General features: G+C 72.3%; 50 protein-coding genes and 1 pseudogene (2 of these 51 only partly in view). 34 read left to right on the top strand and 17 right to left on the bottom strand.

Going from position 1 to position 57,671, the window contains the following annotated elements; genetic code table 11:
- From LNK82_RS46995 to LNK82_RS24330, 4 genes are all read right to left on the bottom strand, one after another.
- Positions 1–217: the 5' end (the start) of a helix-turn-helix transcriptional regulator gene (locus LNK82_RS46995; RefSeq protein WP_268996917.1), read on the bottom strand. The gene continues 2,723 nt to the left of window position 1, outside the view; only the first 217 of its 2,940 coding nucleotides appear in the window; its start codon is at positions 215–217; its stop codon lies beyond the left edge, outside the window.
- Between the two features lie 90 nt (positions 218–307).
- Positions 308–520: a hypothetical protein gene (locus LNK82_RS24340; protein ID WP_230569302.1), complete on the bottom strand. Its 213-nt coding sequence runs from the start codon at positions 518–520 to the stop codon at positions 308–310.
- Positions 517–3,354 carry a type 2 lanthipeptide synthetase LanM family protein gene (locus LNK82_RS24335; RefSeq protein WP_230569301.1) on the bottom strand — a complete coding sequence of 946 codons (2,838 nt, stop codon included), beginning with the start codon at positions 3,352–3,354 and terminating at the stop codon, positions 517–519. Before LNK82_RS24335 ends, LNK82_RS24340 begins: the two co-directional genes overlap by 4 nt.
- A 275-nt stretch (positions 3,355–3,629) precedes the next feature.
- Positions 3,630–4,196, bottom strand: a complete 567-nt coding sequence (locus LNK82_RS24330; RefSeq protein ID WP_230569300.1) for a hypothetical protein — start codon at positions 4,194–4,196, stop codon at positions 3,630–3,632.
- A 59-nt stretch (positions 4,197–4,255) separates the two neighbouring features.
- On the opposite strand from LNK82_RS24330, the gene LNK82_RS24325 reads away from it, so the two are divergent.
- The 6 genes from LNK82_RS24325 (at position 4,256) to LNK82_RS24300 (ending at position 10,702) form a co-directional block, all read left to right on the top strand.
- Entirely contained in the window at positions 4,256–4,798 is a 543-nt protein-coding gene (locus LNK82_RS24325) for an enoyl-CoA hydratase/isomerase family protein (RefSeq protein WP_230569299.1), read from the top strand.
- Positions 4,795–5,796 carry a LacI family DNA-binding transcriptional regulator gene (locus tag LNK82_RS24320; RefSeq protein WP_230569298.1) on the top strand — a complete coding sequence of 334 codons (1,002 nt, stop codon included), beginning with the start codon at positions 4,795–4,797 and terminating at the stop codon, positions 5,794–5,796. The genes LNK82_RS24325 and LNK82_RS24320 overlap by 4 nt, the downstream gene beginning before the upstream one ends.
- 299 nt (positions 5,797–6,095) lie before the next feature.
- The gene (locus LNK82_RS24315) at positions 6,096–7,451 is read left to right on the top strand and encodes an ABC transporter substrate-binding protein (protein ID WP_230569297.1); all 1,356 of its coding nucleotides are present in this window, start codon (positions 6,096–6,098) and stop codon (positions 7,449–7,451) included.
- Positions 7,451–8,320, top strand: a complete 870-nt coding sequence (locus LNK82_RS24310; RefSeq protein ID WP_230569296.1) for a carbohydrate ABC transporter permease — start codon at positions 7,451–7,453, stop codon at positions 8,318–8,320. The genes LNK82_RS24315 and LNK82_RS24310 overlap by 1 nt, the downstream gene beginning before the upstream one ends.
- Entirely contained in the window at positions 8,317–9,156 is an 840-nt protein-coding gene (locus tag LNK82_RS24305; protein WP_230569295.1) for a carbohydrate ABC transporter permease, read from the top strand. The genes LNK82_RS24310 and LNK82_RS24305 overlap by 4 nt, the downstream gene beginning before the upstream one ends.
- Before the next feature lie 25 nt (positions 9,157–9,181).
- Entirely contained in the window at positions 9,182–10,702 is a 1,521-nt protein-coding gene (locus LNK82_RS24300) for a glycoside hydrolase family 13 protein (RefSeq protein ID WP_230569294.1), read from the top strand.
- Here the strand turns inward: LNK82_RS24300 and LNK82_RS24295 are convergent.
- Positions 10,686–11,150 carry a MarR family winged helix-turn-helix transcriptional regulator gene (locus LNK82_RS24295; protein ID WP_230569293.1) on the bottom strand — a complete coding sequence of 155 codons (465 nt, stop codon included), beginning with the start codon at positions 11,148–11,150 and terminating at the stop codon, positions 10,686–10,688. The genes LNK82_RS24300 and LNK82_RS24295 overlap by 17 nt on opposite strands.
- Positions 11,151–11,289: 139 nt before the next feature.
- Here LNK82_RS24295 and LNK82_RS24290 point away from each other — a divergent pair, with 139 nt between their 5' ends.
- From LNK82_RS24290 to LNK82_RS24265, 6 genes are all read left to right on the top strand, one after another.
- Positions 11,290–12,363 (top strand): alkene reductase, encoded by a 1,074-nt coding sequence (locus LNK82_RS24290; protein WP_230569292.1) that lies wholly within the window; start codon positions 11,290–11,292, stop codon positions 12,361–12,363.
- Between the two features lie 381 nt (positions 12,364–12,744).
- Positions 12,745–13,506, top strand: a complete 762-nt coding sequence (locus LNK82_RS24285) for a DeoR/GlpR family DNA-binding transcription regulator (protein ID WP_230569291.1) — start codon at positions 12,745–12,747, stop codon at positions 13,504–13,506.
- Positions 13,507–13,573: 67 nt separating this feature from the next.
- Positions 13,574–14,917, top strand: a complete 1,344-nt coding sequence (locus tag LNK82_RS24280; RefSeq protein ID WP_230569290.1) for an ABC transporter substrate-binding protein — start codon at positions 13,574–13,576, stop codon at positions 14,915–14,917.
- Between the two features lie 31 nt (positions 14,918–14,948).
- A complete protein-coding gene (locus LNK82_RS24275) occupies positions 14,949–15,896 on the top strand; it encodes a carbohydrate ABC transporter permease (protein ID WP_308257259.1) in 948 nt (315 codons plus the stop codon).
- Positions 15,893–16,693: a carbohydrate ABC transporter permease gene (locus LNK82_RS24270; protein ID WP_230569289.1), complete on the top strand. Its 801-nt coding sequence runs from the start codon at positions 15,893–15,895 to the stop codon at positions 16,691–16,693. The genes LNK82_RS24275 and LNK82_RS24270 overlap by 4 nt, the downstream gene beginning before the upstream one ends.
- Positions 16,690–17,679, top strand: coding sequence for a zinc-dependent alcohol dehydrogenase family protein (locus tag LNK82_RS24265; RefSeq protein WP_230569288.1), 990 nt, complete (start codon positions 16,690–16,692; stop codon positions 17,677–17,679). Before LNK82_RS24270 ends, LNK82_RS24265 begins: the two co-directional genes overlap by 4 nt.
- A gap of 51 nt (positions 17,680–17,730) precedes the next feature.
- Here LNK82_RS24265 and LNK82_RS24260 read toward each other — a convergent pair whose 3' ends face one another.
- The 5 genes from LNK82_RS24260 to LNK82_RS24240 all read right to left on the bottom strand — a co-directional run bounded on the left by LNK82_RS24260 (position 17,731) and on the right by LNK82_RS24240 (position 25,263).
- The gene (locus LNK82_RS24260) at positions 17,731–18,372 is read right to left on the bottom strand and encodes a hypothetical protein (RefSeq protein WP_230569287.1); all 642 of its coding nucleotides are present in this window, start codon (positions 18,370–18,372) and stop codon (positions 17,731–17,733) included.
- 105 nt (positions 18,373–18,477) lie between these two features.
- Positions 18,478–19,137 carry an LPXTG cell wall anchor domain-containing protein gene (locus tag LNK82_RS24255; protein WP_230569286.1) on the bottom strand — a complete coding sequence of 220 codons (660 nt, stop codon included), beginning with the start codon at positions 19,135–19,137 and terminating at the stop codon, positions 18,478–18,480.
- 71 nt (positions 19,138–19,208) lie between these two features.
- Positions 19,209–22,664 (bottom strand): TM0106 family RecB-like putative nuclease, encoded by a 3,456-nt coding sequence (locus tag LNK82_RS24250; protein WP_230569285.1) that lies wholly within the window; start codon positions 22,662–22,664, stop codon positions 19,209–19,211.
- Positions 22,665–22,948: 284 nt separating this feature from the next.
- Complete coding sequence (locus tag LNK82_RS24245) at positions 22,949–24,094, bottom strand: aKG-HExxH-type peptide beta-hydroxylase (RefSeq protein ID WP_230569284.1); 1,146 nt, start codon at positions 24,092–24,094, stop codon at positions 22,949–22,951.
- Entirely contained in the window at positions 24,091–25,263 is a 1,173-nt protein-coding gene (locus LNK82_RS24240) for an FxsB family cyclophane-forming radical SAM/SPASM peptide maturase (protein WP_230569283.1), read from the bottom strand. The genes LNK82_RS24245 and LNK82_RS24240 overlap by 4 nt, the downstream gene beginning before the upstream one ends.
- A 172-nt stretch (positions 25,264–25,435) precedes the next feature.
- Here LNK82_RS24240 and fxsA point away from each other — a divergent pair, with 172 nt between their 5' ends.
- From fxsA to LNK82_RS24220, 5 genes and pseudogenes are all read left to right on the top strand, one after another.
- Complete coding sequence (gene fxsA, locus LNK82_RS24235; protein WP_230569282.1) at positions 25,436–25,603, top strand: FxSxx-COOH cyclophane-containing RiPP peptide; 168 nt, start codon at positions 25,436–25,438, stop codon at positions 25,601–25,603.
- 98 nt (positions 25,604–25,701) lie between these two features.
- A pseudogene (locus tag LNK82_RS48365) lies at positions 25,702–25,836 on the top strand (cellulose synthase operon protein YhjQ/BcsQ); the annotation flags it as partial.
- A 213-nt stretch (positions 25,837–26,049) separates the two neighbouring features.
- The gene (fxsT, locus tag LNK82_RS24230; protein ID WP_372470624.1) at positions 26,050–29,454 is read left to right on the top strand and encodes an FxSxx-COOH system tetratricopeptide repeat protein; all 3,405 of its coding nucleotides are present in this window, start codon (positions 26,050–26,052) and stop codon (positions 29,452–29,454) included.
- 19 nt (positions 29,455–29,473) lie between these two features.
- Complete coding sequence (locus LNK82_RS24225; protein ID WP_230569280.1) at positions 29,474–30,436, top strand: hypothetical protein; 963 nt, start codon at positions 29,474–29,476, stop codon at positions 30,434–30,436.
- Between the two features lie 40 nt (positions 30,437–30,476).
- Entirely contained in the window at positions 30,477–31,646 is a 1,170-nt protein-coding gene (locus tag LNK82_RS24220) for a cation:proton antiporter (protein ID WP_230569279.1), read from the top strand.
- 121 nt (positions 31,647–31,767) lie between these two features.
- Here the strand turns inward: LNK82_RS24220 and LNK82_RS24215 are convergent, their stop codons facing one another.
- The 3 genes from LNK82_RS24215 to LNK82_RS24205 all read right to left on the bottom strand — a co-directional run bounded on the left by LNK82_RS24215 (position 31,768) and on the right by LNK82_RS24205 (position 36,640).
- Positions 31,768–34,053, bottom strand: a complete 2,286-nt coding sequence (locus tag LNK82_RS24215) for an ATP-binding protein (RefSeq protein ID WP_230569278.1) — start codon at positions 34,051–34,053, stop codon at positions 31,768–31,770.
- The gene (locus LNK82_RS24210; protein ID WP_230569277.1) at positions 34,050–34,997 is read right to left on the bottom strand and encodes a hypothetical protein; all 948 of its coding nucleotides are present in this window, start codon (positions 34,995–34,997) and stop codon (positions 34,050–34,052) included. Before LNK82_RS24210 ends, LNK82_RS24215 begins: the two co-directional genes overlap by 4 nt.
- 239 nt (positions 34,998–35,236) lie before the next feature.
- Positions 35,237–36,640: an SDR family NAD(P)-dependent oxidoreductase gene (locus LNK82_RS24205; protein WP_230569276.1), complete on the bottom strand. Its 1,404-nt coding sequence runs from the start codon at positions 36,638–36,640 to the stop codon at positions 35,237–35,239.
- A gap of 76 nt (positions 36,641–36,716) precedes the next feature.
- Between LNK82_RS24205 and LNK82_RS24200 the strand changes: the two genes are divergently transcribed.
- The 4 genes from LNK82_RS24200 to LNK82_RS24185 all read left to right on the top strand — a co-directional run bounded on the left by LNK82_RS24200 (position 36,717) and on the right by LNK82_RS24185 (position 40,328).
- Positions 36,717–38,333, top strand: coding sequence for a hypothetical protein (locus LNK82_RS24200; protein ID WP_230569275.1), 1,617 nt, complete (start codon positions 36,717–36,719; stop codon positions 38,331–38,333).
- The gene (locus LNK82_RS24195; protein ID WP_230569274.1) at positions 38,330–38,770 is read left to right on the top strand and encodes a hypothetical protein; all 441 of its coding nucleotides are present in this window, start codon (positions 38,330–38,332) and stop codon (positions 38,768–38,770) included. The genes LNK82_RS24200 and LNK82_RS24195 overlap by 4 nt, the downstream gene beginning before the upstream one ends.
- Before the next feature lie 400 nt (positions 38,771–39,170).
- Positions 39,171–39,530, top strand: a complete 360-nt coding sequence (locus LNK82_RS24190; RefSeq protein WP_230569311.1) for a cupin domain-containing protein — start codon at positions 39,171–39,173, stop codon at positions 39,528–39,530.
- 87 nt (positions 39,531–39,617) lie between these two features.
- A complete protein-coding gene (locus LNK82_RS24185) occupies positions 39,618–40,328 on the top strand; it encodes an AfsR/SARP family transcriptional regulator (RefSeq protein WP_230569273.1) in 711 nt (236 codons plus the stop codon).
- 134 nt (positions 40,329–40,462) lie between these two features.
- Here the strand turns inward: LNK82_RS24185 and LNK82_RS24180 are convergent, their stop codons facing one another.
- Positions 40,463–41,419, bottom strand: coding sequence for a LysR family transcriptional regulator (locus LNK82_RS24180; protein WP_230569310.1), 957 nt, complete (start codon positions 41,417–41,419; stop codon positions 40,463–40,465).
- Positions 41,420–41,631: 212 nt separating this feature from the next.
- Between LNK82_RS24180 and LNK82_RS24175 the strand changes: the two genes are divergently transcribed.
- From LNK82_RS24175 to LNK82_RS24150, 6 genes are all read left to right on the top strand, one after another.
- Positions 41,632–42,429 carry a 2-amino-3,7-dideoxy-D-threo-hept-6-ulosonate synthase gene (locus LNK82_RS24175; protein WP_230569272.1) on the top strand — a complete coding sequence of 266 codons (798 nt, stop codon included), beginning with the start codon at positions 41,632–41,634 and terminating at the stop codon, positions 42,427–42,429.
- A gap of 85 nt (positions 42,430–42,514) precedes the next feature.
- Positions 42,515–43,588: a 3-dehydroquinate synthase II family protein gene (locus LNK82_RS24170; RefSeq protein ID WP_230569271.1), complete on the top strand. Its 1,074-nt coding sequence runs from the start codon at positions 42,515–42,517 to the stop codon at positions 43,586–43,588.
- 80 nt (positions 43,589–43,668) lie between these two features.
- Complete coding sequence (gene idi, locus LNK82_RS24165; protein ID WP_230569270.1) at positions 43,669–44,247, top strand: isopentenyl-diphosphate Delta-isomerase; 579 nt, start codon at positions 43,669–43,671, stop codon at positions 44,245–44,247.
- 305 nt (positions 44,248–44,552) lie between these two features.
- Positions 44,553–45,815, top strand: coding sequence for a DUF1996 domain-containing protein (locus LNK82_RS24160; RefSeq protein WP_230569269.1), 1,263 nt, complete (start codon positions 44,553–44,555; stop codon positions 45,813–45,815).
- Positions 45,812–47,521 carry a discoidin domain-containing protein gene (locus LNK82_RS24155; protein WP_230569268.1) on the top strand — a complete coding sequence of 570 codons (1,710 nt, stop codon included), beginning with the start codon at positions 45,812–45,814 and terminating at the stop codon, positions 47,519–47,521. The genes LNK82_RS24160 and LNK82_RS24155 overlap by 4 nt, the downstream gene beginning before the upstream one ends.
- A 160-nt stretch (positions 47,522–47,681) precedes the next feature.
- Positions 47,682–48,668 carry a LacI family DNA-binding transcriptional regulator gene (locus tag LNK82_RS24150; RefSeq protein ID WP_230569267.1) on the top strand — a complete coding sequence of 329 codons (987 nt, stop codon included), beginning with the start codon at positions 47,682–47,684 and terminating at the stop codon, positions 48,666–48,668.
- 34 nt (positions 48,669–48,702) lie between these two features.
- On the opposite strand, the gene LNK82_RS24145 is transcribed toward LNK82_RS24150, so the two are convergent.
- Entirely contained in the window at positions 48,703–49,068 is a 366-nt protein-coding gene (locus tag LNK82_RS24145) for an ester cyclase (protein ID WP_230569266.1), read from the bottom strand.
- A gap of 100 nt (positions 49,069–49,168) precedes the next feature.
- Here LNK82_RS24145 and LNK82_RS24140 point away from each other — a divergent pair, with 100 nt between their 5' ends.
- Together LNK82_RS24140 and LNK82_RS24135 are read left to right on the top strand one after the other, a co-directional pair.
- Positions 49,169–49,825, top strand: coding sequence for a TetR/AcrR family transcriptional regulator (locus LNK82_RS24140; protein WP_230569265.1), 657 nt, complete (start codon positions 49,169–49,171; stop codon positions 49,823–49,825).
- A 427-nt stretch (positions 49,826–50,252) separates the two neighbouring features.
- A complete protein-coding gene (locus tag LNK82_RS24135; RefSeq protein WP_230569264.1) occupies positions 50,253–50,969 on the top strand; it encodes a DUF998 domain-containing protein in 717 nt (238 codons plus the stop codon).
- Here LNK82_RS24135 and LNK82_RS24130 read toward each other — a convergent pair.
- Positions 50,936–52,543: an AMP-dependent synthetase/ligase gene (locus LNK82_RS24130; RefSeq protein ID WP_230569263.1), complete on the bottom strand. Its 1,608-nt coding sequence runs from the start codon at positions 52,541–52,543 to the stop codon at positions 50,936–50,938. The genes LNK82_RS24135 and LNK82_RS24130 overlap by 34 nt on opposite strands.
- Positions 52,544–52,589: 46 nt before the next feature.
- Here LNK82_RS24130 and LNK82_RS24125 point away from each other — a divergent pair, with 46 nt between their 5' ends.
- From LNK82_RS24125 to LNK82_RS24100, 5 genes are all read left to right on the top strand, one after another.
- On the top strand, positions 52,590–53,138 hold the full coding sequence (locus tag LNK82_RS24125) for a TetR/AcrR family transcriptional regulator (protein ID WP_230569262.1): 549 nt from the start codon (positions 52,590–52,592) through the stop codon (positions 53,136–53,138).
- 4 nt (positions 53,139–53,142) lie between these two features.
- On the top strand, positions 53,143–53,550 hold the full coding sequence (locus LNK82_RS24120; RefSeq protein ID WP_230569261.1) for a hypothetical protein: 408 nt from the start codon (positions 53,143–53,145) through the stop codon (positions 53,548–53,550).
- A 38-nt stretch (positions 53,551–53,588) separates the two neighbouring features.
- Positions 53,589–53,987, top strand: coding sequence for a hypothetical protein (locus LNK82_RS24115; protein ID WP_230569260.1), 399 nt, complete (start codon positions 53,589–53,591; stop codon positions 53,985–53,987).
- 163 nt (positions 53,988–54,150) lie between these two features.
- Positions 54,151–55,551: a cellulase family glycosylhydrolase gene (locus tag LNK82_RS24105; protein ID WP_308257258.1), complete on the top strand. Its 1,401-nt coding sequence runs from the start codon at positions 54,151–54,153 to the stop codon at positions 55,549–55,551.
- A 119-nt stretch (positions 55,552–55,670) separates the two neighbouring features.
- The gene (locus LNK82_RS24100; RefSeq protein WP_230569259.1) at positions 55,671–56,903 is read left to right on the top strand and encodes a tetratricopeptide repeat protein; all 1,233 of its coding nucleotides are present in this window, start codon (positions 55,671–55,673) and stop codon (positions 56,901–56,903) included.
- Positions 56,904–56,977: 74 nt separating this feature from the next.
- Here the strand turns inward: LNK82_RS24100 and LNK82_RS24095 are convergent, their stop codons facing one another.
- Positions 56,978–57,671: the final stretch of a glutamate-cysteine ligase family protein gene (locus LNK82_RS24095; protein WP_230569258.1), read on the bottom strand. 785 nt of this gene lie beyond the right edge of the window; the window shows 694 of its 1,479 coding nt (coding positions 786–1,479); the start codon falls outside the window, past its right edge; the stop codon is at positions 56,978–56,980.

Genomic DNA, 57,671 nt, shown 5'->3' with positions numbered 1-57,671 from the left:
CGATCGGCCCGATCGTGCTCCCGCGACCGCGCAGCACCCGCATGCCGCGGTCGAAGGCGGCGCCGGCGGCGAAGCGCGCCAGCCGGGTCTTCCCGATGCCCGGCTCGCCGACGAGGAACACGGCGCGGCCCCGGTGGGCGCCCGCGTCGGCCAGCACGCGGTCGAGCACGTGGAGTTCTTCGTCGCGGCCGACCACGACCGGCGCGCGGGTGTGCATGCGCCGACCTTAGTCAAGCCGAACGGCGGCATGCCAAACTGCCCGCACCCCCAGTGCGGGCGGGCAGTCCGGCGGTAGGGCCGAGCCTGGCTACAGGGGCAGCCCGGGCGCGCTCACCGTGGTCATGGTTCCTTCGCTCACCGCGACCGCGGCGTACGCGCCGACGGCCATGGTGAGGCCGGCCAGCGCGCGTGCCCGTGCGCCCGCCTTGGCCCTGCGGGACAGCGCCATCTCCCCGGCGGGGTGGTCGCCGTCCTGGTCTTCGCTCCAGGTGGTGACCTCGTCGCGGTTGGCGTCGTTCATCGGGTGTTCTCCTCGAGGGGGTGGATGTCGTGCGTGGACCCGAGCAGGAGCACCGAAGGCACCTGCTCGGGGAAACCGAGGCGGAGCAAGCCGTACCCGATGCCGGACAGCCCGGTGAGCAGGCCGGCCGACGGGACGCCGCCGGGCGTGCCGCAGCGCGCCCCGTACTGGTCCAGCGCCCCGAGGACCAGCCCCGCGCGCCGGGTCTGCATGGCCGCGGCCAGACCGTGCCCGCGTTCCGCGAGGACGGTCAGGGCCTCGATCACGCCCAGCTCACCGTGGCACAGGCTCAGGTCCCGCAGGGGCTCGTGCACCGCCAAGGCGTTCAGGCACCGGTCGAGGTGCAGGGTGTGCGCGTCGACCGGTTGGTCCGGACGGGCGCAGTGCGCGAGCACCGCGCCGGAGAGCCCGGAGCACCAGCTGTGGTCCGCTTCGGCGACGTCGAGCAGGCGTTGCCGCAGCGCGTGGTCGGCCCGCAGGTTCGCGCGCCCGACCACACCGTAGCGCTGGTCGCCCGCCGCGCGCGCGTAGCGCAGCAACGCCCAGCCGACGCCCGCCCGGCCGCGGGCGAAACCGTCGCCGCCGGGGGTGGCCTCGGCGAGCCGGTCGGCGTAGGAGCGGGCCAGCGCCGAGGCTGCGGGCAAGCCGCTCTCCGCCCGCACCGCCAGCATCGCGGCCAGGCCGCCGGCCCACCCCTCGACCACGTTGGCCGGGTCCTCGCCGACCGCTTCGACCTCGGTCGCGACCTGCACGGCGACGCGCAGCCAGTCGCCGACCTCGTCGTCGCCCAGCAGGTTCGCCAGCCGTGCCAAGCCGTAGGAGATGCCGCCCAGCCCGTGGAACGCGCCGCTGCCGACGGCGACAGCCATCTCGGTGTCCTCGGCGAACGCGGCCAGCAGGCCGGGGATCGGCCGCAGCGCGTCCCGCGCGTACTCCGTGTACCGGGCGGCGCCGGTCAGCTTGCCGAGCTGGGCCAGGAACAACGCGACGCCGGTGTAGCCGTTGGACAGGCCCGCGCCCATCGGGGCGACCGCCCAGTGCCTGTCGTCCACCAGTTCCAGGCCCACCCAGTTGACCCGGCCGTCGGCGGTCGTGGCGTGCGCCAGCACCTCGTCGGCGATGCCGCACGCGGCGACCAGCAGCCGTTGCGGGTCGGGGACGCCCGCCTCCACCGGCGAGGCGACCCCGCGGCCGGTGCGGTGCTCGACCGGTCGCGGCCTGCTCGCCAGCCCGGCGCTGATCAGCCACTGCTGGTCGTGCTTGTCCACCTCGTCCAGCGCGGCGACCTTGGCCGTGACGGCGTCCAGGGCGGAGGACGGCAGCAGGTCCGGCAGCCGTTGCCCGGTCGAGGTCCACACGTCGCGGCTGCCCGGCCGGGTGGTGAACAGCGGCACGTCGCCCGCCCACAGGTCGCGCACCTCGTGCGGCACCAGGGCGTGCGCCACGTCGTCGTCCGCCGTGCCGTCCCACAGCAGGTCGAGGAGGTCCTGGCGGTCCGACGCGCCGCGCAGCGCGTCCGGGTGCGTCGACTCGTCCAGCAACGTCGCGTACAGCTGGGTCATCCGCGGCACGAACCGCACCGGCAGGTCGGCGAAGCCGTGCAGCAGCCCGTTCGGGCCGAGCAGTTCGGCGCGGTGGTCGTAGAGGGCGTCGTAGCCGATCCGGAACCCGGCCAGCAGCGCGCCCTGGTAGTCGGCGGGCTCGGCCTCGCGACCGTCCACCACCGGCCGGTTGTGCGCGGTGGGCATCGGCGCGGGCCTGCGCACCAGGCGCATCCGGTCGGTGCCGGGGTGCAGCCAGGCCACGCCCTCGGTCGGCAGCCGGTCGCCGTGGTCGCCGCCGATGCCGCCGACGTCCAGCGCGCCGTGCTCGCCCAGCAGCACGCGCGGCAGCACGGCGGTGCGGTGCACGGACCGGGCCAGCGCCCGGACCGCCGGGTCCGTCGGGGCCCCGACCGTGGGGTGGAACACCGTCTCCACGTCCACCAGCACCGGCTGGTCGCCCGATGCGATCAGGTTCTCGTAGTGCATGTCGGTGCCGTCCACCGCGTACAGCAGCGCGATCAGCGCGCCCAGCCGCTGGTAGAACCGGCCGACCTCGGTGACGTCCGCGCACGGGCGGTGCTCGACGAACTCCAGCCACCCGTGGCCCGCTCCGGCCAGGGCGCGCGGCAACCGCAGGCCGAGGCCGGTGTGCCCGTCGAACCACGTCACCAGGTCCGCGAACGCCCGGTGCAACGCCACGGGCCGGGGCTTGTAGACCACCCGGCGGCCGTCGGCGAAGGTCAGCACGGCCACCGAACGCCCCTGCGCGTGCGGGTCGCCCCGACCCGTCTCCACGTGCGCGAGCGGGCCGGGGTCGCGGCCGTCGAGCAGGGTCCGCACGATCTCCGGCCGATCGGCGGCGAACCGGTCGAGCAGCTCGGCGTGCGCGTCGACCGCGTGCAGGCAGGCCTGGCCGAGCAGCCGGGCCAGCACCGGGTACCGGGCGAACAGCGCGGGCAGGTCGACGCGCCGGACGAAGTCGGCGAACCGCTCCTGCGGCGTGTCGCCGACCAGCCGCCCGCCGACCCGGTCGAGGTTCAGCTCCAGCACGAGCGTGCGTGCGGCGATCCGGACCAGCCGCCGGCCCAGGGCGTGGGCGAAGTCGTCGTCCAGCCTGGGGTCGAGGGCGACGGCCGCGCTCACCAGGGGTCTCAGCGCGAACGCGAACGCCTCGTCCCAGCTGCCGCCGGTGAAGTCTGCACGGGCCGCGGTCGTGGTGGCGCGTTCCACGAACGCGGCCCATGAGGGCCGTCCACGGGGGACGACCAGCTCTTGGTGGTTCCCGCGCACACCGCTGAGCCACCACGCTGGGGGCGGCCGGTCTACGGCGGAGGGGAACACGCCGCACAACGTGACACGCGCGAGCGGCGGCGCACATGGGGGCCCTGCCCCCAGATTTGCGGGTGCGGGGGCACGAAGCCGCACATGTGCGGAGAACCGCTTCCGTCGCAGGTCACCAGGGCACTGCGGGGAGGTGAACGGACGGCGTCGCTTCGGGCCCGTGCGTCCCGGCCCGATCGGTTCCCGGTCTGCGCGCGGTTCCCGGTCTTCCCGCGGTTCCCGGTCTAGCCGCAGTTCTCGGCGTCGCCCACGGCGTCGCGGTACTCGTCCGGCAGCGAGACCACGTCCATCTTCTCCACGGCCTCGTTCATCACCGTGACGGCCTCGGTCATGTCCTGGATGACGGTGGAGAAGACGTCGGTGGTCATCTCCGGCGCCGCGTCGACCGTCGACTTGGCCGAGACGAACTTGTCCCGCGCCCTGGTCAACGGCTCGCTGATGACCTCGACCGCGGTGTCGGCGGCGGGTGTCGGCGCCGGGGTCAGCTCGTCGAGGTCGTGCAGGACGACGTCGAGCACGTCGACCACGCGGCCGAGCGACTCGCTGACGGACTTCTTCGCCTCGACCGGGTCGGTCTGCGTGTCGTCGAACGACACAGCGCTCGAGGCGATCATGTACTTCGCCACGCCGCAGAAGTTGTTCATCCAGCGCACGACCTCGGGCGTGGCCCCCGACGGCGTCGGGCGGGCCGTCGGCTGCCCCGCCACGGGCACCGCGCACCCGGTCAGCCCGACCAACGCCACCGCCACCGCCACCACCCACTGCTTCACAGGGGATTTGTACCTCGTCATCACCCGATAGTGGGGTGGAACATGACAACCGGGGGAACCGTCGACCACGATGGCGGCTCATGGCCGTCTCACTCGATGTCTCCGGCGGGATCGCGGTCATCCGGATCGACGAACCGTCGGACACCGTGCTGGCCGACGTGCGCGCGTTGCTGCCGGTGGTGGCCGGTGCCCGTGCCGTCGTGCTGCTGGTCGACCCGGGTCTGTGCGCCGCCGACACCGGGCGGCTGGTCCGGGGGTCGGTGGCGGAGCGTGAAGCGGTGGCGGCGTCATTGCGCGGGGTGCGCGACGAGGTGGCGAACCTGCCCGTGCCGGTGGTCGCGGCGATCGGCGGCAGCCCGTCCGGCGAGGCGGCGGAGCTGGCCATGGCGTGCGACCTGCGGGTGCTGGCCGCCGACGGTGGTCTCGGGTGGGTGACCGGCGGTCGGGTGACGGGCGATCAGGTGTTGGTGGCACGGCGGGTGACCGCCGACGAGGCGTTGCGCACCGGGTTGGTGGACCGGGTCGTGCCGCGGTGCTCGCTGTTGCGGGCGGCGGTGGAACTCGCAAACGAGTGCAAGTCAACGCAAGCGGAACGTAAGTCCTGCCGTATAGTTGCTCCATGACGCAACGGCGGTTGGCGGAAGTGGCCGCGAAGGTCGGCGTGAGCGAGGCGACGGTCAGCCGGGTGCTCAACGGCAAGCCGGGCGTGTCCGACGCGACGAGGTCGGCCGTGCTCACGGCGCTGGACGTGCTCGGGTACGAACGGCCGACGCAGCTGCGCGGCGAACGTGCCCGCCTGGTCGGCCTGGTGCTGCCGGAGCTGCAGAACCCGATCTTCCCCGCGTTCGCCGACGTGGTCGGCAACGCCCTGGCGCAACGCGGCTTCACGCCGGTGTTGTGCACCCGGACGGCCGGCGGCGTGACCGAGGCGGACTACCTGGAGCTGCTGTTCGAGCAGCACGTGTCCGGGGTGGTGTTCGCCGGCGGGCAGTACGCGCAGGCGGACGCGTCGCACGAGCACTACCGGCAGATGACGCGGCGCAAGCTGCCCGCGGTGCTGGTGAACGCGGCCATCGACGACCTCGGGTTCCCGCGGGTGTCGTGCGACGACGCGGTGGCGGTCGAGCAGGCGTTCGGGCACTTGGTGGCGTTGGGGCACACGCGGATCGGGGCGGTGCTGGGCCCGTCGGACCACATGCCGTCGCGGCGGAAGCTGACCGCGTTGACGTCGTGCGCGGCGGGTGCGGGGGTGGAGCTGTTCGAGGAGCACGCGATGTTCTCGCTGGAGGGCGGGCAGGCGGCCACCACCCGCCTGCTGCACCGCGGCGTGACCGCGATCGTGTGCGCGTCGGATCCGCTGGCGCTGGGCGCCGTGCGCGCCGTGCGTCGGCACGGCCTCAAGGTGCCGCACGACGTGTCCGTCGTGGGCTACGACGACTCACCGCTCATGACCTGCACCGAGCCGCCGTTGACCACGGTCCGCCAGCCGATCGAGGCCATGGGCCGCGCCGCCGTGGAACTCCTGGCGAACCAGATCGCCGGCACCCCCGTTCCCGACGAGGAACTGCTCTTCGAACCGGAACTGGTCGTCCGCTCCTCCACCGCCCCCGCCCCCCGCTAACCGCGAGAGTCCTACCTCCAGAGCTCGAGAGTCCTACGTTCGCAACCCCTGAATTCAACGCTCGGCACAGCGGTCGTCTGCGCTGAGCGTTCAACTCGGGGTGCCTGGACGTAGGACTCTCGCGTTCTGGACGTAGGACTCTCGCGCGTTGAACGTAGGACTCTCGCGGGTCGAGGGGTTGGGGCGAGGTGCTTACGGGGTGATGTCGCGAAGTTGCGAGTTTTCGTAGACATCTTGCGGCGAAGTGGTGGGGCGACTTACCGTGTCCGCCACACCACACCCGAGGAGGGTCCGCCCCCATGAACTCATTCAGCCTCCGCAGAGCGGCGGGGTTGCTGCTGGCAGGCAGCCTGAGCCTGACCGCCGTCGCGTGCTCGCAAGCCGACGAGACCGGCGCCGCCGGCGGCAAGGTCACGATCTCGGTCAACGGCCAGCCGCCGCAGACCCAGCCGTTCGAGCGCAAGGTCTTCGACGAGGACGTGGCCGAGTTCGAGGCCGCCAACCCCGACATCGACATCGAGCCGCACGAGGGGTTCATGGACCCCAAGACGTTCTCCGCGAAGCTCGCCGGCGGCCAGCTCGAGGACGTCTTCTACGCCTACTTCACCGACCCCGCGAACCTCATCGCCCGCCGGCAGGCCGCCGACATCACCGACTACGTCAAGGACTTCCCGAACTACGACGCCATCCGGCCCGAGCTGCGCGACGTCTTCAGCAAGGACGGCAAGGTCTACGGCGTCCCGACCGCCAACTACTCGATGGGCCTGCTCTACAACCGCGCGCTGTTCACCCAGGCGGGCCTGAACCCCGACCAGCCGCCGAAGACGTGGGACGAGGTCCGCGAGGCCGCCAAGAAGATCACCGCGCTCGGCGACGGCAAGGTCGGCTTCGCCGAGTACAGCAAGAACAACCAGGGCGGCTGGCACTTCACCGCGTGGATGTACTCCGTCGGCGGCCAGGTCGCCCGCCAGGACGGCGACAAGTGGGTCGCCGACTTCAACAACGACAAGGGCCGTGAAGCCCTCCAGCACCTCAAGGACATGCGTTGGACCGACAACACCATGGGCGAGAAGCAGCTCCTGGTGATCGAGGACGTCCAGCAGATGATGGGCGCGGGCCAGCTCGGCATGTACCTGGCCGCGCCGGACAACGTGCCCACCCTGGTCAACCAGTTCAAGGGCGACTACGCGAACTACGGCCTGACCGGCATCCCGGACGGCGAGGGCACGCTGATCGGCGGCGAGGGCTACATGATCAACCCGAAGGCGTCGCCGGAGAAGATCAAGGCCGGCCTGAAGTGGATCCAGTGGAAGTTCCTCAACCCGGACCGGTTCGAGAAGAACCTCCAGCGGTACAAGGAGCAGGGCCAGCCGATCGGCCTGCCCGTGCCGCCGGTCGCCGACGTGTGGACCGGTGACATCGCGGCCAAGCAGTCCCAGCTCAAGGAGAGCCTGGCCACGGTGCCGGTGGCGAACTTCCAGTCCTACTTGGACGCCACGCCGAAGGGCAAGATCGAGCCGCCGAACGCGCAGCAGGTGTACGCGATCCTCGACAACGTCATGCAGGCCGTGCTCACCGACCGAGACGCGGACGTCAGCAAGCTCCTGGCCGACGCGGAAGCCAAGGTGAACCCCGTCCTGGCCCAGGTCAAGTGATGCGCCGCCGCGTCGCGGAGAACCTGACCGCGTACGGGTTCCTGTCCGCCGCGCTGATCTGCTTCGCGGTGTTCTCCTGGTACCCCATCGCGCGTGGGGCGGTGCTCGGCTTCCAGCAGGTCGACTTCGTCACCGAGCCCACGTGGGTCGGCTGGGAGAACTTCGAGCGCCTCTTCGCCGACCCCCTGTTCGCCACGGCGTGGCGCAACACCCTGCTGTTCACCGCGTTGGCGCTGGTGTTCGGCTTCGTGGTGCCGTTCCTGCTCGCGGTCGTGCTCAACGAGCTGCGGCACTTCAAGGCGTACTTCCGGCTCATCGTGTACTTGCCCGTGATGCTGCCGCCGGTGGTGGCCGCGTTGATCTGGAAGTGGATGTACGACCCCGGCCCGGGCCTGCTGAACTCCGCGTTGCGCGGGCTCGGGCTGGAGGGCGCGGCCTGGCTGGACAGCGCCGACACCTCGATGCTGTCGCTGGTGATCGTGGCGACCTGGGCGAACCTGGGCACCGCCACGCTGATCTACCTGGCCGCGTTGCAGAGCATCCCCGGCGACCTGTACGAGGCGGCCGAGCTGGACGGCGCGGGCGTGCTGCGCCGGCTGTGGCACGTGACGGTGCCGCAGACCCGGTTCGTGCTGCTGGTGCTGCTGCTGCTCCAGGTCGTGGCGACGATGCAGGTGTTCACCGAGCCGTACGTGATGACCGGCGGCGGACCGGAGGACTCCACGGTCACCGTGCTGCTCCTGCTGTACCGGTACGCCTTCTACTACAACGACTTCGGCACCGCGAGTGCCCTGAGCCTGTTGCTGCTGCTGGTGCTCGGCGCGTTCACCGCGCTGTACCTGCGGGTGACGCGGAAGGCGGACGCGTGAGGACGTTGATCGCGCCGGGACGGGCCGGCGTCGGCTACAAGGTCGCGCTGGCGATCACGACCGTCATCCTCACCGCGATCTTCGTGGTGCCGCTGGTGTGGGTCGTGCTCTCGGCCATGAAGCCGGCCGTGGAGCTGGCACGCGTGCCGCCGACGATCCTGCCGCGGACGTGGACGCCCGGCACGTACGCCGAGGCGTGGGAGCTGATGGACCTCGGCCGGTACTTCCTCAACACGCTCGTCGTCGCGGTGGGCGTGTGGGCGGTGCAGCTCGCGGTCGACGTGCCCGCGGCGTACGCGCTGTCGCGGCTCAAACCCGTGCTGGGCAAGGGGATCCTCGGCATGATGCTGCTGACCCTGATGATGCCCGCCGCGGTGCTGCTGGTGCCGACCTACCTGACGATCGCCGACCTCGGGCTGCTCAACAACCCGGTGGCGCTGTGGCTGCTGGGCGCGGCCAACGCGTTCACGGTGTTCCTGCTCAAGCGGTTCTTCGACCAGCTGCCCGCGGAGGTGCTGGAGGCGGCGCGGATCGACGGCGCCGGCCAGTTCACCATGCTGTGGCGGATCGTGCTGCCGCTGTCCAGGCCGATCCTGGCGGTCGTGTCCATCTTCGCGGTCGTGGCCGCGTGGAAGGACTTCATCTGGCCGCTGCTGGTGTTCTCCGACCCGGCGCGGCAGACGCTCAGCGTCGCGTTGCAGCGCTTCGCCCCCGACACACCGGTCAACCTGCTGCTGGCCGGCCTCGTGCTGTCCAGCGTGCCGATGATCGGCCTGTTCCTGGTGTTCCAGCGGCACGTGCTGGCGGGTCTCACCGCCGGCGGCGTGAAGGGCTGAACACATCACCGAGGGAGGAATCCACATGAACTGGTGGCGCGGTGCGGCCATCTACCAGGTGTACCCGCGCAGCTTCGCCGACGGCAACGGCGACGGGATCGGGGACCTGGCCGGTCTGCGCCAGAAGCTCCCGTACCTCGCCGAGTTGGGTGTGGACGCGATCTGGCTCAGCCCCTGGTACCCGTCGCCGCTGGCCGACGGCGGCTACGACGTCGCCGACTACCGCGACATCGAGCCGGTGTTCGGCACGCTCGTCGAGGCGGAGAAGCTGATCGGCGAGGCGCACGCGGTCGGCCTGCGGGTGATCATCGACATCGTGCCCAACCACTGCTCCGACCGGCACCCGTGGTTCCAGGAGGCGTTGCGGGGCACGGGTCGTGACCGGTTCTGGTTCCACGAGGGCGACGAGCCGCCGAACGACTGGCAGTCGCGGTTCGGGGGGCCGGCGTGGTCGCAGGCGCCGGACGGCTCGTGGTACCTGCACCTGTACAGCCCGGAGCAGCCGGACCTGAACTGGACCAACCCGGAGGTGCGGGCCGAGTTCGAGTCGATCCTGCGGTTCTGGCTCGACCGCGGCGTCGACGGGTTCCGCATCGACGTCGCCGACGGCCTGGTCAAGGACTTCTCCCGGCCGGACGCCGAGCTGCCGTACTCCGACCAGGACGGCGTGCACGACATCTACCGGTCGTGGCGGAAGGTGCTCGACGAGTACCCGGACGAGCGGGTGTTCGTCGGCGAGATGTGGTTGCCCGACCCGGAGCGGTTCGCCCGCTACCTGCGGGCCGACGAGCTGCACTCGGCGTTCAACTTCGACTTCTTGTGCTGCCCGTGGGAGCCCGACGAGCTGCGGCGGGTCATCGACGGCACGCTGGCCGCGCACGCGCCGGTGGGCGCGCCGCCGACCTGGGTGCTGTCCAACCACGACGTGACGCGGCACGTGTCGCGGATGGGCCGGGAGGACTCGTCGTTCGACTTCGGCCGGCGGCAGCACCTGACGCCGACGGACCTGGAGCTGGGCACGAAGCGCGCGCGTGCGGCGATCATGCTGACCACCGCGCTGCCCGGCTGCGTCTACGTCTACCAGGGGGAGGAGCTGGGGCTGGAGGAGGTGGACGACCTGCCCGACGAGCTGCGCGAGGACCCGGTGTGGGTGCGTTCCGGCCACACCGACCGGGGCCGTGACGGGTGCCGGGTGCCGATCCCGTGGGGTGACGACGGCCCGTCGTGGCTGCCCCGCCCGGAGCACTGGCGGTCGCTGTCGGTGGCCGCGCAGACCGGCGTGCCCGACTCGATGCTCGCGCACTACCGCACCGTGCTGGCGCTGCGGCGTTCGGAGCGGGCGTTGGGCGACGGGCCGATGGCGTGGCTCGACCTCGGGCCGGGCGTGGTCGCGTTCAGCCGCGGGGACGACTTCGCGTGCGTGCTCAACCTGTCCGCCGAACCGGTCGCGCTGCCCGCGCACGACGCCGTGCTGCTGACCAGCGGACCTCTCGTGGACGGCGCCGTGCCGCCGGACACCGCGGCCTGGATCAGGACGGCTCGCTGAACCGACCGGTCCGCGTCGCCAGGTTGCACTCCAGCAGGCCGAGCACCCTCAGGGTCTCGGCCTGCTGGTCTTCGTCCAGGTCACCGAGCGTGGCTTCCTCCAGCTCACGCCACATTCGCTCGACCTCGTGCCGCAACGCCTGGCTGGCGGCGGTCGGCTCGACCAGCGCGGCGCGGCCGTCGGTCGGGTCGGGGGAGCGGTGCACGAAGCCCGCGCGCTCCAGCCGCTGCACGGTCCTGGTCATCGTCGGCGAGTCCGTCCCCAGTTCCTCGCACAGGTCGGCCTGCCGCATCGGGCCGCAGTCCCACAGCCTCATCATCACCATCTCCTGGCCGGGGTGCAGGCCTGCCTGCCTGAGCAGCTGACCGGCCAGGAGGCGGTGCAGCCGGGCCACGCGGAAGATGGCGTGGCTGATCCGGCCGCTCTGGGCGACCTCGGGAATCGGCATTGACGTGGGATTTTGTCCAGTCGCGGCCATAGTTCGATTCTAGCCGCACGATCGGGTGACGGGTGTCACGGCGGTTTGGGGGAATCATCCGGAGTCGGATTACTGTTCGAGCAGGTAAAGGCAGTGACCTGGAGGAACCATGAGCACCGCGTTCGAGCCCCTGAACCTGGCCGGCACCGAGTTGGCGAACCGGATCGTGATGTCGCCGATGACCCGCAGCCGCGCGTACGACACCGTGCCGTCGCCGGTCATGGCGGAGTACTACGCCCAGCGGGCCAGCGCGGGCTTGATCATCACCGAGGGGATCCAGCCGTCCGCGATCGGCCAGGGCTACCCGTTCACGCCCGGCCTGCACACCGACGAGCAGGTCGAGGGCTGGCGCGGCGTCACGGACGCGGTGCACGCGGCGGGCGGGCGGATCTTCGCGCAGCTCATGCACACCGGCCGGGTCAGCCACCCGAGCGTGCTGCCGGGCGACCTGCACCCGGTGGGCGTGTCCCCCGTGCGTGCCGCGGGCCAGTTGTTCACGGGTTCGGGGATGGCGGACTTCGTCACGCCCAGGGAGCTGACCGGCGCGGAGGTGGAGGCCACCATCGCCGACTTCGCCACCGCCGCGCGCAACGCGATCGAGGCCGGGTTCGACGGGGTCGAGCTGCACGGCGCCAACGGCTACCTGCTGCACCAGTTCCTGGCCGACAACACCAACCGGCGCACCGACGAGTGGGGCGGCCCGGTGGAGAACCGGATCCGGTTCGTGGTCGAGGTGGTCCGCGCGACGTCCGAGGCGATCGGCGCGCACCGCGTCGGCCTGCGGATCTCCCCGGCCAACCCCTACAACGACATCGCCGAGGAGTCGACGGACGAGCTGTACCCGGCGCTGGTCGACGCGATCGACCCGTTCGGCCTGGCGTACCTGCACATCGGCGAGAACGGCGAGCGGTCGCTGACGTTGGAGCTGCGCAAGCGCTTCTCCGGCGCCCTGATCCTCAACCCGTTCACGCCGGACGGCGTCACCGGACCGGACCACCTGCCCCTGCTGGACGACGGCACGGCGGACGCGCTGAGCTTCGGCGCGATGTTCCTGGCCAACCCGGACCTGCCCGCCCGCCTGGCGAACGGCGGCCCGTTCAACACGCCGGACCCGTCCACCTTCTTCGCCGGCGCCGAGAAGGGCTACGTCGACTACCCGGCGCTGACCAGCGTCGGCGCCTGAGCTGCCCATCCCGGGCGTTGAACTCGGGGTACGCGAACGCAGGACTCTCGCGGCGTGAACGTAGGACTCTCGCGTGAGTCCTACGTTCGGAACGCGTGTGTCCTACGTTCGGGACACCCGAGTTGAACGTTCGGCACCAAGCGAGGCCCCCGAGTTGCGCAAACTCGGGGGCCTCGTGGCGTCGAATGGGGTGTGAACGGGCACGAAGAAGGGCCCGTTCGGGCACGGATTCACTCGATCGTGTGTGTTCGGTCAGGCGGAGCGGGCGGAACCCGGGCATCGTCCACCTGGCTGTGGCGCTGGCCACACCATTTGGACGGTGTTACACCTTAGGCGCGGCCCGAACGGGCAGCGACGGTCCGACCGGGCAGAGGAGGCGACGTGCGGGCGGACGAGCGCAAGCGCCGCATCCTGGCCCGCGCCCGGGCGGACGGCCGGGTCGACGTGGCCGAGATCGCGGCCGAGCTGGAGGTCGCGCAGGAGACCGTGCGGCGCGACCTGCGCCTCTTGGACGAGCACGGCCTGGTCCGCCGCACGCACGGCGGCGCGTTCCCGGTGGAGAGCGCCGGGTACGAGACCGGGCTGAAGTTCCGGTCCGCGTCGATGGTGCCGGAGAAGCGGCGCATCGCCCGGGCCGCCGCGGACCGGCTCGGTGACGCGGAGACGGTGTTCATCGACGAGGGCTACACACCCCAGCTCGTCGCCGAGGCCCTGCCCACCGGCAGGCCGTTGACCGTGATCACCGCGTCCCTGCCCACCGCCGCCGTGCTGTCGGAGGTGCCGTCCGCGACCGTGCTGCTGCTCGGCGGACGGGTGCGCGGCCGGACGCTGGCGACGGTCGACCACTGGGCCACCCGCATGCTCTCGGAGATGGTGATCGACCTCGCCTACATCGGGGCGAACGGCATCTCCCGCGAGCACGGCCTCACCACGCCGGACCCGGCGGTGGGCGCGGTCAAGGCGCAGGCCCTGTCCTCGGCCCGCAGGCGGATCTTCGTCGGCGTGCACACGAAGTTCGGCGTGTCGAGCTTCCACCGGTTCGGTGGCATCGCCGACCTGGAGGCGGTCGTCACCGACTCCGTGCTGCCCGCCGGCGAGGCCCACCGCTACGCCCTGCTCGGACCGAAGGTCGTCCGAGCCTGACCCCGACCCACGCACGGCCCCGGAGCACCAGGGGCCTGTTCCCGCTCGCCCTAAGGAAGGCAGGACGATGAAGTCATTGCGGTATGGCGGCCTGCTGGCCGCGGTGCTCCTGGCCACGACCGCGTGCGCCGGCGCGGGCGGCGGGGGCGGCGGCGCCGAGAACTCGATCAACGTCCTGATGGTGAACAACCCGCAGCTCCAGGACCTGCAGAAGCTCACCGCGGACAACTTCACCAAGGACACCGGCATCACGGTCAACTTCACCGTGCTGCCCGAGAACGACGTCCGCGACAAGATCAGCCAGGACTTCTCCAGCCAGGCGGGCCAGTACGACGTGGCCACGATCAGCAACTACGAGACGCCGATCTACGCCAAGAACGGCTGGCTCACCCCGCTGGACGACTACGTCGCCAAGGACCCGGCCTTCGACCAGGACGACGTCCTCGAACCGATCCGCCAGTCCCTCACCGCCGCCGACGGCAAGGTGTACGCCCAGCCGTTCTACGGCGAGTCGTCGTTCCTCATGTACCGCAAGGACGTGCTGGACGCCAAAGGCCTGACCATGCCGGAGAAGCCGACGTGGCAGCAGGTCGCCGAGATCGCCGCCCAGGTCGACGGCGCGCAGCCTGGCATGAAGGGCATCTGCCTGCGCGGCCAGCCCGGCTGGGGCCAGCTGATGGCACCGCTGACCACGGTGGTCAACACGTTCGGCGGCACGTGGTTCACCAAGGACTGGCAGGCGCAGCTCGACGCACCGGAGTTCAAGGAGGCCACGAAGTTCTACGTCGACCTGGTCCGCGCGCACGGCGAGGCGGGCGCGCCGCAGGCCGGGTTCGCCGAGTGCCTGAACAACATGACCCAGGGCAAGGTCGCCATGTGGTACGACGCCACGGTCGCCGCCGGGCTGCTGGAGGCCGACGACTCGCCGGTGAAGGGCAAGCTCGGCTTCGCCCAGGCACCTGTCGTGAAGACGGAGAGCTCGGCCTGGTTGTACACGTGGGCGTTCGGCATCCAGAAGGCCGGCAAGAAGGCCGACAACGCGTGGAAGTTCGTGTCCTGGGCGTCCGGCAAGGGCTACGAGGAGCTGGTCGGCACGACGTTGGGCTGGTCCAAGCTGCCCGACGGCAAGCGGAAGTCGACCTACCAGCGGCCCGAGTACCTGGCCGCCGGCGGCACGTTCGCCAAGCAGGCGGAGGCGGCCATCGCCGGCGCCAAGCCCACCGACCCCGGCGTGCAGGAACGGCCCGCGAGCGGCATCCAGTTCGTCGGCATCCCCGAGTTCACCGACCTGGGCACGCGGGTGTCGCAGAAGATCAGCGCCGCCATCGCGGGCTCGACCACGGTGGACGCCGCGCTGGAGGAGAGCCAGGCGCTGGCCGAGGTCGTCGCCGAGAAGCACCGGGGGAAGTGATGAGCAACCCCACCCCCATCGGGAGGGCCCGGTGACCGCCGTGCGGGAAGCCCCCGCGCAGGCCGGACCCACGCCTCCGGCGCGGACGGGGCAGTTGGCCGCGGCGGCGCGCTGGGCACGGCGCGCCCCGCTCCTGCCCGCCCTGATCTTCACGATCGTGGTCACCCAGCTGCCGTTCGTGGCCACGCTGGTGATCTCGCTGATGCGGTGGAACTCGCTGGACCCGGCCAACCGCGGGTTCGCGGGCCTGGACAACTACACCGCCGTGTTCACCGACCCCGACCTGCGCGGCGCCATCGGCGTCACGGCCCTGCTGACCGCGACCGTGGTGCTGGTCTGCCTGGTCCTCGGGCTGGGGCTGGCCCTGTTGCTCGACCGGAGGTTCGCCGGGCGCGGTCTCGTGCGCACGATGCTCATCGCGCCGTTCCTGGTGGTGCCGGTCGCCGCCGCGCTGCTGTGGAAGCACGCGCTCTACAACCCCGAGTACGGCCTGCTCAACGGTGTGCTGACGTGGTTGTTCGGCGACGACGCGCCGCAGCCGGAGTGGATCAGCGGCATGCCGCTGATCGCGGTCGAGGCGGCGCTGGTGTGGCAGTGGACGCCGTTCATGATGCTGATCCTGCTGGCGGGCCTGCAGAGCCGCCCGCAGGACGCGGTCGAGGCCGCGCGCATCGACGGCGCCACGGCGTGGCAGGTGTTCCGCTACCTCACGCTGCCCCACCTGCGGCAGTACCTGGAGCTGGGCGCGCTGCTCGGCTCGATCTACGTCGTGCAGAACTTCGACGCCGTCTTCACCATCACCTCCGGCGGCCTCGGCACGGCCAACCTGCCCTACACGATCTACCAGACCTTCTACCAGGCGCACGACTACGGCCAGGCGTCCGCCGCGGGCGTGGTCGTGGTGGTCGGCTCGATCGTCATCGCCACGTTCGCGTTGCGCGTGGTGTCGTCGCTGCTCCGAGAAGAGGCGCGGGCATGAGGCGACTCCTGGGCCTGGCCGCGTGGGCCGCGGGCCTGCTGTTCTTCGCGCCGGTGGCGTGGATGGTCCTCACCTCCCTGCACAGCGAGCAGGACGCGGCGACCAACCCGCCGTCGCTGACCGCGCCCATCACGTTCGACGGCTACGCCGAGTTCTTCGACTCGGAGCCGTGGCCGCCGCTGATCAACTCGCTGAGCGCGTCGATCGGCTCGACCCTGCTCGTGCTGCTGCTGGCGATCCCGGCGGCGTACGCGCTCTCGATCAAGAAGGTCGACAAGTGGTCGGACGTGCTGTTCTTCTTCCTGTCCACCAAGATGCTGCCGGTCGTAGCCGGGCTGCTGCCGATCTACCTGGTCGCCCAGCACACCGGGATGCTCGACAACATCTCGTTCCTGGTCGTGCTCTACACGTCGATGAACCTGCCGATCGCGGTGTGGCTGATGCGGTCGTTCCTGGCCGAGGTGCCGGGCGAGATCCTGGAGGCCGCCGCGCTGGACGGCGCGGGCCTGGTCACCACGCTGCGCCGGGTCGTCGCGCCGGTCGCCATGCCCGGCATCGCCGCGACCTCGTTGATCTGCTTCATCTTCAGCTGGAACGAGCTGCTGTTCGCCCGCGTGCTGACCGGCGTGGTCGCGGGCACTGCGCCGGTCTACCTCACCGGGTTCGTCACCAGCCAGGGCTTGTTCCTGGCCAAGGTGTGCGCCGCCGCCGTGGTGGTGTCGCTGCCGGTGCTCGTCGCCGGGTTCGCCGCCCAGGACAAGCTGGTCCAGGGCCTGTCTCTGGGAGCCGTCAAGTGAGAGCAGCCGTGATCACCGGGGTCGGCGCGGTGGAGGTCGCCGAGGTGCCGGACCCGAGGCCCGGCGCGCGCCAGGTCGTCGTGGACGTCGCGGCGTGCGGGCTGTGCGGCACCGACCTGCACATCCTGCAAGGCGAGTTCGCGCCGACGCTGCCGGTCGTGCCGGGGCACGAGTTCGCGGGCGTGGTCGTCGAGGTCGGCGCCGAGGTCACGGAGGTGGCGGTCGGCGACCGGGTCGCGGTGGACCCGTCGCTGTACTGCCACGAGTGCCGGATGTGCCGGTCCGGGCGGAGCAACCTGTGCGAGCGGTGGGCCGCGATCGGCGTCACGACCGGCGGCGGCGCGGCCGAGTACGCGGTGGCGCCCGTGGCGAACTGCGTGAAGCTGCCCGACCACGTGCGCACCGAGGACGCCGCGCTGATCGAGCCGCTGTCGTGCGCCGTGCGCGGTTACGACGTGCTGAGGTCGCAGCTCGCCAGCCGGGTGCTGATCTACGGCTCGGGCACGATGGGCCTGATGATGCTGCAGCTCGGCAAGCTCACCGGCGCGTCGTCCATCGAGGTGGTCGACCTCAACCCGGACCGCCTGGCCACGGCCGAGCTCCTCGGCGTCACGGCCACCGCGACGTCGCCCGACGAGCTGGACCGGCCGCGGGGGTGGGACGTCGTCATCGACGCCACCGGCAACGAGAAAGCCATCCAGGACGGGCTCGGCCGGGTCGCCAAGGGTGGCACGTTCCTGCAGTTCGGCGTCTCCGACTACGCGGCGCGGGTGACCATCGACCCGTACCGCATCTACAACCAGGAGATCACGATCACCGGCTCGATGGCGGTGCTGCACTCGTTCGAACGCGCGGCCGACCTGTTCGCCACCGGCGTGCTCGACCCGGAGGTGTTCATCAGCGACCGCCTGCCGCTGGCGGACTACGCCTCGGCGCTGGCGAAGTTCCGGGCGGGGCGGGGTCGCAAGATCCAAGTGCTGCCGTGACACGCCTCGGCCCCGGTCACGCGCACGTGACCGGGGCCGAGGCGGTGGGTGCTAGTTGTTCGCCGCGCGCCTGCGCAGCACGATCAGCAGGGCCGCGCCGCCGCCGAGCAGCACGACGCCGATCACCAGCGGGATCGCGATGCTCGCGCCCGTGTTGGCCAGGCCGTCACCCGTGTCGGCCACCGGCACGACCTCGGGGGTCGTGGTCGTGGTGGTGGTCGTCGAGGACGGGGACTCCGTCGTGGTCGTCGTCGGCACGGTGGTGGTGCTCGGCTCGGTCGTCGTCGGCGGCAGCGTGGTGGTGGTCGTCGTCGTGGTGGTGGTCGTCGGGACGACGCACGCCTCGACGGTCTTCGTCTCCTTGAAGGAGTACTGGTTGCCGTCGTGCGCGGTCACCTCGACCACGAACACCCGCTTGACGTCGCCGGTGGCGGAGTACGAGCCCTCGAAGCTCCGGCCGAAGTCCTTGTTCTCCAGCTCCTGGTCGCCGTCAAGGGTGACCTTGACGCGGTTGGCCTTCTGCGAGGTGGCCTCGGCGTACTGGGTGAGCTTCACGCTGAGGGTGGTCGTGCCGTCCTGGCACTTCGCCTCCAGCCTGGGGGTGTGCGCGGAGGCGGGGACAGCGGCGAAGACGGTCGCGGCGACGGCGGCGACAGCGGCGCCGACCAGGGCACCGACTCTGGCGAACTGCATGTGAGGGCTCCTGAGGGAAGGGCTGAGGAGAACCGCGCCACCCTATCGGGGGGTTTATAACAACACGATCCGGGGTTCGGTAACTACTTTCCGTAGATCCGTGACCTAGCGCCGGAGCCGTCTCCGGAGGACGAAGAGCACCACGACCCCGCCGCTGAGCAGCAGCACGCCGAGTACAAGGGGGACGGTCACGTCCGCGCCCGTGTCCGGCAGGCCGCTGTCGTTGGCGGCGGGCACCACCAGCGCTTTCCGTTGCGTGGTGGGCCAATCGAACGTCAACGGCGTGGTCGTGGTGGTCGTCGTCGTGGTCGACGTGGTCGTTTCGACGGGAGTCGTAGTCGTGACCGTCGTGGTGGTGATCGGGACCGTGGTGGTCGTGGTGGTGGTCGTCGTCGGCGGCGTCACGCACACGGGCACGGTCAACGTCTTCCTGAACGACCAGCCGCGCTCCCACCTCGGATCGTCCCACGCGCGCACGGTGACGGTGAAGACGTGCTCGACGGTCCCGGGCTCGCTGTAGGACTTCCGGAACGACTCGCGGAACCCGCTGGTCTCGAGCGACCGCCCGTTGTCCTCGACGGTGACCGAATTGGACCGGCGGCCGTCGTACCGGGTGAGACCGACGGTGAGCACGGCGTTGCCGTCGAGGCACCCGGACTTGAGCGACGGGGTGTGCGCGGAGGCGGGGACGGCGGCCAGCAGGCCGGCGGACGCGACGGCCGCCGCGACGCAGAGTGATGCCCGGACGGCCCGTGCGAACTGCATGGTGGCTCCTGTGAACGGCGGTGGCGCGGCGGGGAACGCACACCCCTATACGGACGCCACGGGCCGAGCGTTCACATCGGAGCTTCGTCGATCCGGGTGACACCCGGCCACGGGGCGGCGTCGGCCATCAGGCCGATCATCCCCGAGACGAGGCGGAGTTGGTCCACGCCGCGGATGTCGGCCTCCACCAACCTCGGCGAGCACACCACGACCGCCACGGCCTGCGCTCGTGACAGCGCGACGTTCAACCGGTTGCGGGACAAGAGGAAGTCCAGCCCGCGCGGCAGGTCGACGGCGGCCGACGAGGTCATCGTGGTGATCACCACGGGCGCCTCCTGGCCCTGGAACCGGTCCACGGTGCCGACCCGCACGTGCTCGTAGCCGTGCTTCTCCAGCTCGCGCCGCACCAGGCGCACCTGGAGGTTGTACGGCGCCACCACCAGGATGTCGGAGTCGTCCAACGCCCGCGCGTCCGGTCCGTCCGTCCACATGCGACCCATCAGCGACCGCACCACGCCCACCACCGCGTCCGCCTCCTCGATGGACGACGTGGTGTTGTGCGAGTGGGGCACCGAGTGCACGTACACACCGGACGGCACGCCGTCGATCCCGCGTGCGGCGGCGCTGGGGTGCGCGTGCAGGAGTCCGGCGTAGGACAGGTTCGACACCGGCGCGCACACGGCCGGGTGCATGCGCCGCGTCTGGTCCAGGAAGTAGCCGAGCTCCGGCGGGATCACGTCGGCGTCGCCGATCAGGTGCCCCAGCGCCGACGCCTCCGCGCCCGCCGGGTGCGTGCCCTGCACGACCTGCGGCAACTGCTGCGGGTCGCCCAGCAGCACGAGGTTGCGCGCGCACGTCGACACGGCCAGCGCGTCGGCCAGCGCGAACTGGCCCGCCTCGTCCACGATCAGCACGTCGAACGGCTGCTCGCGCAACGCCGCGTTGGCGAAGGTCCACGCCGTGCCGCCGACCAGGTGCCCGCCGCCCTGGTCGTTGCGCCACCGCACCAGCGCCGGGTTGTCGCGCGGCTGCTCCCACGAGCAGTCCTTCGCGGGCGCGCCCTTCGCGCGCTTGGCCGTCGGGATCGGCACACCGAGCTCACGGCCCGCCGCCAGGGCCGCGCTCAGCACGTTCTCCACCGCCTTGTGGCTGGTGGACGTGACGCCGACGCTGCGACCGCCGCGGATCAGGTGCGCGATCAGCCGTCCCGCCAGGTAGGTCTTGCCCGCGCCGGGCGGACCCTGCACGGCGAGCGTGGAGCCGGCCAGCGCGTCCACCGCCGCGATCACGTCGGCGATCAGGTCGTCGCTCCTGGGCAGCGCGCCGGTCCTCAGGCGCGGCGGCGTGCGGCGGACCAGGTCGATGCCGGGGTGCGGCGGGAGCGCCGGCAGCTCGTCCACGACCGAGCGCGCCAGCTCGTAGACCGCCTCGTCCTTCGGCTTCGGCTGGACCGGGCTGCCGGGCAGGACCGCGACGGGCTGCTCACCGTGCACGTCGTCGGGCGCGACGCTCTCCAGCACCACCATGTCGTCGGCCGACTCGGCGAGCACGACGGCGTCACGGGTCACGTTCGCGGGCTTGCCGGGGTAGAGCAGGCGGACCTGGTCGCCCTTCGCGAACGGGTGCGGCCGGTCCGGGTCGCACCACACCCGCACCTCGCGCTTGGCCTTGCGGACCCGGCCGGACGGCATCGCCCAGTCCTGCGCGCGCACCGACACCGGCACCGCGCACGCGCTGTCGGACTCCAGCTCGGACAGCGGCGCGGCCATCTGGCGGAAGAAGTCCCACCACGCCGGGTTCGTCTCGCGCCGGTGGTAGCCGACAGCGGCGGCGAGCAGGGCGCGTGCCCGTTCGTCGTCGGTGGCCTCGGCCGGGTTGTCCGGCAGGCCCGCCAGCAGCGGGTCGACGACGGCGGCGAGACGTTCGGCGCGCTCGGCCCGGCGTTGGGCGGCGAGCTCGTCCTCGATCTCCTCGGTGAACGACGGCTCCGGCACGTGCGGCTCGATGCCCGCCTCCGCGCGCACCTCCAGCAGGAACCGGTAGAGCCGCAGCGTGGAGACGCAGTCGTAGGTGTTGTAGTCGGCGATGCCGGTGAGCACGTCCTCGGCGCGCGCCGGGTCGACGTCGCGCAGGGCCAGGAACTCCTCGTACGCCTCGATGCTGGACACGGCCGTGGTCACGTCGCCCCCGCGTGCCTCCGGCATGTAGAGCGGCTCGAGGTACTTGATCGAGTACGACCGCTGGGACACGCGCAGGGCCTTCCGCACGACGGCGTAGAGGTCGACCAGCGCGCCGGAGCGCAGCAGGTGGTCGACGGCGTCCTCACGCGTGCCGTGCAGGGCGGCGAGCTTCTTGAGCGCGTTCACCTCGTACGGCGCGTAGTGGTAGACGTGCGCGTCCGGGTGATCTTGCAGCGTTCGGGTGGCGTGGTCGACGAACCGCTCGAACGCGGCCTTCTCCTGCGGGCGGGTGTGCGCCCAGAACGGCGTGAAGCGCTCGTCCTCGTCGACCACGCCGAACAGGTACTCCAGGCCCTCGCCGTTGAGCGCGAACGGGTCGCCCTCCATGTCGAAGAACAGGTCGCCGCTGCTGGGGACGGGCAGCGTGGCCAGGGCTTCCGGCGCGACGACCTCGTAGGCGACCTTGCCGGTCGGGTCGTCGTCGGTGCGGGAGTCGTCCTGGATGACCTGGAGCGCGGCCTGGGCGCGCAGGCCGGTGAACGTGGCGGCGGACATCGTCGCGGGGCGGTCGGCGCGGGTGGCGTTGGCGAGGGCGTCGATCGTGCCGAGGCCGGCGGCGACGAGCTTGCGGCGCTGGTCGGTGCGGATGCCGGCGACGAGGGAGAGGTCGCGGTCCCGTTCCCGGCCGGTGGCGCAGTGCCTGCCGAAGCGGCACGTGGCGCACGCCGGGCGTTCGTCGTCCCAGAGGCGTTCGGGCAGGGAGGGTGGTGCGGCGAGGCGTGCGGTGAGGCGGGTCTGGAGGTCGCGGACCAGCGGGAGGAAGTCGGCGACCTGGAACGTCTTGGTGGTGCCGTCGCCGAGCAGGAGGTGCATGGCGGGGCCGGCGTTCTCGCGCAGGGCGTTGGCGTAGGCGGTGAGCTGGACGACGGCGGCCGGGGTGGCGTGCCGGGCGAGCTTGGCGTCGTGCGGCTCGTAGCCGCGGTCGGTGGCGACGAGGAAGTCGGCGCGGCCGTGGAAGCCGTCGGCGTAGAAGACGGCCTGGTAGATCACCGGCGCGCGGGCCGCCATCGCCCGTGCGGTCAGCTCGGCCGCTTGGGTGAGCGCGGCGTGGGTCGGCGCGGGTTGGGGGATCTCGACGACGTCGTGCTCGGCGCGGAACCTCGCGAGCACGGCCTGCTCGTGCGCGTGGCCGTGCCGGGTGGCGAGGGTGTTCGGCGACGGGTCCGGCACGGGTGCGCCGGGCAGGCCCGCGGCGAGCGCCAGCGAGAGCCGGGCGCGGTGGTCGCACTCCAACAGGTCCACCAGGTCCGCCGGGGAGTGCACCAGGTGGCCGTCGGCGGTGAGCATGGCGGGCAGTATCGCGGCCGGACCCGTGAACCGGGCGGACCGCGCACGGCGAGTCGCCGGACTGCGGCCTCCACCACCCGGCCCCCGTCACGCGTCCTGAGCGTTCAACTCGGGGTACCTGAACGTAGGACACGCCGGACCTGAGCGTTCGACACGCCGGACCTGAGTGTTCGGACCCCGCGGGGGTGGTACCGTCGGGTTCCGGGGGGGGCGCGTTCCCCCCCCCGCACCTGTGGGTCCCCCCCGCGCCCGGGCCCAACGTTCGGGTACCGCGTGTCGAACGTTCAGGTTTGGGGGAGGGGGCCGTTGGCGGCTTGCCAGCGGGCTTGGTGGGCGGCGGCTTCGGCGGCGGCCACGGCTTCGGTGGCGGGGGGCAGGGGTTCGGCGCACCAGGCGCGCAGGACGGTGGCCAGCTCGGTGACGAAACGGGTGCCGGTCGGGGTCAGCTCGTCGCCGGCCAGCAGGGTCTCGGCGGTGATCAGCGCCGCTGAACGCCAGCGCGCGTACTCGACCCGCGCGGCCGGGCCCGGGCGGGCACGCCAGAAGCCGGCCACGCCCAGGTGCGCGTAGGTGCCGTGCAGCAGACCGGCCGCCGGCCGCGGGTCTTCCCGCCACGGCGCGTAGAACCGGGCCTCACTGCCGGGCTTGACCAGCGCGAACAGGTCCATCAACGCCACCAGCTTGCTGTGCTGCGCCTCGTGCGCGAGCGTCACGGCCAACGTCTCCGCGTCCGGCGTCGGCGACAGGAACACGCACCCGAACGCGTCGGCCAACGTCGCGCTGCTCGTGCCCGTCGGCGACGACGGCATCGGCGTCAGCACAGACACGACCTCGGCGAACTCCGCGGCGAGCGCCGGGTGGTCCCGGGTCAGCAGGTCCCACGCCGAGCCGAGCGCCCCGCGCCACCACGGCAGGTCGACCGACGCCGCCACCGGCAGCTCGTCGGGCACGCCGCCACCGGCCCACAGGTCCACCTGGAGGGAGTGCGCGCCCAAGCGGATCTCCGGCAACGGCTCGTAAGCCAACCCCGGCCCCACCACCACGCCCAACGAGGGCAGCGAGAACACCTCCACCGGCGGGAACTCCAGGTCCACCGCCACGCCCGCGCGCACCGCAGCCGCGGCCGCCGTGAACGCCAGCTCCGCCGGCCGGGCCTCGTCGCCCCGGCGCATCGCCAACGCCGTCCGCGTCGCCCAAGCGCCGACCGACGGGTGGTCGAGCACCCGGTCCACCGCCGCCGGCGCCACCCGCGCCACCTCGCGCAGCAGTGCGAACGCCTCCCGCGCCGCCGGATCCCCCGCGATGGACCTGATCATCAGCAACGTCCGGCTGCGCCGCGCCAGCCGCAACGTGCGCACCGCCGCGCCACCACCGCCACGCGCGAGGGCGGCGAAGTCCGACGCGGAAACCCGGAACGGCCCGACCGTCACGCGAGCGCCGCCAGGTCCGCCGCCACGCGCGACCGCACGTGCCCGATCAGCCGCACCAGGTCCGGGCAGTACACCGACGGCCGGTCGAACCCGGCGCCCTCCAGGAACCGGTGCGCCCGCAGCCCGCCGCCGCACGCCGACACCACCGGGCACCGGCGGCACTGCTGCGACAACCCGGCCAACCCCGAACGCCCGGCGCGCACGTCCGGCAGGTCCAGCGCCGCGTCGAACGGGTCGCGCGCCACGTGCAGCCCGGTCGCCGAGGCCTCCGGCGAGGACGACGCCAGGATGTCCGAGGCCTCGATCGTGCCGTCGGTCTCCACCACCACCTGGGCCGACGGGCTCAACCCGATCCCCTCCACCCCGGAACGCCCGCCGAGCAACACCGCCAGCAGCTCCTCGAACAGCCGCACGCGCGTCAGCGGCCGGGCGTACCAGACGTCGAACACGGCGATCAGCCACTCCGCGTACGGCGTCGAGACGGTGTCCGCGACACGTCCCGGCGGCGGCGCGGACCAGTTGCCGTGCGGCAGCAGGAAATCCACCGCGGGCGGCGAGAATTCCAGCAACGACTCGTAGACGCGCACCGGGTCTTCACCCACGTCCACCACGCACAGCAGACCGCCGTACACCGCCGGGAACGACCGCAGCGACGTCAACGCCGCCCGCACCGCCGCCCAACTGCCGCCGCCGTCCGGCCGCACGCGGTGCCGGTCGTGCGCTTCCGGCGTGCCGTCCACGCTCACCCCCACCCGAACGCCGTGCGCGGAGAACAGCTCCAGGAATTCCCGGTCCAGCAATGTCGCGTTCGTCTGCACGGTGAACCGAACCGGCACGGGCACGACCGAGCGGAACCGCGTGATCAGCGACTCGATCGCGGCACGTCCGGCGAGCAGCGGCTCACCGCCGTGCAACACGACTTCGACTTCGGACAACCCGTGTGCCCGCACGTGTTCCGCCACCCGTTCGGCGGTGTGCGCGACGATCCCGGGCGACATCACCCTCGGCCGGGAACGCCACCGCTGGTCGGCCAGTTCGTAGACGTAGCAGTAGTCGCACGCCAGGTTGCACCTGCTGTGCACCTTGAGCACGAACTGGCGGAACGGCAACCCATTCCCCGAGTTCACCGTCACCACCCCCGACATTCCCCGCACCACAAGGAAACTCATGCGACCCACCAGCAATCAAACACAGCGCGCCGCCCGCTACCTCCGCCAATCGGAGGATTCCCGACGGTGACCGTTGTCGTTCACTACGATGGGAAGTGCGCCGTCGGCGTTCGCCGGCAATCAGGCGGCTGCGGTGAAACCCGCAGCATTGCGGTGAGGGGGTAGGTCGGACATGACTTCCGAACCCGTCCTGGAGTCCGAACTCCTGGACGTCACTGGCGTGGACCTGGCCCGGTTGGCGGAGTTGCCGGACACCGCGCTGCGCGCCGCGCTGCACCGGATCCTCGCGGAGAACGCCGAGCTGCCCGACCGGTTCGCGGCTTTCGAGAGCTCCTTGTGACCGTGACCGCTGCCGTTCGGGTGAAACGCGGCTGAGTCGCGGGCGCGCGGCCCGCGCAACCGGTATTCCCAAGTCCCCCCGCCGCTCTGGAGCAGCAGATGAGCACCCCGCGCACCACACCGGGCCCCACCGGGGTCACCGCCTTCCTGTCGGCGACCGGAGGGACCGGCCGCACCAGCGCGGTGGCGAACCTGGCGTGGGCGTTGGCCGCGGCCGGGCAACGGGTCCTGGTCGTGGACTGGGGTTCCGAGGTGCCGCGGGTGCGCGAGTACCTGGAGCCGTTCCTGGTGGCCCGCCTCGGGCTGCCGGACGCGTTGGGCCGCGGGCTGCTGACCGCGTACCGGGCGGACCCGCTGCGCGAGGACGACCCGGCGCCCGTCGTGGAGCGGTTCGCGCCGCCGGCCGGCGACGTCACGGTCCCCGGCCACATCGACGTGGTGTCGCCGATGCCGGTCGACGCGGCGGGCCGGCCGCAGCCCGAGACCAGGCACGGTGACGCGGGCGCGATCGCCGAGCTGCGCGCGCGACTGGCGGAGTCCGACTACGACCAGGTGCTGATCGACGCGCCGACCGGCGCGGGCGACGAGTCGCTGACGCTGATCGCGACGCTGTGCGAGCTGGCCGTGGTGTGCTTCCGCCCGCGTCCCCGGGCCATCGCCGACGCGGCGGACCTGGCCGCGCGGCTGCGCAAGCGCGCGCCGATCCGGATCGACGTGGTGCCGGTGGCGACGTTGTTCGACGACGCCGACGAGCTGTCGCGGGCGCAGCGCATCCGGTCCGCGATCCGCGCCGCGTTCGCCGAACTGCTGGCCGGGCAGGCGAAGCGGGTGCCCGAGGGCGGCACGATCGAGATCCCCTACCGCCCGTTCGACGCGTTCGACCCGCTGCTGGCGATCCTGGTCGAGGAGCCGACCAGCGGCGGCGCGCTGGAGGCCCAGTACGGCAGGCTGGCCGCGGCGGTCACCGGCGGCGCGGTGACCGAGGTGGTCCCGGTGTCGTCGGTGCTGCGCGCCCGCTACCGGCGGGTGTTCGGGCTGACGTCGACCACCGCGCCGGACCGCGTGGTCCTGGTGTACGCGCCGCGCGACCGGGCCTGGGCGGACTGGGCGCGCGGCCAGCTGGAACGCGCGGGCGCGCAGGTGGCCCGGTTGTCCGAGGCGCGCGGGTGGTTCGAGGCCGACGTGCCGCCGGGCGTGCTGGTCCTCTCGTCGCCGCACCTGGGCGCGGTCGAGCTGCCCGCGCTGCCGCTGACCGTGCTGCGGCTGCGGTTGTCCGACGACGGCCCCGCGGACGGCGGGCTGGACGTGCAGGACCACACCCCGGAGACGTTGAGCGCCCGGCTGCTCGGCCACTTCGGCCTGATCGACCGGCCGGGCACGGTGCACGAGCCGGGCATGCGGGTGCCGGGCAGCGACCCGGCCGTGTTCGAGCTGCCGCCGCGCCACCCCGGCTTCGTCGGCCGGGACGAGGACCTGGAGGCGTTGCGCGACCAGTTCGCGGCGGCCGGCGACGGTCGCGCGGTGGTGACGGTGAACGGCGTGCCCGGCGTCGGCAAGAGCGAGTTGGCGCTGGAGTACGCCTACCGGTTCTCCTCGGACTACGCGGCGGTGTGGTGGCTGTCCGCGCACGACCGGCAGTCGGTGCTGAGCGGCCTGGCCGAGCTGGCGGTCCGGCTTCGCCAACCGGGCTCGACCGACTACGGCACGCTCTCCGCGCTGGAGCGGCTGTCGAACGACCCGGCGTACGCGCGGTTCCTGCTGGTCTACGACAACGCCGACGACCCGGACGTGCTCGCCGACCTGTTACCGGGCGGCGCCACCGGGCACGTGCTGATCACGTCCGGACCGGCGGACCGGCAGGCCGTCGAGCTGGTGCCGATGCGCGCCGAGGACAGCGCGCGCCTGCTGCTGGACCGCGTGCCGGGGCTGACCGCGGAGGACGCGGGCCGGGTCGCGGAGGCCGTCGACCACCTGCCGCTGGCGCTGGACCTGGCGTCGTCCTGGCTCGGCGAGACGGCGCGGACCGAGGTCGCCGCCGGCTCCCGGGACGCCGACGCCGCCACCTGGGCCACGCGCACCCTGTTCGAACGCCTCGGCCGGTCCGAACTGGACGGTGTGGCGCGGGTCGTCGACGTGGCGGTGGACGCGTTGCGGGACAACGGCGTCGGCCGGGTGGCGGTGCTGGTCGCGGAGCTGTCCGCGTTCCTCTCGCCGGAGGGCGCGAACCTGGGTCTGGTGCGCTCGCCCGCGTTCCTCGGCCGGGTGATCGCGGCGGGCGGCGTGGACGCGGAGCCGCTGGAGCTGGACGCCGCCGAGATCGACCGGGTGCTCTGGTACGGCGCGCGGTACGGGCTGTTCCGGGTCGACTGGGGCGACCAGTACTCGCTGCGCCTGCACCGCGTGGTGCAGCGCGCGCTGCGCGACCGGATGACCCAGGCCGAGCGCGAGGAACGGCGGGCCGACGTGCTGCGGGCGTTGGCCGCGCTGGCGCCGACCGAGGTGGAGGACAACTCGCCGACCCGGCACGCCCGGTTCGCCGAGCTGCAGAAGCACGTCATCCCGTCCGGGGCGCTGGCCAGCGACGACCCGAAGGTGCGCCGCTGGCTGGTCAACCAGGTGCGGTTCCTGTTCACCGACGGCGGCGCGGGCGTGCGCCGGGCCGCGCTGGAACCGGGCCGCGCCCTGCTGGAGGCGTGGACCCGCCGGTTCGGCCCGGCCGACCCGCTGCGCAACCGGCTGGCCACCGAGCTGGCCAACGTGCACCGCGTGCTCGGCGACCCGACCGAGGCGCTGCGGCTGGACGACCTGGCGCTGGCCCAGCAGCGGCGCGCGCTCGACCTCACCCACCCGCGCCCGCTGATCACGGCTCGCGGCCGGGGCGGCGACCTGCGCGGGCTCGGCCTGTTCGCCGAGGCGCTGGCCGAGGACCAGGCCACCTGGGAGAGCCTGCGCTCGGTGCTCGGCGAGGACCACCCGGACACCCGCCGCGCGGCGAACAACCTGGCGTCCTCGATGTTCCTGTCCGGTGACGCGGCGGGCGCGCTCGCGCTGGAGGAGGACAACTACCGCAGGCGACGGCGGCTGTTCGGCACGGGCGACTCGCGGACGTGGGCGACCCTCGCGCAGATCGGCCTGTACCAGCGGGAACTGGGTCGCTACCCGGAGGCGCTGGACTCGCTGCTGTACGCGTCGCAGCAGTTGCAGGCGCTGCGGCACGAGCTCAACCAGGTGCAGATCGGCGTGCAGTGGAACCGCGCCATCGCGTTGCGCCTGGTCGGGCGGGTCAAGGAGGCCAAGGAGCGCACCGGCAAGGCGTTGCGGGACTACCGCGAGGTCCTCGGCCCGCACCACCCGTACACGCTGGGCTGCGCGTTGAGCTTCGCCGCCGACCACCGCCGCGTCGGCGTCGACCCCGAGCTGGCGGTCGAGCTCGCGCGCACCGCGCTGGACGGCTTCCAGCAGCACGTCGGGCTGCGCGACGACCACCCGTTCGTGGCGCTGTGCCGGCTCGGCTCCGGGCTGGCGCTGCGCGCGGCGGGCGACCCGGCCGGCGCGGTGAGCCACGTGGAGGCCGCGACGCGGACGTTGCGCGCCCGACTCGGCGACACGCACCCGTGGACGCTGGCGGCGGCCATCGACGAGGCACGGGTGCACGCCGCGGCCGGGAACGCGGACCGGGCCGCCGAACTGATCGCCGAGGCGCACACCGACTGCCTGGAGTTCCTGGGGCACGATCACCCGCACACCGCCGCGGCGGCGCACAACCTGCGGCTCGCGGCGTACCTGATCGATCAGGGCAACCCGACCGACCAGGACTGGCGGGAGTGCGATGTCGACATCCCGCACACCTGAGCGCGCAGGAGGGAGCGGCGTGGAGCTGCACGAGGAGCAGGCCGAGCACGTCGGCCCGGAGTTCGACCTGGCCAAGCAGGCGTGCCGGGCGGTGATCGCGGAGACACCCGCGCTGCACTACCTCGCGCACTACAGCAGCGGCGTGTTCGACTTCGGCGTCGACGCCCTCGGCGACCCGCCGCTCGCGCCGGACGCGCTGCCCGGCGGCACCCGCCGCGAGGAACTCAAGCGGCTGGGCAGGCACCTCACGTTCCAGGTCGCCACGCTGGACCGGGCGTTGCAGGAGGTGCGCACGGGCCGGCTGATCCGCACCGTGCTGCACACCGAGGAGGGCGCGCTGTTCTGCGACTCCGTCGTGCCGACCGAGCACGTGGTCGGCCTGGTGCTGGACCACGCGGGCGCCGGGCCGCTGTTCGGGCACCCCGCCGTCGACGAGGCGGACCGGGCGGTGGCCGGGCTCGCCACGCGGCTGCGCGGGCAGCTCAGCCTCGGCTCGCTCAACCCCGGCGGCTGGGAGAGCGCGGCGGACCTCGCGCCGCTGCCGGTGCGGGGCGCCATGGGCGCGCACGTGACCGCGGGGGAGGGGCCGCTGACCGCGTGCCTGGCGGCGGTGCGGCCGGAGGACCTGCACCTGGTCGCGCACGTCGTCGGCGGCGAGGTGCGGGCGATGGTCGACTGCCTGGGCGACCCGTCGCTTGCGCCGTTCTTCAAGCAGGTCACGGTGGAGGCGCGGCGCCGGTTCTACCACGGGTTCGTGCAGGAACTCGGCGCGCTGACGACGAAGCTGAACCGGGCCGTGAGCCCCGTCGTCGGCGGGCTGATGGCCCGGCTCGTGCTCGACGTCGAGATGGGCGCGATCTACTACTACCGGTTGCGCGCCGGTGAATACCTCGTGGGCGTGACGATCGACCAGGCACGGGTGCGAGCGGCGGATGATCGAATGTCCGCTTTGGCCGAAGAACTCACTCCAATCGGTCCTTGAACGCTCATCCACCCGTGCCTACCGTGGAATGGTGACGCCCGTGATCCGTTCGGCCGCGCTCCTCTCGGCCCTTGGCGCGGGCTGGCTCTGCGCGTGGCAGTGGGGGCTTCACGAAGTCGACCGCTCGCCGGTCTACGGGTATTTCATCACCGCGTTGCTCGGATTCGGTTTGTACGCGAGCACCAGCGGTATCGTGATCGCGGAATTCCGCAAGCAGCTCCGCACGGTCGTGCTGGCCGTCACGATCGGGGTGCTGGCGAAGGTCGCGCTGATCTTCGGCGTGATGTACTTCGCCTTCCACGACCCGGCGTACCTGGTCCTGGCGGTGGCCGTGGCGCAGATCGACCCGCTGTCGGTCGCCGCGATGCGGGCGAAGTCGCGGATGTCGGACTCGGCGAAGGCGCTGCTGTCGGCGTGGGCGTCGTTCGACGACCCGATCACCGTGCTGCTCACGGTCTACCTCACCGCGTTCGCGTTGCAGGGCGGCGGCGCGGTCGGCGGCGTGGGGACGTTCGCGGTCAACCTGGTGCTGAACCTGGCGTTGGCCGGGGTGGCGTTCATGCTGTGGACGCTGGTGCGCGGGCGGGTTCGGCGGGCCGAGACCGGTGGCCGTGCGGTCCGGTACGCGGTGCGCGCGGTGATGGTGGTGGCGGTGCTGGCCATCGGGTTCGTGGCGGTGCAGTACTCGTTGCTGCTCGCGTTGGCGTTGCTGGGCCTGTTCTTCCGGCCGGACCTGGGCCGGTGGGTGGACGGGTTGGCGCAGGCGGGCATGGTCCTGGCCCTCGCCGCGGTCGGGTTGGTGCTCGCCGCCGAGTTCAGCTGGGTGCTGGCCGGTGTCGGCGCGGTGCTCGGCGCGGCGGCGTTCGGCGCGCAGGCCGTGGTGGCGTTCGCGCTGACCGCGCCGAAGCGGTGGCGCGGCGACCGCGTGCGGCTGGCCCTGGGCCAGCAGAACGGGCTGACCGCGATCATCCTGGCGCTGCTGCTGGAACCGACGTTCCCGGGCGCCATCGCCGTGGTCGCGCCCGCCGTCGTCGTGGTGAACCTGCTGCACGCCGTCGCGAACGGCGTCTACGACCGCGTGGCGGCCCGTCCGGCGCCCGCGCCCGCACCGGTGCCCGCGCGACCGCCGAAGCGCGTGCCCCGGGTGCCGCTCAAGCCCGCGACCGCGCCGCAGGCGACCCCCGCCTACCGGGTCAAGCCCACGCCCTGACCGTTCACCTCACCCGTTCCGAACGCAGGACACGCGCGAGAGTCCTACGTTCACGCCGCGCGTGTCGTACGTCCAGAACGCGCGTGTCCTACGTCCAGGTACCCCGAGTTGAACGTTCGGGTCACGCCGGGGACGAGCGGAAGACCGCGCGGCGCACGCGGGGGCTCAGGTTGCGCAACGCCTCGTGCACGCGGGCGCGCCGCGATCCCTGGCCCACCTCGGCCACCAGGCCACCCGCCCGCGCCGACCACGGCGGCAGCATGAACAGCGGGTCCAGCAGGAACAGCGGCAGGAACTCCACGATCCCGTCGTAGATGCCGCACAGCTCCTCCAGCCGGTCCTGCGCGTCGGCGTCCTCGGCCGACTGGTACCACTGCGACACCGCCGCCCGGAACGCCTGCACGGCCTTGCGCATGAACTCCGCCTGCGCCGCCGCCTGGGTGAACTCCGGCGTCCGCAGCCGCCGGTGCACGGCCTCCTGCGTGGCCGTCGGCGCGTGGTCGAACGCCTCCTCGAACATCACGTCGACCTGCGTCAGGTCCTCCAACGCGTCCGCCGCGTCCCGGAACAGCCGCTCCACCTCGCCGGGCAGCCTGCTCGACGCCCCCTCCGCCGCACGGCCCGGCATGGTGCCCGCCAGCGCGCCGAGCTGCCGCTGGATCGCGCCGAGCTGCCGGTCCGACGACGCCCGCACGCCGTCCATGTGCTCGGCCAGGTGCTCGATGAACCCGTAGATGCTCGACTGCTGCTTGGCCAGCTGGTCCATCCGCCACCGCAGCGCCGACACCGGGTCCGCGTCGCCGGCCGGCCGCCGTCCCGTCGCGCTCACCAGCGCCTTGAAGTCGTCGGCGAACGTCCGGTCGACGTACACCAGCGGCTCGCGGCCGAGCAGTTCCCGCAGCTGGATCGCCACCCCGTCCGCCACCACGCCGTTGACCAGCAGGATCAGCTCGGCGTCCGGCTCGGCCTCGCGCACCGCCGAGATCCGCCGCCGCACCACGCCGAGGTCGGCGTTCTCCAGCAGCGACCGGGTGATCAGCACGGCGCAGCCGGTCGTGTGCTCGGGGAAGGTGACCCAGAAGTCCGCCAGCGAGTCCTCGGCCGTGCCGAGCAGGTGCCGGTGCAGGTAGTCCAGGCCGTTCGCGTCGAGCAGCCGGCGCACCACGCCGTCGATGTCGTCCGAGCTCAACGACCCGAACAGGTCGCGTGCCGCCTGCCGCACCATGTCCTCGGTGACGGCGAACTCGTGGCCGGGCGTGCGGGACAGGTCGTCGGCCATCCGGAACACCCGGTGGCACAGCCGGATCACGTTGCGCGCGTTGCCCCGGGCGAGGTCGCGCAGGTACCGCGTGGTGTCGACGGTGAACGGCGCGAGCTGCCGCGTGCCGAACGCCTGCTCCTGCGCCAGCTCGACGAACTCGCGCACCTCGCCCTGGCTGAGCCCCGACATCACCACCGTGTACGGGATGCGCTGCCGCACCGCCTGCGGCAGCACGGACTTGAAGTCCGGCAGCCCGCACAGCACCAGGCACGCGCCCGCCTTGGCGAACACCTGCAACAACGTCTGGAACGCGGCCATGGTCCGGGCCTGCGGCCTGCTGTCGGCGGAGAAGATCTTGTCCAGCTCGTCGACGGCCAGCACGAACCGCCGCTGCCTGCCGCCGAACAGCAGGGCGAACACGCCCATCGCCTCCAGCGCGGCCACCTCGCTGTCGATCGGCGTGTCGATGCCGCGTTCCACCAGTACCTGGTCCGGCGCGCCGCCGAGCAGCCACGACCACACCGAGTGCTCGAACCCCGGCCGCAGCAGCAGGGTGAGCGCGGTGCCGAAGTCCTTGTTGTTGGTGACCTCGCGCAGCGTGTCCTGGACCTTGCGCAGCAACGCGCTCTCCATCAGGCCCAGCCGTTCGACGACCTCCTGCGGCTCCAGCTGCCTGCTGCCGAGCCACTCCAGCATGTCGCTGGTCAGGCCGCTGCTCTGCAACGAGTCCGCGACGATGTCCGCGTAGTACTCGCTGACCTGCGCGCGCACGCCCTCGCGGCCGAGCTTCTGCATGAACCGCCGGTACAGCTCGATGAAGCTCTCCGCGGTCGCGTCCAGGTACAGCGCGTGCGTCGGGTCGGCCAGCACCTGCCGGGCGTGCCGGACCAGCCGCACGGCCAGGTGCGTCTTGCCCGTGCCGTAGTCGCCCAGCACGGCCACGACGGTGCCGGTTCGGTCACGGCCGCCGCGCGCGGGCGGTGCGTCCAGGTAGGAGGTGAGGTGCGCGAGCGCCTGCCGCGTCGCGTCGGTGGTGATCGCCACGTCGACCGAGTCGGGGTCGGCGTCGAAGTCCGTGATCCGGGCGACCGCCATCGGCGAGAAGGGGTTCTTCCGCGAGGGCGGGAGATCGCTGCGGTCGCTCATGGCCCATTCACCGGTCCATTCCGGGACTTCGTGTTCAAGAACGCCCTGATGTCCTCGACGGTCACCAGATCGGCCTCGGTGTAGCCTAGTCCCGTTTCACGTTTGTGTTCGTACGTGCCATGTAAGAATCTCTGCAGCATGGCGACCGATTGGCAGTGCTTCGCCACCAATTCGATCGCGTCATCACTCATCCGTGGAAAACTTCCCGCTCCCGCGTGACGCGATAGCCGGTCTTCGGTGAATCGCTGCGCGTCACCGGTGTCGAGCGGACCGACGTGCAGGGTGATCGGCGGGACCCAGGTCTCCAGTTGGCGCACGACGTCCGCGACCTCGGCCGCGCCCAGGTACGCGGATTCGGTCAGGAACAGCACCTTCGCGCTGTTGAGCGTCCGGGCGTAGCGGATCACCTCGTCCACCAGCTCGTTCGGGCTCGGCAGCAGCACGATCAGCGCGACGTCCTCGCGCAGCGCCTGGCCGAGGCGGGGGAACACGCGGCGCGGCACGTCCCGGACCGCGTCCAGCCGGTCCTCGCTCTCCTGGCGCAGCGCGCCGCCGTCCACGAGCAGGTCGAACATCCGGTCGCACACCTCGGCGGTGCGCTGGTCGATGGACAGCTCCTGGTCGGTCGGCAGGCAGCCGGTCAGGTCGAGCACGAGGCCGCGCATGTCCCGCCGCGCGAGTTCGCCGGCGACCCAGTCCGCGCACCGGTTGACCAACGCGGTCTTGCCGCACCCGGACTCGCCGGTGACCAGCGCCAGGCGGCCGTACTCCAGCAGCACGCCGAGGTCGCCCATCTCCTGCCGGAACTGGTCGAACGCCTCTTCGGTGCCGTCGACGGGCACGTAGTAGTCGCGGTGCGCCGGCCGGTGCCACGGGCGCAGCGGGCGCATCGGCGTGCTCTCCCAGCCCGGCAGCGGGAACGGGTTGACGCGGGGCGCGGTCACGACGTCACCGACCCGGTCACGCGCGGCAGTGCGGCGGCTCGACCGGCCCGCCCGCCGTCCATGCCCACCCCCGTCGCCTCGCGGCGGCCTAGCGAAAGCTTCAGCCTACCGACGGAGAGTCGCACACGGGCGCGGTTCCGTTAACCGACTCACCCCGTTCGGACCATTCACGTTGGTGCGGGCGGGAATGCGCGGGGACGTCGCGGTCGACGCTGAGGTGAACACGTGCGGCGAACGGATCACCAGGGCGCGGGCGCGTAGTCCTTCAGGAAGCAGCCGTACAGGTCCTCGCCGAGCTCGCCGCGCACGATCGGGTCGTACACCCTGGCCGCGCCGTCGACGAGGTCCAGCGGCGCGTGGAAACCCTCGGCGGCCAGCCGCATCTTGGTCGGGTGCGGCCGTTCGTCGGTGATCCAGCCGGTGTCGACGGCGGTCATGAGGATGCCGTCCTCGGTCAGCATCTCCTCCGCGCTGGTGCGGGTCAGCATGTTCAACGCGGCCTTGGCCATGTTCGTGTGCGGGTGGCCCGGCCCCTTGTAGGCGCGGCTGAACTGGCCTTCCATCGCCGAGACGTTCACCACGTACTTGCGGCGCGCGGGCGAGGCGGCCATCGCCGGGCGCAGCCGGGAGATCAGGATGAACGGCGCGGTGCTGTTGCACAGCTGCACTTCCAGCAGCTCCACCGGGTCGACCTCGTCCACCCGCTGCACCCAGCTGTTGACCGGCGCCTCGTCGGGCACCAGGCCGCCCGCGTCGATCTCCTTGGACCCGGCGGTCAGCGCCAGCGCCGTGACCGCGGGGATGGTGTCGGCCAACGTGCCCGCCAACGCCACCGGGTGCGCGGACGTGGTGTGCCCGAACGTCACCAGCTCGGGCAGGGGACCGGACGGCAGTTGCCCCGGATTGAGGGGTTCGGCCTCGGCCGCCACCAGCGGCGCGTAGGCCCCCGCCGAGCGGCGCACGGTCTGGGCGGCGTTGTTGATCAGGATGTCCAGCGGGCCGGCGGCGGCCACCGAGTCGGCCAGCTGCACGACCTGGGCCGGGTCGCGCAGGTCGATGCCGACCACGCGGAGCCGGTGCAGCCAGTCGGCGCTGTCGGGCATGGACGCGAACCGGCGCACCGCGTCGCGCGGGAACCGGGTGGTGATGGTGGTGTGCGCGCCGTCGCGCAGCAGCCGCAGCGCGATGTACATGCCGATCTTGGCGCGGCCGCCGGTGAGCAGGGCGCGCTTGCCGGTCAGGTCCGCGCCCTGGTCGCGCTTGGCCCGGTTCAGCGCCGCGCAGTCCGGGCACAGCTGGTGGTAGAACGCGTCCACCTCGGTGTACCGCTTCTTGCACGTGTAGCAGGACCGGGCGCGCAGCAGCGTGCCCGCCTTCGCGCCGGGTTCCGGCTCGCGCAGCAGCACGCCGCGGGTCTCGTCGTCGATGCGGGACGGCGAGCCGGTCGCGGTCGCCTCGATGACGGCGCGGTCGGCGGCCGTGACCGAGGCCCGGCGGTCGGCCTTGCGGCGCTTGCGCAGGCTCTTCCAGATGCCGGCGGTGGCCCGGCGGACGGCTACCGCGTCGGGGTGCTCGGTGTCCAGTTCGTCCACTTGGGCGAGCACCCTTAGGGCGATTTCCAGTTCGGCGGGGTCAATCGACACGTCCAGCACTCTACCTGCGGTGAAACCCGACCTCGGACGGGTGAAATTCGCGTGAGCCACCGCTAGGGTGCCCGGCATGCCTACAGCGGGTACCGGCCCACGGGTGCGGCGACTGGCCCATCCCGACGCCGACATCCGGGCACGCGCCCTCGGCCTGCCCCGCGGTCGCCCGGTCCTGGCGGTGTTCGGCTCCGCCGACGCCCTGAGCACCGAACTGGCCGCCGAGGTGCTCCCGGTGCTGCGCGTGGTGCTCGCGGCGGCGGCCAGGGCGGACGCGGTCGTGGTCACGGCGGGTGCCGACGTGGGCGTCACGCACCTGGTCGGCCTGGCCGCCGAGTCGTTGGACGGCCGGTGGCCGCGGCTGGTCGGCGTCGCGCCGTCCGGGCGGGTGGCCGCGGAGGACGCGGAGCCCGCCGACGGTGAGGTACGGCTCAACGTGAACCACGACACGGCGGTGCTCGTGCCGGGGTCGAAGTGGGGCGAGGAACTGCCCGCGCTGTTCCGCGCGGTCGACGCCGTCACCGGGTCGAAGCGCCCGGCGCTCGCGCTGCTGATCGGCGGTGGCGAGGTCGCGCGGGCCGCCCTGGTCGACCACCTGAGCCGCGACCGGCCGTTGCTGGTGCTCGCGGGCACGGGAGGGTTGGCCGACGAGATCGCGGGCGGCAGGCCCCGGAACACTCCGGCCACCCCCGCTTCCGGCACCACCGCCACCGCCCCGGCCGGAGCCGCCTCCGCCACACCCGACCCTTCCGCGCTCGCCGCGACCCCTGCACCCTCCGCCCACGGCGCGATCGCAGGCGGTGAGCCTCAACCCGGTGCGGGCGGCGGGACGGCGCAGGCCGATGCCGAGGTCGCGCGCGTCACCGGCGCGGCCGACAAGGTCACGGCCGCCGGGATCGCGGGCGTGAAGGGCGCGACCGCCGAGGTCGCCGCCCTCGAGACCGGGAGCGCGAAGGGCGCCGTCGCCCCCTTCCCCGCCGCGTCCGTCCCCACCGTCTCTGCTCCCACCGCGCCCGCGCCGACCCCCGTCGCGTCCCCGCCGCAGCCCTCTGCCGCCGAACGCGACGACGACCTCGCCGTGCTGGTGCGCAGCGGCCAGGTCGCCGTGGTGCACCTGGACGAAGGGGCGGACAAGGTGGCGGCCGTGGTGCGGCGGGTGCTGGGCAACCGGCCCGGCGCCAAGCTGCACGCCGACGTGCCGCCGCCCGCCGTGTGGCCGCGGGTGCCGTTCCGGGCGCCCGAGCCGCACCCGGTGATCGATCCCGGCTACGTGCTCGACTACCCGCTGCTCGCCGACGCGATCCACGAGGCGAACCAGGTGGTGGCCCCCGTGCTGCACGAGTGCGAGGTCGCCGCCCTCCGCTCGCGCGAACGCGCCCGCCTGCTGGTGGTGCTCGCCATCGCCGCCGGCTTCGGCGCCACGGTGTCCGCCGCGTTGCAGGTCTGGCTGCGGGACGAGCCGTGGCCCGGTGTGCTGCTGGCCGTGTCCGGCGCGGCGGCGGCGGTGCTCGCGGTCGTGGCGCGGTCCGGCGAGGACCCCGACGCCAAGGTCCGGGCCGAGCAGTTGCGCGCCTTGTACTTCGACCACCTGGCCGCACCGCCCACCGTCGACGACGCCGAGCGCGCCGAGCGCGCCCGCGAGTTGGCGACGGCCGTGGCGCGGCTCCGGCACGAATCGGTGAGCCGCACATGACCAGCACCGGATCGTCGGCCCGGCCGACGGTGGTCGACGACCACCGCGAGCAGTTCCTCCGCGCCTACCTGCGCCACCGGGTCGGCGAACGGCTCGCCGGGTTCGAGCAGGCCCAGGCCCGCTACACCGCCGCACGCCGGTGGACCACGAGCCTGTCGGTGCTGCTGTTCACGGCGGCGGCGGCGTTGGGCGCGGTGGCCGTCGCCGATGACGGGCGGCGCGCGCTGTGGGCGTTCCTGGCCACGGTCGCGGCGGCGCTGGCCACGGCGATCACCGGGTACGAGGCGGCGTTCTCGTTCCGCGCGCTGTCCCGCCGGTCCGCGAGCGGCGTGGCGTTGCTGCACCTGCTCCAGGCGCACGGCGCGCCAGAGGGCGAGGACGGCGTCACCGCGTTCCGCACGGAGGTGGAGAGCGTGCTCCGGCACGCGGACCGGTAATCGGCTGGTACTGCGGGTTTTCGCGATCCCGAAGGACGAGCGGGCCGCGCCGGCGGACGCCGCGCCGGCCGGACGACGGCCTGCCCGAACGCTCCGACCTGCGGTACGACCGGGTCGGGCGCGCGTCGGCGGAGGTCGACGGGGAACGGGTGACCGAACTCGTCGTGTACTCGTGGCGAACGTGCGCGCTCGAGCGTGTGGCCGCCGCGCACCTTGGTCGATAGTTTCTGGCGGTGGGCCGTTCGGTGGCAATGGGTTTCCGCCCCGGCGTGCCGTGGCGGAAACCTCCGGCGGCCACGCCGAGAGTCCGCCGTTGACAACGTCGGATTTCGGTCGGCGCCTGGGAGAGCACCGTGGGACACGTGGAGCCTGCCGCCGTGGTGGGGCGGTAGCCGTGGAGATGCGCCGACTCGACCCGGGGGAACTGGTCCGGGACAGCGGGCTGGTGGCCCGCAGGCTGATGCCGTGGCCGCTGGTGAACGCGCCGTTCGACGGCTCGTGGTGCGTGGTGCAGCCGGGCGCGGCGTCGAGCACCCACGCCCACCGCGAGCACGAGGTCTGGGTGGCCGTGTCCGGCGAGGCGGAGATCGTCACCGACGAGGGCAGGCTGCCGTTCGCGGCGGGCGACATCGTGCACTTCCGCCCGTACGAGGAGCACCAGCTGGTCAACGACGGCGAGGCCGACTTCCAGTTCTTCGCCGCCTGGTGGGACGTGGAGATGGCCGAGCGCTTCAGCGCGCGCGACGAGGACGCGCGCTGAGTCGTCCGTCCGGCGGAACCACGGCACGAAACTGCCCGTCACAGTCGCGTCTTTATTGGTGAAAGTTCAACGCGACTGGGGGTCGGAGTGGAGTTCCGGATCCTGGGCCCGGTCGAGGTCCGGCGGGACGGCGGGGAGCCGAGGGCGTTGCGGCGCAAACCGGGCCAGGTCCTGGCCGTGCTGGCGGCGCACTGCGGCAAACGGGTGCCGGTGGACCGGCTGCTCGACCTGGTGTGGGGCGAAGACCTGCCGCGACGCGCTCGCAAGTCGCTCCAGGTGCACATCTCGGTCCTGCGCGGCGAGGGCGTGCCGGTGACGCACCAGGACGCCGGGTACGTGCTGCGGGCCGAACCGGACCAGGTGGACGCCCTGCGGTTCCGCCGCCTGACCGCGCGGGCCGCCGTCACCGCGGACCTCGAACACCGGCGCGACCTCTACACCAGGGCGTTGGCCCTGTGGCGGGGCACGCCGCTGGCCGGCGCGGAGTCCGAACCGCTGCGCGCCGTGCTCTGCGCGCCGCTGGAGGCGCACCACCTGGCCACCCTCGAAGCGGCCATCGAGACCGACCTGGCGCTGGGCAGGCACGCCCAGGCGGTGGAGGCGCTGACGCCCCTGGTGGCCGAGCACCCGTTCTCGGAGACCCTGCGCCACCTGCTCATGACGGCGCTGCTGTCCTGCGGCCGGCGGACCGAGGCGCTGCGCGTCTTCCAGGACGTCCGCCGCACCCTGGCCGACGAGCTCGGCGTGCCGCCGGGGCCGCAACTGCGCGAGCTGTACCGCGAAGCGCTGCGCGTTTAGGCGCCGCTTTACCGCACGCCGTTAACTTCCCCCCGCCGGGACGACCGGTGAGACTCCGGGCCGTGGGCCAGTGCTGGGCGGCACCCAGGCCCACGGCCCGGGACCCCGACGCCGGGCGCGCCCGGTCGGGGACGTCAGCTGGCCGCCACGCTCAGCCCGGTGGCGGCGAGCTTCGCCGTGCGCGGACCGTGCGCCCAGATCCGCTCCTGGTAGGCGCGCAGCAGCGCCGCGTGGAGCTCGTCGACGTGCTCGGCCGCCCCGCAATCGCGCCGCCACACCACCGTGACCCGCCGGTGCACCGGATTGCCCACGATCGGTTTCAGCAGCACACCGGGCAGGTCGTGCCCGGTCGGGAAGAAGCACGCCACGGTGTGGCCGGAACGCACCAGTTCCGCCGCCGACGCCGGATCGACCCCGAAATGCGCGCAGCGCGGCGTGAACCCGGCCGCCTCGCACGCGAGGTGGAGGTTCAACCGCCCGCCGCCGTAGCTCTCGTCGGGCACCGCCCACTCCTCGTCGGCCAGTTCGGACAGCCGAATCTCGTTTCGCGCCGACAACCGGTGCCCCGCCGCGATCCCGACCAGCATCGGTTCCGCCACGACGGTCCGGCAGTCGGCCTGTTCGGGGATCCGCAGTGGACTCTGGGGGAACTCCGTGACCAGCGCGAGGTCCAACTTCCCGGTCCGCACCAGGTCGAGCACGGCGTCGCTGGTGCGTTCGATGTGGGTGGTCTGCTGGTGCGTCGGCAGCAGCGAGCGCACCACGCCGACCAGCAACGGCGTCGGCGAACCGGCCACCCCGCCGAGCCGGATGCCCGTCACGTCGCTCTCCGCGGCGAGCTTGCGCGCGGTGACCAGCAGGTCGTCGAACCGTTCCACCAGGTCACGGGATCGCAGCACGACGTGGCGGCCGAGTTCGGTCAGTTCGACGCCGTCCGTGCGCCGCAGGAACAACGGACCACCGAAGCCACGCTCGATGCGCCGCAACTGCGCGGTCAAACCGGCCTGCGCGATCTTCAGCAGTGAGGCGGCTCGGCTGATGCTGCCCGCTTCCGCCACGGTCAGCACGACGTGGAGGTGCCTGAGCTCCATGTTCACTGCGGCAGCCTAGGGCAACGAGACGAACCGGACACCGATCGCGCGTGCCGGTCGGGTGACGGCTCCGCGTCCCGATGTTCCCCTCCCGTTGCTCCAACAGGTGCATAACTGAGGAGTTATCGCCACCTCACACCTCCCGCCGCGCTCGCCGGGTCCACCACCCTGCTGGCAAGACCGGCACCGCACACCGGGGAGGTGTGAGCGACATGGCGAAAGCGCTGAGACTGCGCCGCCTTTCCCGTCCGCGCGACGACAGGTACCTCTTCGTCCCGCTCGACCACAGCGTCTCGGACGGTCCGGTGGTGCCGCGCGACCGGTGGCACGAGCTCATCGACTCGGTCGTCGTCGGCGGCGCCGACGCCATCATCGTCCACAAAGGACGGGTGCGCACGATCGACCCGGACGTGCTCGGGGGCTGCGCGCTGGTCGTCCACCTCAGCGCCGGCACCGCGCACGCCGCCGACACCAACGCCAAGGTCATCGTCGGCGACGTCGACGAGGCGCTGCGGCTGGGCGCCGACGCGGTGAGCGTGCACGTCAACATCGGCTCGGACACCGAGGAGCGGCAGCTCGCCGACCTCGGCGTGGTCGCCAAGGCGTGCGACGAGTGGAACGTGCCGCTGATCGCCATGGTCTACCCGCGCGGGCCGCGCATCGCCGACCCGAACGACCCCGCGCTGCTCGCGCACGTGGTCAACATCGCGGTCGACCTCGGCGCGGACATCGTCAAGACCAACCTCGCGCGGCCCGCCCAGCGGATGGCCGACGTGATCGCCAGCTGCCCGATCCCGGTGCTGGTCGCGGGCGGCCCCGCCACCGGCGGCAGCGTGGTCGACCACGCCCGCACCGCGATGGCGGTCGGCTGCGCGGGTCTCGCCGTCGGCCGCCGCGTGTTCACCGCGCCCGCGCCCATGTCGCTGGTCGCGGAACTGGCCTCGATCGTCCACGACGACACCGAAGCGGACCTGGTCCGCGCCATGACGGGCGTCGTGGCCACGTCATGAGCTTGTCGCCAACGGCCGCCGCCGGTCATCCGACCGGCGGCGGCCCGTCCGCACGCCGATCGGGCTCTCACCCCTTGGAGAACCGTTGAAGTTCGCCTGGATCGACCTCCGACCCGTCCCCGAAGCGCACCGCGAAGCCGTCGTGGACGCCGCCGTGCACGCCCGCCTCGCCGGCGTCGTCTCCGACGACCCGGCGCTGCTGGACACGCTGCCGCCCACGATCACCCGGGTGCTCGTCGCCGACGCGCCGGTCGACGGCCCGCACCTGGTCACCGTCGTCGTCGACGACCAGGACGCGCTGGACCGGCTCACCACCGACGCGGCGTTCGTGCAGGTCCGCGACGACCGCACGCTCAAGCTCGCGTGCGCCGCGGCGGTGCGGCTCGGGCACACCGTGGTCGCGTTCACCGATCCGACGAAGATCCCGCTGGAGATCGTCATCGCCGCCGCCGACGGCGCGCCCGGCAAGCTGGTCACCGTCGTCGCCGACCTCGAAGAGGCCGCGATCGTGCTCGACGTGCTGGAGCACGGCTCGGACGGCGTGCTCATGGCCCCCCGTGACGCCAACGACGTGTTCAAGCTGGCCCGGCTGCTGGAGGCGACCACGCCGCCGCTGAACCTCACCACGCTCACCGTCGAGGGCATCACCCACAACGGCCTCGGCGACCGCGTCTGCGTGGACACCGCGTCGCACTTCCAGGAGGACGAGGGCATCCTCGTCGGCTCGTTCTCCTCCGGTTTCATCCTGTGCTGCAGCGAGACCCACCCGCTGCCCTACATGCCGACCCGGCCGTTCCGGGTCAACGCGGGCGCACTGCACTCCTACGTGCTCGGCCCGGACAACCGCACCAACTACCTGTCGGAACTGCGGTCGGGCAGCACGGTGCTCGCCGTCAACTCCGAGGGCCGCACCCGCAAGCTCACCGTCGGCCGGGCCAAGCTCGAATCACGGCCGATCCTGACCATCACCGCGCACTCGCCCGAGGGCGTCGAGGTGAGCCTGACCGTGCAGGACGACTGGCACGTGCGGGTGCTCGGGCCCGGCGGGAAGGTCCGCAACGTCACCGAGCTGCAGCGCGGTGACGAGCTGCTCGGCTACATCGCGACCGAGCAGCGGCACGTCGGCATCCCCATCGGCGAGTTCTGCAAGGAGACCTGAGCCGCGCCGCGCGGCGCGTTCGGGCGACCCCGGGGTGCTCGCCGGCGCGCGGTGATCGCGGGTGTGGCAGGGTGGGCGCCGTGGAACAAGTCGTGCTCCTGGACGAGTCCGGTGCCGGGATCGGCGTGGCCGACAAGGCTTCCGTGCATCACGCGTCCACCCCGCTGCACCTGGCGTTCTCGTCGTACCTGTTCGACGCGGCGGGCAGGCTGCTGCTGACCCGGCGCGCCCTGCACAAGAAGACGTGGCCGGGTGTGTGGACCAACTCGTGCTGCGGCCACCCGGCGCCCGACGAGCCGATGGCGTCGGCCGTGTCGCGGCGGCTCGCGGACGAGCTCGGCCTGGCCGACGTCACCCTCGACCTGGTGCTGCCCGCGTTCCGCTACCGGGCGGTGATGGAGAACGGGGTCACGGAGAACGAGATGTGCCCGGTGTTCCGGGGCCTGGTCGCCGGCGACCCGGAGCCGAACCCGGACGAGGTCGACTCGTTCGAGTGGGCGCCGTGGGACGAGTTCGCCCCGGCCGTCCTGGCCGGCGCCCGTCCCGTCTCCCCGTGGTGCGCCCTCCAGGTGGCCGAGCTGTGGGACCTGGGCCCCGACCCGCTGGCCTGGCCGACCGCCTCCGCGGCCACCCTCCCACCGGCCGCCCGCCTGTCCTGAACGCTCAACTCACCCGTCCCGAACGTAGGACACGCGCGTCCCGAACGTAGGACTCACGCGCGAGTCCTACGTTCGCGTCGCGCGTGTCGTACCTTCAGGTCGCGCGTGTCCTACGTTGAGGTCGCGCGTGTCCTACGTTCGCGTACCCCGAATTCAACGCTCAGGTCAGAGAGCGCTCTCTGGGTCGCTGTTCCGGGATGACCGGAACTGGCTGCTTTCCTTGACTGATACAGGAGCCCGTCTTACGTTCCGCTGTGAGAGCGCTCTCTGAAACCTTCCCTGCAAAGCCCTTCGAAAGGGGAGTCGTGATCCCCACCATTCGCCGATGGCGTCGTCTGGTCACCACGCTCGCCGTCGCGGCCCTCACCGCGTCCGCACTGACCTTCGTCACCTCTCCCGCCTCCGCGGCGCCGGAACTGCTGTCCCAGGGCAAACCCGTCGCCGCCTCCTCCACCGAGAACGGCGGCACGCCCGCCTCCGCCGCCGTCGACGGCAACGCCGGCACCCGCTGGTCGAGCGCCGCGGCCGACCCCCAGTGGATCCGGGTCGACCTCGGCACGTCCACCGCCATCAGCCAGGTCACGCTGAACTGGGAGGCCGCCTACGCGCGCTCGTTCCAGCTGCAGACCTCGGCCGACGGCAACGCCTGGACCACCATCGCCACCGCGTCCGGCAACGTCGGCGTGCAGAACCTGACCGTCTCGGCCACCACCCGGTTCGTCCGCGTCCACACCACCGCCCGCGCCACCCAGTACGGCGTGTCGCTGTGGGAGTTCCAGGTGTTCGGCGTCCCCAACTCCAGCGGACCGATCGTGCGGGTCGCCGAGTTCCTGGCGGACTGCCCGTACAGCCACCGCCTGCCGGACGACCCGATCGTCGCGCCGAACCTGCCCGGCGGCTCGCACATGCACAGCTTCTTCGGCAACCGCACGACCAACGCGCACTCCACCGTTCAGTCCCTGCTGGCCGGCACGAGCAACTGCAACCCGGGCACCGACCTGTCCTCGTACTGGGTGCCCACCCTGTACGCCGACAACCAGCCCGTCGAACCGACCGGCACCACGTTCTACTACCTCGGTGAAGGCGTGCGCGACGACGTGATCGCGCGCATCCAGCCGTTCCCGCTCGGCCTGCGGATCGTCGCGGGCAACGCCAAGGCCACCCAGCCCGACGCCAGCACGATCTCCCGCTGGTCCTGCCTGCACGCCGGCCACGTCGGCGCGTCCAAGGACTTCGTGAACTGCCCGGCGGGCACGATGCTGGAGTCCTACCTGGACTTCCCGCAGTGCTGGAACGGCCGCGACCTGGACTCGTCCGACCACAAGAGCCACATGGCGTACCCGGTGAACGCCGACTGCCCGGCCACCCACCCGGTGCCCGTGCCGAAGCTGCGCCAGGTGCTGCGCTACCCGGTGAGCGGCGACCCGTCGCGGTTCAGGCTCGCCTCCGGACCGGGCTTCACCATGCACGGCGACTTCTTCAACGCGTGGCCGGAGGCGGAACTCGCCCGCCGGGTGCGCGACTGCATCAACCCCATCATCAAGTGCGGCGCGGACGGTCGGCCATGAGGGCACCGATCCGGCTCGGCGCGGCGTTCGCCCTGCTCACCGCGCTGGTCGTGCCGGTCACCGCGGTCCAGGCGGCCGAGTGCGGCACGGCCAACGCGGCGCTGAACGCACCCGTCACCGCCTCGTCGGTGGAGACGGGCAGCCCGTTCACGGCCGCCTCGGCGGTCGACGGCAACGCGGGCACCCGCTGGTCGAGCGCGTTCAGCGACCCGCAGTGGCTGCGGGTCGACCTCGGCGCGAGCCGCGAGGTGTGCGGCGCGACGCTGCAGTGGGAGGCCGCGTACGCCACCGCGTTCCAGCTCCAGGTCTCGGCCGACGGCTCGACGTGGACGACCGTCCACCAGACCGCCACCGGCACGGGCGGCACGCAGAACGTCACCTTCACCGGCACGGGCCGCTACGTCCGCGTCTACACCACCGCCCGGGCCACCCAGTACGGCGTATCCCTGTGGGAGTTCGCCGTGCGCACCGGAACCACGGGCGGCAACCCGCCCGGCGAGCAACTGCTGTCGTACAACAAGCCCGCGTTCGCCTCGTCGTTCCAGGACGACGGCCACTGCTCGCAGTGCACGCCCGCCAAGGCGCTGGACTTCAACCCGGCCACCCGCTGGGCCACCAGCCCCACCACCGGGTGGGTCGACCCGGGCTGGATCTACGTCGACCTGGGCGCGACCGCGCAGGTCAGCAAGGTCGTTGTGCAGTGGGACCCGGCGTTCGCCAGCGGGTTCGAGATCCAGACCTCGGCCACCGCGTCGAGTTGGACCACGATCCACACCGTCACCAACGGCACCGGGTTCAAGCAGACGTTCACCGTGACCGGCACGGGTCGGTACGTCCGGGTGAACCTGACCAAGCGCAGCGGCCAGTACGGCTACTCGCTGTGGGAGTTCCAGGTCTACGGCACCGGCGGCAACCCCACGCCGCCACCGCAGGCACCGGACCCCGGCAACCCGCTGCGGCTGGTGTGGAGCGACGAGTTCAACGCGCCCGCGGGCACGAGGCCGGACGCGGGCAAGTGGCGGCCGGAGACCGGCACCGGGCAGAACGCGGAGCTGCAGTACTACACCGACAACCGCAACGCGTTCACCGACGGCGCCGGGAACATGGTGCTGGAGGCCAGGCGGGAGGTCACGCCGGGCTCGGCGTGCCCGGTCGACCCGGTCAGCGGCAGCGGCACGTGCCAGTACACCTCGGCCCGGATCATCACCGAGGGCAAGGCGTCGTGGACCTACGGCCGCTTCGAGGCCCGCGTCCGGGTGTCGGGCACCAAGGGCCTGTGGCCCGCGTTCTGGATGCTCGGCACGGACATCTTCAAGGGCACGCCGTGGCCCGCGAGCGGTGAGATCGACATCATGGAGCACCTGGGCCGTGAGCCGAACACCGCGTACCAGACGATCCACGGCCCGGCCTACTTCGGCGGCGGCGGGATCGGGGCGATGCGGGACATCGGCCAGGACTACGCGAACGCCTTCCACGTGTTCCGCGTCGACTGGAACAGCAAGGGCATGGTGTTCAGCATCGACGACGTGACCGTCCTCACCATCGACAAGGCGACGGTGGAGGCGACCCGCGGCCCGTGGGTGTTCGACAAGCCGTTCTTCATCCTGCTCAACAACGCGGTGGGCGGTGACTGGCCCGGCCCACCGGACGCCACCACGGTCTTCCCGCAGCGCATGCTGGTCGACTACGTCCGCGTCTACCAGTGACGGGTGGGTGCGGGGACACCGCCGCGGGTGCGCCACCCCCCGAAAAAAGCGTGAGGGGGACCCCCCCGCGCCCCCCCCCCCCCGGCCCGCCCCCCCCCCCCCCCCCCCCCCCCCCCCCCCCCCCCCCCCCCCCCCCCCCCCCCCCGGTATAAAGGCTGACGTGGACCGCAGACCAGTCACGTTGGAAGAGGTCGCGCGGATCGCGGGGGTTTCCCGGGCCACGGTGTCCCGGGTCGTCAACGGGGTCGCCACGGTGGACCGTGAGCTGCGCCAAGTCGTGGAGAAGGCCATCTCCACGACCGGGTACACGCCCAACCGCGCGGCGCGTTCGCTCGTCACCCGCAGGGCAGGAGCCATCGGGCTCGTCCTGCCGGAAGAGGGGCGCACCGTGCACGACCCGTACTTCGGCCGGGTGGTCAGCGGCGTGCTGCCGGTGATCCGGCCGCTCGGCGTGCAGCTGGTGCTGACCACGGGTGATCACCGCGAGGTGGTGGACGACATCCGGCAGCACCGGCTGGACGGCGTGATCCTGATCCACACCCACGACGCCGACCCGCTGCCGCGGCAGCTGATCGAGGCGAACCTGCCGGTCGTGCTGGCCGCGCGCCCGGTCCGGCCGATGTCGATCACCTACGTCGACGTCGACCAGGCCGCGGGGGCCGGGCTCGCCGCCGACCACCTGGTCGCCTCGGGGTGCCGACGGCTGGCGACCATCACCGGCCCGCTGGAGACGCCCGCCGGCCAGGACCGGCTGCGCGGCTTCCGCGACGCCGCGGCCCGGCACGGCCTGCCCGAGCCGGCGGTGGTCGAGGGCGACTTCTCCCGCGAGGGCGGCGCCGAGGCGGCACGGCGCTTGGTGGACGTGGACGTCGACGGGCTGTTCGTCGCCTCGGACCTGATGGCGACCGGCGCGTTGCCGGTGCTGCGCCACGGCGGACGGCGGGTGCCCGAGGACCTCAAGGTGGTCGGCTTCGACGACAGCAGCCCGGCCGTCGAGTGCGACCCGCCGCTGACCACGGTGCGCCAGCCCGTGGAGGACATGGCCGCCGAGATGGCCAGGCTGCTGGTGCAGCGGGTCGAACGCCCGGACCGCCCGGTCAGCTCCGTCGTGTTCGCGCCGACGCTCGTGGTCCGCCAGTCCAGCTGACTCGGCGCCCCCCCCGCCCGCACCCGCCGACCGCTCAGCGGAGGATCTCGCGGGGGAGTCCCTGGCCGAGCCCCCACATCTCCGCGAGCCGGCCGTCCTCGACGCGGAAGACCTCGATCAACATCGGCCGCACGCCGTCGTCCGGGGCCGGGATTCCCTCGACGGACGAGCGGATGGCGACTCTGTCGTGGTCGACCAGGACGTCCTGGGCGACCACGCGGTAGTCGGGGAAGTGGGTGACGAGCAGGCGCCAGACGCGCTTGCCCGCCTCGAACCCGGTGGTGCCGAGGGGGTGGCTGACGAAGTCCGGGGTGAACAGCTCGTCGGCCTGGTCGAACTGCCGGGTGTTGAAGCACTCCTGCATCCGCCGCACGAGGGCTCCGGCGTCGTGTGTGGTCATCGGTGCGCTCCGCGTGATCGTCCGATTCGCATTAACCGGGTCGACGCCCCGGTTATGGGTCAGACTATACGGTGCGCCGCCCCGGTTACACTGGACCGCCATGTCCAGCCGATCTCCCGAGCGCGCCGCGCCGAACTCCGCCGCGCCCGAGTCCCCCGCCACGCCGACGTCCCCGACAACTCCCGGACGTGACCGGGAGCTGCGGGCCGACGCGCGCCGCAATCGCGAGCGCGTCCTGCGGACCGCGCGGCAGCTGTTCGCCGACGAGGGCCTCGGCGTCTCGCTCGACGAGATCGCCCGCCGCGCGGGCGTCGGTCCCGGTACCGTCCACCGGCACTTCCCCACGAAGGAAGCCCTGTACCTGGCCGTCGTGACCGATCAGCTGGAGCAGTTGGTGGCGGAGGCCAAGGCGCTCACCGCGACCGACGATCCCGCGGCGCTGTTCACCCAGCTCTCGCGGATGATCGCGATGGGTGCGGAGAACACGGCCGTGAAGAGCGCGCTGATGGCCGCCGAGTTCGACCTGCGCACCGCCGCGCCGGACGTCGCGGCGGACCTGACCCGCGAGGTCGCCGGCCTGCTCGACCGCGCGCACGCGGCAGGCGTGGTGCGCGACGACGTCACCGTCGACGAGGTGATGGCGCTCGTCGCCGGCGCCTTCGCCGCGATTCGGCACGCCGAGGCGGAGGCCGGCGAGACGCGTTCGGCGCACCTCGCCCAGGTCATCCTCGACGGGCTCCGACCCCAGGCCCGGTGAGGGCGGGTCGAGGGTGCGGCGGCGGGTTCAGGTTCGGGTTCGGTCAGGGTGCGGCTGCGGGTCCAGCGAGGGCGAGGTGTGCCGCCCGCGCCCCACCCCCCGTCCGGTCACCCCCGTTGTGTCACCCCCCGTTCTGTCCTCGCCTGCCCCGTGCCGTCCGCCTTCGCCCGGTCCCGCCCACCCCCGTTCTGTCTCGCCCGCACCCGCACCCCGCACCCGCGCCGCGCCTGCCCACGCCTGGTCGCCGCCGGGCCGGCCGTTTTATCCGGCTAACGTGAGACATGCGATTCAGGTTGTCCCAGGTTGCACTCTTCGCCCGGTCGGGTGATCCACAGTCGGGGCACCACCGGGACGGGCCCCACTGTCGACTAGCTGTCGATCCACCGGTCCCGGAACAACACGACGGCCGCCGTCCGTTCTGCCCGTTGTGCTGACCGCCGAACTCGCCCCGACCCGTTCCCCGGCCCGCTTCGTCGCCCTCGCGGGCGCTGTCGCCGTCCTCCTCACCGTCGCCCTCGTCGGCGGGATGGACCTCTACCGGCTGGGCGACTCCACGAGACACCTCCGCCGCACCATCAGCGAATACGCCCTCGGGCCGCAGCGCTGGGTGTTCGACACCGCCGTCCTGCTGCTGGTGGCCGGGTCGGTGGCGATCCTCGCCGTGCTGGTCCGACGCGGCATCGCGAGGTGGAACTCGGTGGGCTCGGTGGCGTTCGCCGCGTGGTCGGTCGGGTTGACGCTGGTCGTGATCTTCCCCAAGAACAACTGGGCCATCGGCCCGAGCATGAGCGGCAGCATCCACCGCTTCGGCAGCCTGCTCGCGTTCGTCGCGCTGCCGATCGCGGCGATGATGCTGGCCCGACCGTGGCGGCGCGACCCGGTGTGGGGCGCGCACGCCCGGTGGACGTTCCGGCTCGGCGTGCTATCGGCCCTGGCGTTCACGCCGATCCTGTACGCGATCGGCGTGAACGCGGTCGTCGGCACGTCCTGGTGGCGGGTGATCCCGCTCGGGTACGTCGAACGGCTGCTGGTGCTGACCGAGGTGGTCGCCGTGCTGGTGGCGGCGGTGTGGGCCATCGCGGTGGCGCACCCCGCGCAACGCCGCCAGGCTCAGGAGTACAAGCCGTCCAGCACGTCCTTGTAGCGGCCCTCGATCTCCTTGCGCCGCATCTTCAGGCTCGCCGTGAGCGTGCCGTCGTCCACCGAGAAGTCCTTCGGCAGCACGGCGAACTTCTTGATCGTCTCGTGCCGCGCCAGCTTCTCGTTCGCCGCCGACACGGCCCGGCCGACCTCGGCGTCCGCGTCGAGGTCGGCGGGCGCGAGGTCGGCGTCGAGGGTGACCAGCGCGACGCAGTAGTTGCGGCCGTCGCCGTGCACGAGCACGTTGCCGATGTACGGGCTGTTCGCCTTGACCAGGCCCTCCACCGCCTGCGGCGCGACGTACTTGCCGCCGGAGGTCTTGATCAGCTCCTTCTTCCGGTCGGTGATGCGCAACCGACCTGCCTCGTCCAGCTCGCCGATGTCGCCGGTGTGCAGCCAACCGTCCTGCAACGTCTCGGCGGTCTCGTCGGGCAACCCGTGGTAGCCGCGCATGATGCCGCGCCCGCCGATCAGCACCTCGCCGTCGTCGGCGATGCGGACCTCGGTGCCGACCAGCGGCTTGCCGACCGTGCCGAGCTTGTTCGCGCCGGGCCGGTTCACGAACGACGCCGCCGACGACTCGGTCAGGCCGTAGCCCTCCAGGATCGTGATGCCCGCGCGGTCGAAGAACTCGCCGACCGGGCGCGACAGCGGCGCGGAGCCGGACACGAAGTACTTGATCCGGCCGCCGACCCGCTCGCGCAGCTTGCTGAACACCAGTTTGTCGGCGACCTTGCGGCGGATCGTCCAGTCCGGGTGCTCGGCCACGGTCAACGCCCAGTCGAACAGCTTCGCCTTCACCCCGCCCGCCTCGCGCATGGAGGCCACGACCCGCTGGTGGATCTTCTCGAAGATCCGCGGCGCGGCGGCCACCACGGTCGGGCGCAGTTCGAGCAGGTTGGCCGCGATCCGGTCCACGTCGCCGTCCACGGCGGTGGGCGCGCCGGTCGCGAGCATCCCGACCTGGAGCACCTTGCCGAACGCGTGGGACATCGGCAGCCACAGGAAGTGCAGGTCCTCCGGCGTCAGCACGCCCAGCTCGCGGATCGCCTCGGCGGTGTAGAGCCAGTTGTCGTGGGTCAGCTCGACGCCCTTGGGCGTGCCCGTGGTGCCGGAGGTGTAGATCAGCGTGGCCAGCCGGTCCGGCGTGATCTCGTCGACCATCGCGTCGTAGTCGCCCTCGACCTCGTCGGGCTCCCAGTCGGGCGTGACGACCTTCGCGTCGACCTTGCCCGCCAGGTCGGGGTCGGCGACCACGAGCACGCTCCCCGAGTCGCGGACGATGTGCGCCACGACGTCCGGCGTGCTGCTGGGGTAGATGGTGGTCGTCACGCCGCCCGCCGCGAGCACGGCCAGGTCGGTGAGGATCCAGTCCACGCTGGTGGCCGCCATGATCGCGACCCTGGCCTCGTCGCGCACGCCGAGCCCGCGGAAGCCCAGCGCCCGCCTGCGCACCTGCTCGCCGACCTCGGCCCAGGTCAGCGACGTCCACCCGCTTCCGGTGCGGTGGCGCAGCGCCTCGGCGTCCGGGGTCTCCCGCACGCGTTCACGCAGTAGATCGGGGATGGAACGGGCCACGGTGACCTCCAGGGGGAGCGACGCTCTAGAGCGGTACTCTAACCCCGTGAGATCGACTGGTCAGCGGGCAGTGCTCGACGCGGCCCTCGCGCTGGTCGACGAGGGAGGGCTCGACGCGGTCACGATCAGCGCGCTGACCGCCCGTTCCGGGGTGTCCAACGGCAGCGTGTACCACCACTTCGGCAGCCGGGCGGGCCTGTTCACCGTGCTGTACGGGGAGAGCTTCGCGCACTGCGTGGCGGCGGTGGCGCCCGCGCTGGACGGCGGCGACGCGGAGAAGGCCGTGCGGGCGGTGGTGGCGCGGTACCTCGCGTGGGTCACCGAGCACCCCGGCCGGGCGCGGTTCCTCTACGCCGCGCCGTCGACCGCCGATCCCGCCGTCAAAGCGGACGTGTTCGAGCCGGTCGCGCGCTGGTTCGCGGCACGCATGGCGGCGGGCGAGTTGCGCGAGATCCCGTTGTGGGCGTTGGACGCCGTGGTGATGGGTCCCGCGCACGAGTGCGCCCGGCGGCACCTGATGGGCGTGCTCGACCTGGCCCAGGCGTCGGATCTGGTCGGGGATGCGGTGTGGGCGGCGGTCGCGCCCGTAGGGTGATCGCATGGCCACTTGGGGCGACCTCGCCGCATACGTGCACGACACCTACGACGTGATCGCGGAGAACGAGGACGAGATCCGGATCCTGTTCAACTTCGAGCAGTACGACGAGGACGACGAGCGGACCCAGGTGGTCATCCTGGTCCGCGAAGTGCTCGACAAGCTGCACGAGTGGGTGCAGATCGCGTCGCCGATCGGGCTGGCGTCGAGCGTCGACCTGCACGCGTTCCTCGCCGAGGTCGGCAACTCGACCATCGCGTGCGGCGCGGCGATCATGGGGGAGCACGTCGTGCTGCGGCACTCGTTGCCGTTGTCGGACCTGGACATCCACGAGTTCACCGAGCCGCTGGCGCTGCTGGCGGGCACGGCGGACCGGCTGGAGGAAACGTTCTTCGGCGGCGACGAGTACTAGTGCTAAGTTAGGGTGACCTAACCGAGGGAAGGCACTGAGTGTCCACACGGCCTGTCGTGACCGCCGGGTACGAGTCCATGACCATCCAGGTGCGGGCGGGTCTGGGTGAACGACGCCTGGTCGCCGCCGTGCGGTCCCTGTTCGTGCGGCACGAGGTGCTGCGCGCCGACGGCTTCACCGCCGAGTCGTGCGTCCACCGCGTGGCGCTGCCGTCGTGCCTGGTGTCGCTCGCCACCGTCGAGGACGTGGCGGTCGACGTGCCGCTGCGAGTGGTGTGGTTGGACGGCGGCGCGTCCGGTCGGATCGTGCTGACCGTGCGCCGCGACGTGCTGGCCCGTCTGCCGTGGCACGTGCTGCTGCCCGGCCTGGTGTCGGCGTGGAGCGCGAGCACCCACCTGCGCGCCCGCCGCGCCGCGAGCCCGGCCCCGGTGTCCTGAACCGGCCTTCGCGCGGCTTCCCGAACCGTTGACAGCGGGTGTCCCGGGGTGCTGTGATCCCACCCAACAGATAGGAAAGTTTCCTAACTGAACCGCCGCCACCGTGTTCACCCTGCAACGTGGGAGGCGCCCTGTGACACCCCGATGGCCCGTAACGATCCTCTTGGCGCCGCTCGTCGCGGCGGTCCTGTCCGTGCCGACGGCCTCGGCGGACGACCCCGGCACGACGGCCGTCACCGAGCACCAGGCGGAGAGCGCGACGATCTCCGACGGCCTGGTCGAGTCCAACCACGCGGGCTACACCGGCAGCGGGTTCGTCAACTACGACAACGAGTCCGGCGCGTACGTCGAGTTCACCGTGACCGCCGCGACCGCCGGCCCCGCGACCCTGTCCTTCCGTTACGCCAACGGCACCACCGCCAACCGGCCGGTGAGCGTCGCGGTCAACGGCTCGGCCGGCGTGAGCGTGGCGTTCCCCGGCACCGGCGCGTGGTCCAGCTGGGGCACGGGCTCCGCGACCGCGCAGCTGGTCGCCGGCGCGAACCGCGTGCGCGTCACCGCGACCACGGCCAACGGCGGGCCGAACCTCGACCGGCTCACCGTCGACACCGGCACGACCGGCGCCGGCCGGCCCGCGGACGTCAACGGGCAGCTGCGGGTGTGCGGCGTGAAGCTGTGCAACCAGCACGGGCACGCGATCCAGTTGCGCGGAATGAGCACGCACGGCATCCAGTGGTACTCGCAGTGCGTCAAGGCCGCCTCGCTGGACGCGCTGGCGAGCGACTGGGGCGCGGACGTCCTGCGGATCTCGCTGTACGTGCAGGAGGGCGGGTACGAGACGAACCCGCGCAAGTTCACCGACATGGTGCACGGCTACATCGAGGAGGCGACGCGGCGCGGCCTGTACGCGCTGGTCGACTGGCACCAGCTCGACCCGGGCGACCCGAACGCGAACATCTCCCTGGCCCGCACGTTCTTCACCGAGGTCGCGCAGCGGCACCGGGACAAGACCAACATCATCTACGACATCGCGAACGAGCCGAACAACGTGTCGTGGGCGGGGATCAAGTCCTACGCCGAGCAGATGATCCCGGTGATCAGGGCGCAGGACCCCGACGGCGTGGTGTTCGTCGGCACCCACGGCTGGGGCTCGCTCGGCATCTCCGACGGGCGCAGCGAGCAGGACATCATCGCCAATCCCATCAACGCCACGAACTTCATGTACACGTTCCACTTCTACGCGGCGTCGCACCAGGACGAGTACTTCGCCGCGTTGCAGCGGGCGGCGGCGCGGCTGCCGATCTTCGTGACCGAGTTCGGCACCCAGACCTACACCGGCGACGGGGGCAACGACTTCGCGTACAGCCAGAAGTACCTGGACTTCCTGGCCGCCAACAAGATCGGCTGGACGAACTGGAACTTCTCCGACGACTTCCGCTCGGGCGCGGTGTTCAAGGAGGGCACGTGCGCCGGCTCCACGTTCACCGGCACGGGTGTGCTCAAGCCCGCGGGCGCCTGGATCCGTGACCGCATGAGGACCCCGGACAACTTCCCGACGAGCTGACCGGTGCACCGCCGCCGACGCCGGAAGCCCCCGGCTCGGCGGCGGTCGGGGGATCTTCGGCGGCATGGGGCCTCGCGGTCTGGGAGCATCGGTGGTGGGGCGACGCCAAAGGGGGACACGTGCGCGAGAAGACGGGCGACGCCGACACGGCGGCCGTGGTCGGCTTCGGGGTGGCCGCGGCGCGCGGCGGTGACGTGGCGGCGGCGGAGGTCTGGTACCGCGCCGCCGCCGATCGCGGTGACGTCGACGGGATGAACCTGCTCGCGATGATCCGCGAGGAACGCGGCGCGCTCGCCGAAGCCTCGCGCTGGTACGCCCGCGCCGCCGAGCTGGGCGACACGACCGCGATGCACAGCTTGGCCCGTCTCGCCAGGCAGGACGACCGGCTGGACGACGCCGAGCACTGGTACCGGGAAGCCGCCGACCGCGGCGACCAGGAGGCGATGACCGCGCTGGCCGACCTGCTCTCGTCGACGGGCCGCTCCGGCGACGACGACGCGTGGTACCGCCGTGCCGCCGAGTCGGGCGACCCGCGGGCGCTCGCGGTGATCAGCACCCGGCTGCGGGCCAGGGGTGAGACCGACGAGGCGGAGCGGTGGTTGCGCCGGGCCGTCGAGGCGACCGGCGAGCCGTTCTTCCTGGTGGAACTCGGCGAGCTGCTGGCCGGGCGCGGTGACGTGGCCGGCGCGGAGACCTGGCACCGCCGTGCCGCCGAGGCCGGTGACGTCGACGCGATGGGCCAACTCGGCTCGGTGCTGGTGGCCCTGGGCAGGGTGGCGGAGGCCGAGGAGTGGTACCGGAGAGCGGCGTCCGCCGGTCGCGCGTCCGCCCTGGCCGACCTCGCTCTGCTGCTGGTGCACCGGGACGAGACCGCCGAGGCCGAACGCCTGCTGGAGCGGGCGTCGGGCGAGGTGGACCACGACCTGTGGGACGCGCTGCCGCCGTTGGAGCCCTCGGCGCTCGACCGGCTGGAACGGGGGGCCGCGCACCGGGTGCTCGTCGTCCTCGGCGTGCTGGCCCGGCGGCGCGACGACCTCGACGGCGCCGAGCGCTGCTTCCGCCGTGCGGCGGAGGCGGGTGACACCCGGGCGATGTACGAGCTGGGGATGCTGCTGACGCGGTCGGGGAGCGCCGAGACCCGTGCCGCGGCCCGTCGTCCGGGCAGCCGGATCAAGCCGCCGTCGGAGCAGGCGGAGACCTGGTTCCGCCGCGCCGCCGAGCAAGGCCACTCGGACGCCATGTTCAGCCTCTCCGCCCTGCACAAGGGGAGCGCGGAGGGCGAGCTGTGGTGGAACCGCGCCGTCGAGGCCCGGCAGTCCGACGCCGTGAAAGCGCTCGGAGCACTCGGCTAGAACGCTTCGCAGGGGTCCTCGCCCGAGGGGACCCCTGTTCTCATTCTACCGGCGGGGTCCGACAAATCCCGGGCTCAGGGCACCGGCCAGGTGTGGACCGGTTCGTTGGTGTGCATCAGGTCCCGGTACGAGCGCAGCATCCGGCGCAGCGCCTCGGGCCGGTCCAGCGCCGTGTGGTCGTACTGCCGGTGGAACGCGCGGGCCTGCCACGTCGCCCCGTTCACTCCGGTCAGGCACCGCTGCTCGATCACGCCCAGCAGCCGGTCGCGCTCGGCCGGGTCCACCTTCATCCGCACCAAGCCCTCGTGCGCCATCGGCAGCAGGCGGCGCAGCACCAGCTCCACCACCGGCACCGTGCCCAGCCCCGGCCAGTACACCTGCGCGTCGATGCCCGACCGGGCGCCCGAGGTGAAGTTCTCCTCCGCCGCGCTGAACGACATCTGCGACCACAGCGGCCGTTCCTCCTCGGCCAGCACGCGCACCAGGCCGTAGTAGAACGCGCCGTTCGCCAGCATGTCGACCACGGTCGGCCCGGCGGGCAACGTGCGGTTCTCCACGCGCAGGTGCGGCTGGTCGCGCACCACGTCGTACACCGGCCGGTTCCAGCGGTAGATCGTGCCGTTGTGCAGCCGCAGCTCCGCCAACGACGGCGTGTCGCCGCGCTCCAGCACCTGCAACGGGTCCTCCTCGTCGCAGATCGGCAGCAACGCCGGGAAGTACCGCACGTTCTCCTCGAACAGGTCGAAGATCGACGTGATCCACCGCTCC

This window comes from Saccharothrix luteola (assembly GCF_020859565.1).
In the GTDB taxonomy this organism is placed as follows: Bacteria; Actinomycetota; Actinomycetes; order Mycobacteriales; family Pseudonocardiaceae; genus Actinosynnema; species Actinosynnema luteola.
This window is presented reverse-complemented; position numbering and strand designations above follow the sequence as displayed.

Excerpts from the sequence above, each read along its gene's own strand:
- LNK82_RS24340 (WP_230569302.1), bottom strand. The coding sequence starts at position 520 with ATGAACGACGCCAACCGCGACGAGGTCACCACCTGGAGCGAAGACCAG.
- LNK82_RS24330 (WP_230569300.1), bottom strand. The coding sequence starts at position 4,196 with ATGACGAGGTACAAATCCCCTGTGAAGCAGTGGGTGGTGGCGGTGGCG.
- LNK82_RS24325 (WP_230569299.1), top strand. The coding sequence starts at position 4,256 with ATGGCCGTCTCACTCGATGTCTCCGGCGGGATCGCGGTCATCCGGATC.
- LNK82_RS24320 (WP_230569298.1), top strand. The coding sequence starts at position 4,795 with ATGACGCAACGGCGGTTGGCGGAAGTGGCCGCGAAGGTCGGCGTGAGC.
- LNK82_RS24315 (WP_230569297.1), top strand. The coding sequence starts at position 6,096 with ATGAACTCATTCAGCCTCCGCAGAGCGGCGGGGTTGCTGCTGGCAGGC.
- LNK82_RS24310 (WP_230569296.1), top strand. The coding sequence starts at position 7,451 with ATGCGCCGCCGCGTCGCGGAGAACCTGACCGCGTACGGGTTCCTGTCC.
- LNK82_RS24300 (WP_230569294.1), top strand. The coding sequence starts at position 9,182 with ATGAACTGGTGGCGCGGTGCGGCCATCTACCAGGTGTACCCGCGCAGC.
- LNK82_RS24295 (WP_230569293.1), bottom strand. The coding sequence starts at position 11,150 with ATGCCGATTCCCGAGGTCGCCCAGAGCGGCCGGATCAGCCACGCCATC.
- LNK82_RS24290 (WP_230569292.1), top strand. The coding sequence starts at position 11,290 with ATGAGCACCGCGTTCGAGCCCCTGAACCTGGCCGGCACCGAGTTGGCG.
- LNK82_RS24280 (WP_230569290.1), top strand. The coding sequence starts at position 13,574 with ATGAAGTCATTGCGGTATGGCGGCCTGCTGGCCGCGGTGCTCCTGGCC.
- LNK82_RS24270 (WP_230569289.1), top strand. The coding sequence starts at position 15,893 with ATGAGGCGACTCCTGGGCCTGGCCGCGTGGGCCGCGGGCCTGCTGTTC.
- LNK82_RS24260 (WP_230569287.1), bottom strand. The coding sequence starts at position 18,372 with ATGCAGTTCGCCAGAGTCGGTGCCCTGGTCGGCGCCGCTGTCGCCGCC.
- LNK82_RS24255 (WP_230569286.1), bottom strand. The coding sequence starts at position 19,137 with ATGCAGTTCGCACGGGCCGTCCGGGCATCACTCTGCGTCGCGGCGGCC.
- LNK82_RS24250 (WP_230569285.1), bottom strand. The coding sequence starts at position 22,664 with ATGCTCACCGCCGACGGCCACCTGGTGCACTCCCCGGCGGACCTGGTG.
- LNK82_RS24240 (WP_230569283.1), bottom strand. The coding sequence starts at position 25,263 with ATGAGTTTCCTTGTGGTGCGGGGAATGTCGGGGGTGGTGACGGTGAAC.
- fxsA (WP_230569282.1), top strand. The coding sequence starts at position 25,436 with ATGACTTCCGAACCCGTCCTGGAGTCCGAACTCCTGGACGTCACTGGC.
- fxsT (WP_372470624.1), top strand. The coding sequence starts at position 26,050 with ATGCCGGTCGACGCGGCGGGCCGGCCGCAGCCCGAGACCAGGCACGGT.
- LNK82_RS24215 (WP_230569278.1), bottom strand. The coding sequence starts at position 34,053 with ATGAGCGACCGCAGCGATCTCCCGCCCTCGCGGAAGAACCCCTTCTCG.
- LNK82_RS24200 (WP_230569275.1), top strand. The coding sequence starts at position 36,717 with ATGCCTACAGCGGGTACCGGCCCACGGGTGCGGCGACTGGCCCATCCC.
- LNK82_RS24195 (WP_230569274.1), top strand. The coding sequence starts at position 38,330 with ATGACCAGCACCGGATCGTCGGCCCGGCCGACGGTGGTCGACGACCAC.
- LNK82_RS24190 (WP_230569311.1), top strand. The coding sequence starts at position 39,171 with ATGCGCCGACTCGACCCGGGGGAACTGGTCCGGGACAGCGGGCTGGTG.
- LNK82_RS24180 (WP_230569310.1), bottom strand. The coding sequence starts at position 41,419 with ATGGAGCTCAGGCACCTCCACGTCGTGCTGACCGTGGCGGAAGCGGGC.
- LNK82_RS24175 (WP_230569272.1), top strand. The coding sequence starts at position 41,632 with ATGGCGAAAGCGCTGAGACTGCGCCGCCTTTCCCGTCCGCGCGACGAC.
- LNK82_RS24155 (WP_230569268.1), top strand. The coding sequence starts at position 45,812 with ATGAGGGCACCGATCCGGCTCGGCGCGGCGTTCGCCCTGCTCACCGCG.
- LNK82_RS24145 (WP_230569266.1), bottom strand. The coding sequence starts at position 49,068 with ATGACCACACACGACGCCGGAGCCCTCGTGCGGCGGATGCAGGAGTGC.
- LNK82_RS24140 (WP_230569265.1), top strand. The coding sequence starts at position 49,169 with ATGTCCAGCCGATCTCCCGAGCGCGCCGCGCCGAACTCCGCCGCGCCC.
- LNK82_RS24120 (WP_230569261.1), top strand. The coding sequence starts at position 53,143 with ATGGCCACTTGGGGCGACCTCGCCGCATACGTGCACGACACCTACGAC.